Raw genomic sequence first — 56681 nt, forward strand, 5'->3', positions numbered from 1 at the left:
AGCACGGCGCCCCCGGCCAGCGCCCGCCCGTCCGGCCGGCCCGCCGACAGCGCCGTCCAGGCCGCGATCACCACGATCCCGGCCAGCACGAACGTCTGCCGGTACGGACTGCCGTTGGGCGTGGCGAAGACGTGCCAGGCCAGGTGCGTCGGCGTCCACTGGAAGGACACCGCGACGGCCACCACCAGCCCGGTCCACCACCAGCGGGTCCGCCGCGGCACCCCCCGGTGCAGCGGCAGCGCCGCCGCCAGCAGCAGGGTCCCGGTGCCGACGAACACGGCCGGCGAGGAGAAGCTGTACGTCGCCGGCAACGCCCGCGCGAAGACGTCCGCCCACGGCACCGGGGCGAACTGCCTGCTCCAGCCCGGATGGGCCTGTCGCGAGCTGAGGAAGAGCGGCACCAGCACCGGAGCGGCCAGCAGCAGCCCGAGCACCGTCGAGGCGGCCGCGCGCAGCCCGGTCGCGGCCCGCTCGCGCAAGGACCGCCGGGTCAGCACCACCCGCACCAGCAGCACCAGCGCCGCGCCGAGCGTGGCCATGTAGGCGGTGTAGAAGTTCGCCGTCCAGCACAGCGCGACCACCACCGGCGCGGCCACCGGCCGCCGCCCGCGCAGCGCCCATTCGCCGGTCAGGCACAGCAGCGGGAAGGCGATCAGCCCGTCCAGCCACATCGGGTTGTAGGCGGCCTCGACCACCGACCAGCCGCACAGCGCGTACGAGGCCGCCAGCAGCCCCGCCGCCCACCACGGCCCGCGCCGCAGGGTGCGCAGCAGCCAGGCCATGGCCGCGGCGGCGGCCGCCGTCTTCACCAGCGTGACGACGTACACCGCGAGGTCGATGTCGGCGCGCGGGAACAGGCCGACCAGCGGGGCGAACGGGCTGGCCAGGTACGTGCCGAAGTCCGGCAGGAAGCTGGTGCCGTAGCCGGAGCGCCAGTTGAGCAGCAGCCCGCCGGCCGCCCGGCCGTGGAGCAGGTCCCACAACTGGGCGTGGAAGGGGACGAACTGGTTGCCCAGGTCGTTGACGCTGCGGTGGCGGGGCCCGTACGGGTACACCCGCGCGACCGCGTCCCCGGCGGCCGCGGCCACGGTGGTGACGAGGGCGGCGAGGAGGGCCCCGCGCCGGCTGTCCCGGCGCGGCGCGCGGAGGTCGGTGTGCTCGCTCGACATGGTGCACGGACCTTCCCAGCACCGTACGACCGCCGGATGGCCACGCGGTGAACGCGTACCCCGACACCCCGGGAATCGTTGGTCGAATCGGTGGCCCGCACCCCTTCGACTGCATACCATCGATCACCGCAAGGCCCTTGTGCACCGATGCACAATCCCGCCCGTCGCCCGACCACCACCCCACATCGCGGCGCTCAGCGCCGCTGTGATCACCGGGAGGCTCCTTTGCACCGTCGCGCCGCGCTCTCCGTGTCCGCCGCCCTGCTCGCCGCGGCCCCGCTCCTGTCCGCCTGCGGGTCGTCGCCCGCGCGGCCCGGTACGGCGGCCGTGGTCGGGGGCGAGCGGATCACCACGTCGGCCGTGCAGGCCGAGGTCAAGGACGTCCGGGCCGCCCAGAACCGCTCGCCGCAGGGGCCGGCGCTGATCCAGGCCACCGCCGGTCTGGAGCGGCACAAGCTGGAGCGGATGATCCAGCTGGCGCTGCTGGAGCGGGCGGCCAAGGACGCCGGGGTGCGGGTGAGCACCGCCGAGGTGGAGGCCGAGCGGGAGCGGAAGCTGGAGCAGGCCGGCGGCCGCGCGCAGCTGGAGGCGGCAGCGCTGCAGCAGGCCTTCCTCGCGCCGGACCAGATCGACGTCGACACCCGCTTCAAGCTGCTGCGCGACAAGCTCTACGACCACTACGGCAGCCAGGACAAGGCGGTCGAGGAGCTGCGCCGGACCGCCGAGAAGCTGCGCGTGGAGCTGAACCCGCGGTTCGGCAGCTGGGACCCGCAGCAGATCGGGCTGGGCGACAAGGGCACTGCCTGGATCCTCCAGAAGAGCCGGCCCGAGCAGCCGGTCGCCGGGGCCTGACGCCCGGGGCCCGGGGAGCGCCGGGGCGGAGGTAGGTTCGAGGGGTGACCGACGAGAACACCCCCGAGCCGACCGCCGCCGAGACCGGCCGCATCGTCCTGCTGACCACCAGCCACCGGGTCGCCCCCGGCGTGCTGTCCTGGCCGGCCTGGCAGGCCCTGCGGACCGCCGACCGCGTCCTGTGCGCCGATCCGCAGCACCCGCAGCTGCCGTACCTGCGGGAGGCGGGCGTCGAGGTCACCCACGAGACGCCCGACGCCCACGCCCTGGTCGAGGCCTGCGCGGGCGGCCGTACGGTCGTGGTGCTGCCCGGCGGCGAGGGCGACCAGCGCCTGACCGACGGCCTGGCCCGGCTCGCCGGCTCCGGCCGCGTCGCCATGCCCGAGCTGGAACTGCTGCCCGGCTCCTACGACCTGCCCGGCGCCCGGCTGCTGGACCTGGTCCAGGTCATGGACCGGCTGCGCCGCGAATGCCCCTGGACCTCGCGCAAGACGCACCGGGGCCTGGCGAAGTACGCCATCGAGGAGGCGTACGAGCTGGTCGAGGCGATCGAGGACGGCAGCCGGGACGAGCTGCGCGAGGAGCTGGGCGACGTCCTGCTCCAGGTGGTCTTCCACGCCCGGATCGCGGAGGAGGGCGAGGGGGAGGACGGCGCCGAGCCCTTCTCCATCGACGACGTGGCCGGGACCCTGGTCGACAAGCTCGTCCACCGCCACCCGCACGTCTTCGGCGACGCCACCGCCGAGACCCCCGAGGACGTGCACGCGCACTGGCTGCGCACCAAGGCGGTGGAGAAGCGGCGCGCGTCGGTGACGGACGGCATCCCGCTGGGACAGCCGGGCCTCGCGCTCGCGGCCAAGCTCGCCGGCCGGGTCCGCGCGGACGGGCTGGACGTGGCGCTGCCGCGGGGCGAGGGCATCGGCTACGAGCTGCTGGCGCTGGCCGCGCGCGCCGAGGCCGAGGGCGTCGACCCGGAGACCGCGCTGCGCGCGGCCGCCCGCGCCTACCGGGACGCGATCCGGGCCGCCGAGGGCGTCACGGGGCAGGGGGACCGGTCCGACGGCGACGCCGCCCGGAGCTCCTCCTCGCCGACCGACCGGTAGTGACGACCGGTACCGACGACCAGTAATAAGGGGACAAGGCCCGCCGCGCCGCCCTAGCGGCGCGCCGCCGGGTCGTGCCAGTGCGGGTCCGGCGGGTCCAGGAACCATTCGGCGAAGCCGAGGGGCCGGGGCCGGCCCGCGCCCGCGCCGACCGGGGCCGCGTCGTGGAAGACGCGGGCCGGGTCGGCGCCCAGTTCCCGCACCAGGTGGGCTATCTCCTCCACGAACGGCGCCGGACCGCTGAGGTAGACGTCCTGGTCGGGCCACAGGCCCCGGTGGCTCAGGGCGGTGGCCAGCCGCTCGGTGGCCTGGTGGGGGTGGCCGCCCGGGGCGGGCGTGAGGTAGCTGACGCTCAGCCAGCCGAGCCGGTCGGCGAGGTCGTCGATGAGCGGGCGGTCGTAGAGGTAGGCGGCGTCCCGGGCGACCACGAAGAGCCGGACGGCCGTGTCGGGAGGGCGCTCGACCAGTTCCTCCAGCATCGCCCGCACCGGCGCCCAGCCGGTGCCGGCCGCGACGAGGCTGATCGGGCGGCCGTCGCGGCGCAGGACCGCGCGGCCGCCCGGCGCCCCGAGCCGCAGCCGCTCCCCGGGGGCGGTCTCGCGCACCAGCGCGGTGCTCAGGCGTCCCCCGTCGATCCGGCTGACGTGCAGGTCGACGGTGCGGTCGGGGCGGGGCGCGTTGCCCAGGGAGTACGGGCGCCACACCTGGGGGACGCGCTCGCTGCTGACGCTGACGTACTGGCCGGGCAGGTAGGGGAGCGGGGCGTGGGGGAGCAGGGTGAGGACCCCGATGTCGTCCCCGTACCTGAGGTGGCGGACCACCTCCGCGTCCCACCAGGGCGGGTCCTGGCTGGCGGCGGCGCCGGCCGTCATCGCGTCGGCGATCACCTGGAAGGCCTCGGCCCAGGCCTTGTCGGTGGCGGGGGTCCACGCGTCGCCGCAGGCGGCGGCGAGGGCGGCGCGCAGGCTGGTGCCGACGGCGGCGTAGTGCTCGGGGGCGACCAGGTACTTGCGGTGGTCGCGGCCGAGGTCGTGGAGGTAGGGCAGGAGGTGCTCGTCGTCCAGGCGGGCCACGATCCGGGTGAGGGCGGCGAAGAGCCGGTCCCGCTGGCGTTCCGCCTCCCCGGGGGAGGCGGGGAAGAGCTCCCGCAGGGCCGGGTGGTGCCAGAACAGGTGTGCGTAGAAGAACTTGACGGTGTGTTCGGCCCGTCGCTCCACCACCGCGAAACTGCTTTTCAAGATCTCCACGTCCACAGCAACGACAGTAGGAGCGGCGAAGAAGCCGAGGTCAAGCTCCGGAGGATCTACGGACAGCCGCGGCGAAGCGGCCATATGGGATGACCGGTGGCGGGCCGGGTTACGGTCGGGGGGTGCACGACGACCCCGCCGCCGAGACCGGCCCCGCCGACGAGACCGCCCCCGCCGCCGGGACCGCCCCCGCCACCCCGGCCGCTCCCACGCTCTTCGACTGGGAGTTCGCCACCGACCCGTACCCGGCCTACGCCTGGCTGCGCGAGCACTCCCCGGTGCACCGCACCCGGCTGCCCAGCGGGGTCGAGGCCTGGCTCGTGACGCGGTACGCCGACGCCAAGCAGGCGCTGGCGGACCAGCGGCTGAGCAAGAATCCCGTGCACCACGCGGAGCCGGCCCACGCCAAGGGCAAGACGGGCATTCCGGGCGAGCGCAAGGCCGAGCTGATGACCCACCTGCTCAACATCGACCCGCCGGACCACACCCGGCTGCGCCGGCTGGTGTCGAAGGCCTTCACCCCGGGCCGGGTCGCCGAGTTCACCCCGCGGGTGCAGGAGCTGACCGACCACCTGATCGACGGCTTCGCCGGGAAGGGCGAGGCGGACCTCATCCACGAGTTCGCCTTCCCGCTCCCCATCTACGCCATCTGCGAGATGCTCGGCGTACCGCGTGAGGACCAGGACGACTTCCGGGACTGGGCGGGCATGATGATCCGCCACGGCGGCGGGCCGCGCGGCGGGGTCGCCCGCTCCGTGAAGCAGATGCGGACCTACCTCGTCGAGCTCATCCACCGCAAGCGGGACGATCTGGGCGACGACCTGATCTCCGGGCTGATCCGGGCGAGCGACCACGGCGAGCACCTGACGGAGAACGAGGCCGCCGCCATGGCCTTCATCCTGCTCTTCGCCGGTTTCGAGACCACCGTCAACCTCATCGGCAACGGACTGCACTCGCTGTTCGCCCACCCCGGCCAGCGCCGCCGGCTCCAGGACTCCCTCGCCGCCGGCGAGAGCGACCTGCTGGCCACCGCCGTCGAGGAACTGCTGCGCTACGACGGCCCGGTGGAGCTGGCCACCTGGCGGTTCGCCACCCGCCCGCTGACCCTCGGCGGGCAGTCGATCGCGGCCGGCGACCCGGTGCTGGTCGTCCTCGCCGCCGCCGACCGCGACCCCGCGCGCTTCGCCGAGCCCGACACACTGGACCTCGCCCGGCGCGACAACCAGCACCTCGGCTACGGCCACGGCATCCACTACTGCCTCGGCGCGCCCCTGGCCCGGCTGGAGGGCCGGACGGCGCTCGCGACTTTGCTGACGCGTCTGCCCGACCTCGAACTGGCCGTGGACCCGGACGAGCTGCGCTGGCGCGGCGGACTGATCATGCGTGGCCTGCGCACCCTTCCGGTGCGCTTCACACCCCGCAATTAACTGACCTTCCGTCACCTCTGTGATCTTCACGTGATCCGCGCTGCATCGACTTGTGACATGCGTTCGAGGAGCGCTAGGTTCCACGTCACCTCCTCAGGGACGCTCCCGGCCTCGGGCCGGTTCCGTCCCGCCGTCACGCGAAAGGTCCACCCTCATGCGTTCCGGGAACGGCCGCCACAGACGCCCCCGTCAGGTCCCCGCCCTCGTCGTCACGGCCGGAGTCACCGGCTCCGCGCTCGCCCTGCCGCTGCTCGCCGCCACCAACGCGAGCGCCGCGGACACCGCGACGTGGGACAAGGTCGCCGAGTGCGAGAGCGGCGGGACCTGGAGCGCCAACTACGGCAGCGGCCTGTACGGCGGGCTCCAGCTCACCCAGGAGCAGTGGGACGCGGCGGGTGGCCGCTCCTACGCCGAGCGGCCCGACCTCGCCAGCCGCTCCCAGCAGATAGCCGTCGCCGAGCGGCTGCTGGCCAAGGAGGGCACCGAGGCGTGGGAGTTGTGCGCGCAGCCGGCGGGCCTGGCCCAGCACGGCCCGGCGCCCGAGGTGGACCCGGGCACGCCCGGGCACCAGCGCGCGGCCGAGCCGTCCCCGGTCCGCCCGTCGGAATCGCCCACCGGGCAGGGCGGGTCGGGCGACCAGGGCACCGTGATGATCCCGGCCACGCCCGGCGGCCCGAGCATCCCCGCCACCACCCCGCCCCTCATGGACCCCGTCGGCCCGCAGGCGCCGGCCCTGCCCGGACTGCCCGTCATGCCCGCGCCGGACGTGCCGACGACGCCGCCGGTCACCCCGGGCGGCTCCACGGCTCCGACCGCGCCGACGGCCCCCACGGTCCCCACGGCCCCGACGACCCCGACCGCCCCCACGGCGCCCGGCACGCCGGGCGCGACCCCCACCGCCCCGGGTGCGCCCTCGGCCGCCCCCGGCGCCACCGGTGCCCCCACCGCCCCCGGTGCGCCCTCCGCGGACACCGGCACCGCCACCGGGACCGGCGACTCGGCCGCGGGCACCGGGCGGCACCGCGGCGCCCCTGCCGCCGAGGCCCCGACCGGAACTGAAACCACCTCAGACCCGACGTACACGGTGAAACCGGGCGACAGCCTGACGGCCATCGCGGACGCCAAGGGGGTCGAGGGCGGCTGGAGTGCCCTGTACAAGGCCAATGAGCAGGTCATCGGCACCGACGCGGACCTGATCAAGCCGGGCCAGAATCTGGATGTAACCCCGAAATAGGGGCACTTCAGGCGCCCGGAAAGGGTTTGATGTCCGTTTCGTGCAAGTGAGACATGCATCTCTTCCGGTCAACTGGCGTGTCCCTCTTGCGGAATGTCCCAAACCCCCGTCTCACCTGCATAAACACCCTTTTCGGGAGTGCAAGTAGGGGTGGTTTCCGCCCGAAGTCGCTTGTTGAACATCGGGCGGAGACCTGTCTACCTTCTGGATCGCCCGCCACCGCGGGCCCCTTCGACCGCATCGCCGAATCCTGCCGGCGGTCGCACGGGAACAGTCGTCGCGCAAGCGCCGAAGGCAGGAGCGGGGGACCCAAGGTTCGTGCCGGGCCCGGCCATTGAGAGATGGTCACGGGAACGGCTTGGGGTTAAGCCACGCGCTAGGTCGCGAGGCCGGGCAACTCACGCCCGAACCCGACAGCTCACCTCGCAGGCGTCGGTGAGGAGAAGTTCCATGCTGCTTTCCGGCAAGGGCAAGCACCGTCGCGCCTCGAAGGCCACCCGTATCGTCACCCTGGCCGGCGTCACCGGCGCGGCCATCGCCGCCCCGCTGATGACCGCGACCTCCGCGAGCGCCGCCACGGCCGCGCAGTGGGACGCCGTCGCCCAGTGCGAGTCCGGCGGCAACTGGTCCATCAACACCGGTAACGGCTACTACGGCGGCCTGCAGTTCTCCCTCAGCACCTGGCGCGGCTACGGCGGCACCGGCATGCCGCACCAGGCCAGCAAGGCCCAGCAGATAGCCATCGCCGAGAAGGTCCTCAAGGGCCAGGGCAAGGGCGCCTGGCCGGTCTGCGGCAAGGGCCTGACCAGCGCCGCGTACAACGGTGGCGGCTCCGAGACCCCGGCCTCCAAGCCGAAGTCCGAGCCGAAGAAGCAGGAGAAGAAGGCGCAGACCCCGGCGCCGAAGCAGGAGACCAAGCGCACCGAGGCGCCGACCACCCGCTCCGAGCGCAACCAGACCCCGGTCACCAAGGCGGCCCCCGCGGCCCCGCAGACCGGCAACGGCTCCTACGAGGTCAAGTCCGGCGACACCCTCAGCACCATCGCCGACGCCCAGGGCGTCCAGGGCGGCTGGCAGAAGCTGCACGACCTGAACAAGGACATCGTGCAGGACGCCGACCTGATCTTCCCCGGCCAGAAGCTGAAGCTCGGCTGAACCTTCGGCGACCACGCGCGGTGACGCCCGCGCGCCGTCCGCGGCGCGCCCGCCCGCGCACCCGCACCTCCCCGCCGCCCGGCACGCCTTCCCGCGTGCCGGGCGGCGGTCCGCGTAGGGGGGTACGAGTGCCGCGGGTGAGTGGATCATGCGGCTCTATGTCCCGGAAGAGGGGTATTCGGACCCTTTTTCGTCCCAGGGGGCGGGCGGTCGGCCGGCCGAGTGCCCGGAGCCGGTTAGGCTCTAGGGCGGCAGGGCCATCCCACGGCCCGGACCGCCACCGCACACCCAGCGTCACATCCCAGAAGGAGATGCTCGTGCCGTCCATCGACGTCGTCGTAGCCCGGGAAATCCTGGACTCCCGAGGCAACCCCACGGTCGAGGTCGAGGTTGGCCTCGACGACGGCAGCACCGGCCGTGCTGCTGTTCCCTCCGGTGCCTCCACGGGCGCCTTCGAGGCCATTGAGCTCCGCGACGGGGACCCCGACCGCTACATGGGCAAGGGCGTCGAGAAGGCCGTCCTCGCCGTCATCGAGCAGATCGGCCCCGAGCTGGTCGGCTACGACGCCACCGAGCAGCGCCTGATCGACCAGGCCATGTTCGACCTGGACGCCACCGACAACAAGGGCTCCCTCGGCGCCAACGCCATCCTCGGCGTCTCCCTGGCCGTCGCCCACGCCGCGTCCGAGGCCTCGGACCTGCCGCTCTTCCGCTACCTCGGCGGCCCGAACGCGCACCTGCTGCCCGTTCCGATGATGAACATCCTCAACGGCGGCTCGCACGCCGACTCCAACGTGGACATCCAGGAGTTCATGATCGCGCCGATCGGCGCCGAGTCCTTCTCCGAGGCGCTGCGCTGGGGCACCGAGGTCTACCACACCCTCAAGAAGGTCCTGAAGGACAAGGGCCTGTCCACGGGCCTGGGCGACGAGGGCGGCTTCGCCCCGAACCTCGGCTCCAACCGCGAGGCCCTGGACCTGATCCTGGAGGCCGTCAAGCAGGCCGGCTACGCCCCGGGCAAGGACATCGCGCTGGCGCTCGACGTCGCCGCGTCGGAGTTCTTCAAGGACGGCAAGTACCTCTTCGAGGGCCAGGAGCGCTCCGCCGCCGAGATGACCGAGTACTACGAGGAGCTCGTCTCCGCGTACCCGCTCGTCTCCATCGAGGACCCGCTGTTCGAGGACGACTGGGCCGGCTGGAAGGTCATCACCGAGCGCCTCGGCGCGAAGGTGCAGCTCGTCGGTGACGACCTGTTCGTCACCAACCCCGAGCGTCTGGCCCGCGGTATCGAGGAGGGCACCGCCAACGCCCTGCTCGTGAAGGTGAACCAGATCGGTTCGCTGACCGAGACCCTCGACGCCGTCGAGCTCGCCCAGCGCAACGGCTTCAAGTGCATGATGTCGCACCGCTCCGGCGAGACCGAGGACGTCACCATCGCCGACCTGGCCGTCGCCACCAACTGCGGCCAGATCAAGACCGGTGCCCCGGCCCGCTCCGAGCGCGTCGCCAAGTACAACCAGCTGCTGCGCATCGAGGAGATCCTCGACGACGCCGCGGTGTACGCGGGCCGCTCGGCGTTCCCGCGTTTCAAGGGCTGAACCTCAGATCCCTCTAGAGCCTCCGTACGTCCCCGCACCCGGTCCCGTACCGTGTGCGGGGACGTACTGCGTGATACAGGGGAGGCGGGCACATGGCCGGGAACCGGGACCGGTTCTCCACCGCGACCAGGCTCAAGCAGCTCGGCGAGCGCACCGCGGCCCACGTCTACCGCTCGCAGACCCGCCGTCAGGTCCGCCGCAGCCGGCTCACCGGCCGCGCCGCCCTGCTGGTGCTCGTGCTCTGTACGCTGGTCGTCGCTCTCGCGTACCCCATGCGCCAGTACGTCTCCCAGCGCTCGGAGATCGCCGAGCAGCAGCGGGCCGCCGACGAGGCGCGTCAGCGCCTCGAAGAACTGCGCGACGAGAAGGCCCGCTGGCAGGACCCGGCCTACGTGGAGCAGCAGGCGCGCAAGCACCTGCACTACGTACGACCCGGGGAGATCGGCTACACGGTGATCGACCCCGACGCCGAGGCCGAGGAGCGGCGCCGCAGCGGCAAGGACGCGGCGGACCGCCCCTGGTACTCGAACGTCTGGGACGGCGTCGACAAGGCCGACCGACCCGACAACCGATGATCATCCGCGAACGAAGAGACTTCCTCCAGGCATGCAGACGCCCCCGCCCCAGACCGAACGGACCGAGCCGACCGAGGCCGACGTCGAGGCGTTCGAGCTTCAGCTCGGCCGCCCGCCGCGCGGGCTGCGCGCCATCGCGCACCGCTGCCCCTGCGGCCAGCCGGACGTGGTCGAGACGGCCCCCCGGCTCCCCGACGGCACCCCCTTCCCGACCCTCTACTACCTGACCTGCCCGCGCGCCGCCTCCGCGATCGGCACGCTGGAGGCCGAGGGCGTGATGAAGGAGATGCAGGCCCGGCTCGCCGAGGACCCGGAGCTGGCCGCGGCCTACCGGGCCGCCCACGAGGACTACATCCGCCGGCGCGACGCCGTCGAGGTGCTCCAGGGCTTCCCGAGCGCCGGTGGCATGCCCGACCGGGTCAAGTGCCTGCACGTGCTGGTCGGCCACTCGCTGGCGGCCGGCCCGGGCGTGAACCCGTTCGGCGACGAGGCGCTGGCGATGCTGCCGCAGTGGTGGGCCAAGGGCCCGTGCGTGACGCCGTGCGCGGCCGGCGGCGGCGAGCAGGAGGGGGAGGCGCGGTGACGCGGGTCGCGGCGATCGACTGCGGTACGAACTCCATCCGGCTGCTCGTGGCCGACTGCGACCCGGTCACCGGGGAGCAGACCGACCTGGACCGCCGGATGACCATCGTGCGGCTCGGCCAGGGCGTGGACCGCACCGGCCGGCTGGCGCCGGAGGCCCTGGAGCGCACCTTCGCGGCCTGCCGCGAGTACGCCGGGATCATCGAGGAACTGGGCGCCGAGAAGGTCCGCTTCGTGGCCACCTCCGCGTCCCGGGACGCCGAGAACCGCGACGACTTCGTCCGGGGCGTCGTGGAGATCCTGGGCGTCGAGCCCGAGGTGATCTCCGGCGACCAGGAGGCGGAGTTCTCCTTCACCGGCGCCACCAAGTCCCTCGCCCACCGCACCGACCTCGACAAGCCGTTCCTGGTGGTGGACATCGGCGGGGGCTCGACGGAGTTCGTCGTCGGTGAGGAGCACGTGCGCGCCGCCCGCTCGGTGGACATCGGCTGCGTCCGGATGACCGAGCGCCACCTGGCCGTGGACGGCGTCCTCACCGACCCGCCCACCGCCGCTCAGGTCGCCGCCGTACGGGCCGACGTCGAGGCCGCCCTCGACGTCGCCGCGGAGACCGTGCCGCTGGCCGAGGCCCGCACCCTGGTCGGCCTGGCCGGCTCGGTGACCACGGTGGCCGGGATCGCGCTGGGGCTGGCGGAGTACGACTCGGAGAAGATCCACCACGCGGTGGTCCCTTACGAGCAGGTCCGCGAGATCAGCGAGCGCATGCTGACCACCACCCACGCCGAGCGCGCGGCGCTGGGCGTGATGCACCCGGGCCGGGTCGACGTGATCGGCGCCGGGGCCCTGGTGCTGCGGGCGGTCATGGAGCGGATCGGCGCCTCGGAGGTCGTGGTGTCCGAACACGACATTTTGGATGGAATCGCCTGGTCCGTCGTGTGACGGCGGGACCAAAGTCCTAAGATCGAAAAGAACTTCGTGAAGTTCTTCACAAGGAAAATGAGCCTGGAGGGGCATTCGGAGGGCACTTTGTGACCTTCCTCGGCCCTCCAGGCTCGTTTTGCGAGGCCGTTCGTGCACATCGTGGACATCGCACAGGCCCGCTCGGAGGTACGTACCAACCCGGTGGTCCAGTCCGGTCGGCGGCCCGCAGGCCAGGTCGGAGCGGGTGAACAACGACTCCCGATACACCGTGGTTCCCGTCCGGCGCCATGACCTCGGTCACGTGGGCCGCGCAGTGTAGCAGAGGCCCCCCGTGTTCTTGTGAAGGCCCTCACGAGCACCGCCCCTTCGGGTGCTGGATACTCGTTCCATGAGCACCACGGAGCGTCCCAGGATCCTCGTAGTAGGCGGTGGGTACGTAGGCCTGTACGCAGCCAAGCGCATCCTCAAGAAGATGCGCTACGGCGAGGCGACCGTCACGGTCGTCGACCCGCGGTCGTACATGACCTACCAGCCCTTCCTCCCCGAAGTGGCCGCAGGCAGTATCTCGCCTCGGCACGTCGTCGTCCCGCTGCGACGCGTGCTGCCCAAGGCTGAGGTTCTCACCGGCCGGGTCACCAGCATCGACCAGGACCGCAAGGTCGCCGTCGTCACGCCGCTCGTCGGCGAGGCGTACGAGCTGCCCTTCGACTACCTGGTGATCGCGCTCGGCGCCATCTCCCGCACCTTCCCGATCCCCGGCCTCGCCGAGCAGGGCATCGGCATGAAGGGCGTCGAAGAGGGCATCGGCCTGCGCAACCACGTGCTTGAGCAGCTCGACAAGGCGGAGTCCACGACGGACGAGAACGTCCGCCGCAAGGCCCTCACCTTCGTCTTCGTGGGCGGCGGCTTCGCCGGCGCGGAGACCATCGGCGAGGTCGAGGACATGGCCCGCGACGCCGCGAAGTACTACTCCACGATCAAGCGCGAGGACATGCGCTTCATCCTGGTGGACGCGGCCGACAAGATCCTCCCCGAGGTCGGGCCCAAGCTCGGCGCCTGGGGCAAGGAGCACCTCGAGTCCCGCGGCATCGAGATCTACCTCAACACCTCCATGGACTCCTGCGTGGACGGCCACGTGGTGCTGAAGAACGGCCTCGAGGTCGACTCCAACACCATCGTGTGGACCGCCGGCGTCAAGCCGAACCCGGCCCTGGCCCGCTACGGCCTGCCGCTGGGTCCGCGCGGCCACGTGGACTGCGCCCCCACCCTCCAGGTCCAGGGCACGGACTACATCTGGGCCGCGGGCGACAACGCCCAGGTCCCGGACATGGCCCTGCGCAAGGCCGGCGTCGAGAACGCCTGGTGCCCGCCGAACGCCCAGCACGCCCTGCGGCAGGCCAAGGTCCTCGGCGACAACGTGATCTCCGGCATGCGGGGCTTCCCGCAGAAGGACTACGAGCACCACAACAAGGGCGCCGTGGCCGGTCTCGGCCTGCACAAGGGCGTCGCGATGCTCGTCTTCGGCAAGATGAAGATCAAGCTCAAGGGCCGGCTGGCCTGGTACATGCACCGTGGCTACCACGGCATGGCCATGCCGACCTGGAACCGCAAGATCCGCGTCTTCGCCGACTGGACCCTCGGCATGTTCCTCAAGCGCGAGGTGGTCTCCCTCGGCGCGCTGGAGACCCCGCGCGAGGAGTTCTACGAGGCCGCCAAGCCGGCGCCGGCTCCGGCCGCCGCCACGGCCCCGGCCGAGAAGGCCAAGGCTTCCTGACCGGAGCCGCTCCCGGAGCTGACGCTCCGGACCCGTAGTACCCCGAAGGGGCCGCCTGCCATCCGTGGTGCGGGCGGCCCTTCGGCGTGTCCGGGACCCGCCGCCCCGCGCCGCGGACCGTCGCACCGCCCCGTCGATTGCCCGTCGCGCGAGGTGGGTAGATCGATGCGTCGCAGTCCTTCAGGAGGGTGGTCCCATGACCGACGCCGCGCCGCGGCTGGCCGCGCTCACCGAGACGCTGCTGGGCGCCTCGCTGCCCGTACGCATCCGCGCCTGGGACGGCAGCGAGGCCGGCCCGCCCGGAACCCCGGTCCTCGTCGTCCGCCACCGCCGGGCCCTGCGCCGCATCCTGTGGAAGCCGGGCGAGCTGGGCCTGGCCCGGGCCTGGGTGGCGGGCGAGCTGGCCGTCGAGGGCGACCTCTACGACGCGCTCGACCGGCTGGCCGGGCTGATCTGGGAGCGGCAGCCGGCGACCGACGCCGACCACCGGGGCGGGCCGCTGGCCCTGCTGCGCGACGGGGACGCCCGGGCCGCCGTACGCGACCTGGTCACGCTCGCCCGGCCGCTGCCGGCGCCCCCGCCGCCCCCCGAGGAGGCCGTCCGGCGGGGCGGGGACCCGCACTCCCGGGGCCGCGACCGCGAGGCCGTCAGCCACCACTACGACGTCGGCAACGAGTTCTACGAGCTGCTCCTCGGCCCCTCCATGGTGTACTCCTGCGCCTACTGGGAGCCGGGCGGCACCCTGGAGGAGGCCCAGCACGCCAAACTCGACCTCGTCTGCCGCAAACTGGCCCTCGACAGCGGCCGGCGGCTGCTCGACGTCGGCTGCGGCTGGGGCTCCATGGCCCTGCACGCGGCCCGCGAGTACGGCGCCCGGGTCACCGGCATCACCCTTTCGCGGGAACAGGCCGTCCACGCCCGCAAGCGGGTCGCGCAGGAGGGTCTCGCCGACCGGGTCGAGATCCGCGTCCAGGACTACCGGGACGTCAAGGACGGGCCGTACGACGCGATTTCCTCGATCGGCATGGCCGAACACGTCGGCTCCGCGCGCTACCGCGAGTACGCCCGCGACCTGTTCGCGCTGCTGCGCCCGGGCGGCCGGCTGCTCAACCACCAGATCGCCCGCCGCCCCGAGCCGGACGAGAGCGCCTACCGCGTCGACGAGTTCATCGACTCCTACGTCTTCCCCGACGGCGAACTCTCCGCGCTCGGCACCACCGTCACCGAGCTGGAGCGGGCCGGGTTCGAGGTCCGTGACGTCGAGGCGCTGCGCGAGCACTACGCCCTGACCCTGCGCGCCTGGGTGGCCCGGCTGGAGGCCCGCTGGGAGGAGGCCGTCCGGCTCACCTCGCCCGGCCGGGCCCGGGTCTGGCAGCTGTACATGGCCGCCTCCGCCCTCGGCTTCGAGCGGGGCCGGCTGGGCGTCAACCAGGTGCTGGCGGTCAAGGCCACGTCCGCGGGAGCGGCGTACCTGCCGCTGCGCACCCGTACCTGGCCGGCGGTCTGACCCCGTGCGCGCCAAGGGCCCCGCGACCACGAGGTCGCGGGGCCCTTGTCCCGTCCGGTGTCCGCCGGCGGCTACTCGGTCTTGATGGCCGTCAGCATGTTCAGGCGGGCGGCGCTGCGGGCCGGCCACATGGCGGCCAGCACACCGACCACGGCGGCCAGCAGGACGAAGACGCCGATCCGGTCGAACGGCAGGACCAGCTCGTAGCCGGGGACGGACTTGCTGAACGTCTTCCCGCCGGCCCAGGCCAGGAAGCCGCCGACCGCGACGCCGAGCACCGCGCCGAAGAGCGAGATCACCACGGACTCCAGCCGGATCATGTTCTTGACCCGGCCCCGGTCCAGGCCCACCGCCCGCAGCATGCCGATCTCCTGGGTCCGCTCGAAGACGGACATCGCCAGGGTGTTGACCACGCCGAGCACCGAGATGATCAGCGCCATGCCGAGCAGGCCGTACATGATGTTCAGCGCGGTGTTGACCAGGCCGCCCATCTCGTTGCGCATGTCCTGCCGGGAGGCGACGGTGATCGCCGGGTTGTTGCCGAGCGCGTCGACGACGGCCTTCTCGCCGGCCTTGGACTCCCCGGCCGCGACCTTGACGTACACCTCGGGGATGTAGGGCTCCTCGCTGTGGGCGGAGAGGACCTTGTCGTCGAGGACGTACGGCGAGAGCAGCCCGTCGAGGTCCTTGTAGACCGCGCCGACCTTCAGCTTGGCCTTGGTGCCGTCCTCGTAGCCGACGTCGACGGTGGAGCCGGCCGACAGGCCCGCGCTCCTGGCGGTCTTCTCCGCGACCGCCACCTCGCCCCGGCCGAGGGCGGCGAGGTCGCCGCCGACGACCTCGACGTTGAGGAGCTGGCCGATGGTCGCCGGGTTGACGCCCGAGGCCGACTTGAAGGTGTCGTTGATCTTGAGGTAGCCGGCGGTCTGCGGGGAGACCGCCTTGATGCCGGGGGCCTTGGCCAGCGTCTCGGCGACGGACTTGTCCAGGCTGCCGATCCCGCCGGACATGGAGACCTTGTAGTCGGCCTTGAGCTTGTCGGTGCTCATCCGGTCCACCGCCTTGCCCATGCTGACGCCGATCACCGACATCGCGGTGACCAGGGTCAGGCCGATCGCCAGCGAGGCGGCCGTGACGGCGGTACGGCGCGGGTTGCGCACCGCGTTCTGCGCGGCCAGCTTGCCGGGCACCCCGAAGAGGCGGGACAGCAGCGGCCGGACGGCGGCGATGACCGGCTTCGACAGCAGCGGCAGCAGCACGATCAGGCCCAGCATCAGGAAGAACCCGCCGGCGGCGACCGTGTAGCGGCCGTCGCTGCCCTGGGAGACGCCGAGGAAGGTGACGCCCGCGCCCAGCAGGCCGAGCACGCCGCCAAAGACGTTGCGCAGCACCAGGGACTTCCCGGTGGCCGGCAGGTGGGCGCTGCCCATCGCGGCGACCGGGGGGATCCGGCCGGTGCGCCAGGCCGGCAGCAGCGCGGCGATCATGGTGACGACCACGCCGATGAGCACGGCGGCGACGACGGTGCCGGGGGCCACGACGAGGTCGCCGGCCGGCATCTTGGCGTCGAAGGCCGTCTCCATCAGCCCGCGCATGCCGATCGCCAGCCCGATGCCGCTGACCAGGCCGATGGTGGCGGAGACCACGCCCACCACGCCGGCCTCGGCGAGCACGGAGCGGATCACCTGGCCGCGGGCGGCGCCGACGGCGCGCAGCAGGGCCAGTTCCTTGGTGCGCTGGGCGACCAGCATGGTGAAGGTGTTGTAGATCAGGAAGATGCCGACGAAGAGCGAGATGCCCGCGAAGATCAGCAGACCGGTGCTCATGCCGCTCATCTGCTGCTCGATCGCCTTGGCCTGCTCGGCGGCGAGCTCCGCGCCCGTCTTGGCGGTGGCGTTCTTGCCGAGCAGGGGCTTGATGTCGGCGAGCAGCTGGTCGGCGGAGGCGCCGGGCTTCGCGCTGACCGACAGCTCACGGTAGAAGCCGGGCTGGAGGTAGAGCGCCTGCGCGGTGGGCGTGTCGAACAGCACCATGCTGCCGCCCGCGTTGACCTGGCCGTCGTCGGTGGTGAACACACCGGTGAGGGTGTACTCCTTCACCGGGCCGTTGGTGGCGACGCGGACCTTGTCGCCGACCTTGTACGCGCCCTTGCGGGCGGTCTCCCGGTCGAGGGCGATCTGGCCGGCGGAGGCGGGGCCGCCGCCCTCGGTGAAGGCGTAGCGGGGGTCCTTGCCGTCCTTGACCGGGGCGTAGTTGGTGCCCTGGTTGGCCCAGCCGGTGCCGATGAGCTTGCCGTTCTCGTCGCCGACGCCGGCGAAGCCGGAGACCCGGCCGGAGACGGTGTCCACGCCCTTGACGGCCTTGACCTTGTCGAGGACCTGCTGGCTGATGCCGGGGTCGCCCTCCTTGACCCCGTTCTCGTCGCGGGCGGTGCCGTAGGAGCTGACGGAGACGGCGACGCCCTCGTAGCTCTTGGCGGACTGGCCCGAGAGGGCCTTGCTGAGGGTGTCGGTGAAGACGAGGGTGCCGGAGACGAAGGCGACGCCGAGGGTGACGGCGAGCACCGTCATCAGCAGTCTCGCCTTGTGCGCGAGGACGTTGCGCAGGGCGGTACGGAACATGGAGGCGGTCCTGGGGCTGGAGGTCTGTCGGTGGCTTCGCGGGATCAGTGACTGATCAGCTCGTGCGGCCCTTGGCGTCGAAGGCCTTCATCCGGTCGAGCACGCCGTCGGCGGTGGGGCCGTGCATCTCGTCGACGATCCGGCCGTCGGCGAGGAAGACGACGCGGTCGGCGTAGGAGGCGGCCACGGGGTCGTGGGTGACCATGACGACGGTCTGGCCGAGCTCGCGCACGGAGTTGCGCAGGAACCCGAGGACCTCGGCGCCGGAGCGGGAGTCGAGGTTTCCGGTGGGCTCGTCACCGAAGATGATCTCCGGGCGGGAGGCCAGCGCGCGGGCCACGGCCACGCGCTGCTGCTGGCCGCCGGAGAGCTGGGTCGGCCGGTGGCCGAGCCGGCCGGACAGGCCGACCATCTCGATCACGGTGTCCAGCCACTGCTGGTCGGCCTTGCGCCCGGCGATGTCCATCGGGAGCGTGATGTTCTCCAGGGCGGTCAGCGTCGGCAGCAGGTTGAACGCCTGGAAGATGAAGCCGATCTTGTCCCGGCGCAGCCGCGTGAGCTGCTTGTCCTTGAGGGAACCGAGCTCGGTGTCGCCGATGCGGACCGAGCCGGAGGTGAAGGTGTCCAGGCCGGCGACGCAGTGCATGAGCGTGGACTTGCCGGATCCGGAGGGGCCCATGATCGCGGTGAAGCGGCCCCGGCCGAAGTCGACGGACACGTTGTCGAGCGCGACCACCTGGGTCTCGCCCTGGCCGTACACCTTCGACAGGCCGGTGGCGCGGGCGGCCACGGCCTGGGCGGTGTGCGGGGCGTAGTGGGTGGTGGTCACGGGGGACTCCTGTTCGGACGGAGGCGAACGCGTACTGCGGGACCGTTCCATCGTCACGCGACGCACCCCCGCCGCGGATCAGCCGCCGAGCTTGTTCACCGGCCCACTGGAGTCTGACCGGGCGGGGCCGCGGATCCTCCTCTGGTATGACGGGAGGGGGGTGGCCCGGGGTGGCGTGCACACGGAGGGGGCCATCGAAATCCCGTCAATCCGCGCGCGGGGAACTCCGGCCGCGACGGTGGGCCGACCGTGTGTTCTCGGGTCTGACGCCCGATCAATCGCCAATAAAATCAGACAACATCGGAAAGATGCCCGCTCTGCGGCGACAGTGTTCCCGTTACGCTCGCCATGGCGTTCACGGCCTTGTTCAACGGGGAGCCGCTCGTTTTGCCCGGGTGGTGGAATGGCAGACACTGCGAGCTTAAACCTCGCTGGCCCTCGGGCCGTGCCGGTTCAAGTCCGGCTCCGGGCACTCCCGGCTCCCTCCCTTTCCCAGCGATTCCCCCTGCTGCCCCCCTGGGCTTCGCCGCGCCTTCTCCTAAGATCCTCCTTCAGCAGTAGGGTGATTTTTTTGCGAGCGCATTACTCTTGATGCAAGGCCGCGCTCGGTGGCCATGGAGGAGTGAGATGAGGAGCAGCAACCCGGTCTTCTCGCGACGGGGGTTCAGCCGCGACAACGGCGGCTACGCGGGCTTTGACGCGCAGCAGCAGGCCGGGAACCCGTACGCGACGAACCCGTACGCCACCAACCCGTACGCGGTCGACCCGCAGACGGGCGCACCGGTCGCGGCGGTCCGCACCAACGCGATGACCATGGACGACGTCGTCAGCCGTACGGCCATGACGCTCGGCACGGTCGTCCTGACGGCGGTCCTCGCCTGGGTCGCCCTGCCGGTCGACCCCGCCAACATCGGCAAGTCCTACGGCATCGCGATCGGCTCCGCGCTGGTCGCCATGGTCCTGGCACTGATCCAGACCTTCAAGAGCAAGCCGGCCCCGGCCCTGATCATCGGCTACGCCGCGTTCGAGGGTGTCTTCCTCGGCGTGATCAGCGCGGCCACCAGCACGTACATCTCGCCCGGTGTGGTCGTTCAGGCCGTGCTCGGCACCATGTGCGTCTTCGCCGCGGTGCTCTTCGCGTACAAGATGCGCTGGATCCGCGTGACCCGCCGCTTCTACGGCTTCGTGATGGCCGCGGCGATGGGCTTCATGCTGCTGATGGTCGCCAACCTGCTCTTCTCCGTCTTCGGCGGCGGCGACGGCCTCGGCTTCCGCAGCGGCGGCCTCGGCATCCTGTTCGGCATCGTCGGCGTCATCCTCGGCGCGTGCTTCCTGGCCCTGGACTTCAAGCAGGTCGAGGACGGCGTGACCTACGGCGCCCCGCGCGAGGAGTCCTGGCTGGCGGCCTTCGGCCTCACCATGACCCTGGTGTGGATCTACCTGGAGCTGCTGCGCCTGTTCCAGATCCTCTCGGGCGACGACTGATCGGCGACCGCCGGTCCGGGCGCACACGCTCAAGCGCACAGGGGAAGGCCCCGCGAGCCCAGGCTCGCGGGGCCTTCCCGCGTTCGCGTGCGGTCTGCGGGGCCTTCCCGCGTGCGCGGCCGGTCAGCCGAGCCTTCTCGCGGCCCGCCGCAGGCCGTGCTCGTGGATGATGGCCTTGGCCTGGCCGTACGAGAGCTCGTACGCGCCGCGCAACCAGCTCAGCTTCTCCTCGAACCGGACGAGGGAGGGGCCCTCGTCGACGGTGCGGAGCCAGTCGGACAGATCACGACCGGTGGTCAGGGGGATGCGGTCGATCATGTTGCGGTGGGTCTGCTCGGAGAACTCTACGGACATGGGCGCCTCCGGGGGTATCGCCGTCGTGCTGTTCTCTTCACGCCACCGTGCCTGAGCGTTCGCCTGTTGGCAATGGTGCGTGGACGGCGCGTAAGGTCAGCCGGGTGCTGGACACTTCACCTCTTGTCGCCGTTGTGGAACGTTTCGCCGACCGCCTGAGGGCCGCGCCGCAGAGCCGTCTCCAGCGCGGGGCGGCCGCCGAGGGGCTGGCGCTGGCCCGGGAGCTGGCGGCCCGGGCGCAGGCCTGGGAGGGGCTCGGGGAGGGCGCGGGGGCGCGGGTGATGCCCGACGCCGGCGTCTTCGCCGTGGGGGACCAGCTGGCGGTGGCCGGGCTGGACCTCGCCGAGGCGCTGCGGGCGGCGGCCCCGGACGCGGCGACGGCCCCGTCCGAGGCGTTGGACGAGGCCGTGCGGCTGGTGGAGCAGGCGGAGGCCAGGGCGCTGCGGTGACCCGCGGCGCGGCGGCGGCTCAGAGCGAGGCGATGACCCGGTCCGCCAGGATGTAGACGTTGTCCTCCGGGTCGTCGGAGTCCCCGCAGGAGAACGTCAGCGCGTAGGCGCCCGAGATGCCCGAGCCGCCCAGCAGGACGGGCGCGGTGCCCGAGCGCAGGGCCTCGGCGAGCCGCTCGGCGGTCTCCCGGTGGCCCGGGGTCATGCAGAGCGTGGTGCCGTCGGTGAAGACGTACACGTCGAGGGTGCCCAGCGGGCCGGGCCGGACGTCGGCGAGCGCCGTACGGGCCTGGGCGAGCTCCTCCAGGCGGCTGACGGTGCGCTCGTGGTCCGCGCCGGGGTGGGGCTGGACCGGGACGAAGTCGGGGTGCGAGGGGTGGCGCCGGCGCGCCGCGGCGAGCTCGGCGGAGTCCTCCGGGTACTCACCCGCGGCCTCCGGCAGCGCGGTGCCGGCGGGCTCGTCGCCGAAGACGGGGTCCAGGCCCACCAGGTCCGCCTGCCGGGGCAGGAAGACCGGGCCGTCCTCGCCGAGCCCGGGCAGGCCGCCCAGGAGCGAGGGCGCGTCGGCGGCGTCGCGCGCCTCCTGCGCGGCCCAGAAGGCACGCGCCTCGGCCAGCTCCCGCTCGCGCTCCTCGGCGAGGGCCTCGGCCACGGCGGCTCGTATGTCCGCCGCGGGGGTGCCGACGGCGCTGCGGGCGTGCGGCACGGCCGCACCGCGGGGGAGGACCGACGCGGCGAGCTCCCCGCGCAGGGCCGTGACCTGCTTTCGCAGACCGTGGACGGCGTGCAGCGCAGCAGCGCCCACGGCCGTGGCAGCGGCCGTGGTCAGCAGCAGGGCAAGAGACATGGCGCTCACTGACTAACTCCTGATGTGTTTCGATCCCCCGACTTCCTACAACAGCTTGTCCTGACCTGGGAATGGCGTGCAGTGCATTACGTCACGAAATGGACAGGGCTTTTGTCCCAGCGGCCCCAGGGGCACCCCGTCTGACCTGCCTGAATGCCGATGCCCCAGGACGAAGGTCACATCCTGGGGGCGATTCGGTCACAAATCGGACGCGGGGGGATTGGAGCGGAGTCGAACCCTCCGCAAAGCCTCAGCTCAGAAGCGGTGCCGGGGCCCCGGGGGCCCCGGCACAGTGGTCCAGGCCTCTTGAGTGAGCGGATTTCCGCTCAGCTGAGCCGCTCGCGTCCCGGGCTCAGCTGAGCCGCTCGATGACCATGGCCATGCCCTGGCCGCCGCCGACGCACATCGTCTCCAGACCGAACTGCTTGTCGTGGAACTGCAGGCTGTTGATCAGCGTGGTGGTGATGCGCGCGCCGGTCATCCCGAACGGGTGACCGACGGCGATGGCGCCGCCGTTGACGTTCAGCTTGTCGATGTCGACGCCGAGGTCGCGGTACGAGGGGATCACCTGGGCGGCGAAGGCCTCGTTGATCTCGACCAGGTCGATGTCGCCGATGGTCAGTCCGGCCCGCTTGAGGGCCTGCTTCGACGCCTCGACCGGGCCCAGGCCCATGATCTCGGGGGACAGGCCCGAGACGCCGGTGGAGACGATCCGGGCCAGCGGGGTCAGGCCGAGCTCGCGGGCCTTGGTGTCGCTCATGATCACCAGGGCGGCGGCGCCGTCGTTGAGCGGGCAGCAGTTGCCGGCGGTGACCAGGCCGTCGGGGCGGAAGACGGGCTTGAGGCCGGACACGCCCTCCAGGGTGACGCCGGCGCGGGGGCCGTCGTCCTTGCTGACGACCGTGCCGTCCGGGGTGGTGACCGGGGTGATCTCCCGCTCCCAGAAGCCCTTCTTGATGGCTTCCTCGGCGAGGTTCTGCGAGCGCACGCCGAACTCGTCCATGTCCTGGCGGGTGACGCCCTTCAGGCGGGCCAGGTTCTCGGCGGTCTGCCCCATCGCGATGTACGCGTCCGGGACCAGGCCGTCCTCGCGCGGGTCGTGCCAGGAGGCGCCCTCGCTCTCGGCGACCGCGGCGGTACGGGCCTCGGCCTCGGCGAAGAACGGGTTGTGGGTGTCCGGCAGGCCGTCGCTGGTGCCCTTCACCGAGCGGGAGACCGTCTCGACGCCGGCGGAGATGAAGACGTCGCCCTCGCCGGCCTTGATGGCGTGCAGCGCCATCCGGGAGGTCTGCAGCGAGGAGGAGCAGTAGCGGGTGATCGTGCAGCCGGGCAGGTGGTCCATGCCCATCTGCACGGCGACGATCCGGCCGAGGTTGTGGCCCTGCTCGCCACCGGGCAGACCGCAGCCGAGCATCAGGTCGTCGATCTCGCGCGGGTCCAGCTCGGGGATCTTGGCGAGGGCGGCCTGGATGATCGTGGCCGTGAGGTCGTCCGGCCGGACGTCCTTGAGGGACCCCTTGAAGGCGCGCCCGATCGGGGAGCGGGCGGTGGAAACGATGACGGCTTCGGGCATCGGGACTCCAAGGGGGTTGCGGCAGTGCGGACCGGATGCGAAGTTACCGCCCCGTACGGTCGAGGTCACCGCCTGGGGCGTGTGATGCGGACCGCACCCGACCCCTTCCCCCACGCCGACGCGCCACCCCTACCCGAAATGCCCGCCTGACCGCCCGGGGGCGGGAACCGGTGCACGCGGTCGGGGACGCGGCGCGTTGCGGTCGGGGACGCGGTGCGGGCGGGGTCGGTTCCGGGGCCCGTCCTCGGGACGGGCGCGGCGCAGCGATTCCGCCGTGGGGACTCGCCCACGGGCGCGGGGGCCGGCGCGCTCAGCCGGTGGCGCGGTGTCCGTCGGCGTCCCGAGTCGGTCCTCCGGGCGCGGGCGGCGCACCAGGTTCCGCTGGGGAAGCGCCCCCGGGGCGAGTACGGGTCGTGCGTGGCACGGGCGCGCCGTTCCCCGCGCCCGCGAGGGCTTCGGTTCGCGGTGCGGTCATCGGGTGGTCGGCTCGTCCTGGTGGGTGGGGGTGTCGTCGGGCAGGGGTGGGGGCGGGGTGGGTTCGGGGTCCGACGCCGGGACGCGCTGGCGGCGGCGGTGTTTCAGCAGGGCCCACGGGGCGCGGGCCGCCGTGACCTCGGTGCCCGCCTGGGCGGCCGCCGCCGAGGCGGCCTGGGCCACCGGCAGCATGTCGTCGTGGCGGGTGACGTCGATCCGGTCGGAGTCGGGCCACAGGCCCAGCGCCGCGCACACGGTCGGCAGCACGGCCATCGCCGCGGTGGCGTACCCCTCGGCGGAGGGGTGGTAGGAGTCCGGGCCGAACATCTCGCGCGGGTTCGCGGCGAACTCCGGGCCCAGCAGGTCGCCCATCGAGATCGTGCGCCCGCCCTGGGCCACCACCCCGATGGTCTGCGCGGCGGCCAGCTGCCGGGACGCCCGCCGGGCCAGCCAGCGCAGCGGCTGGTAGACCGGCTCGATGGTGCCCAGGTCCGGGCAGGTGCCGACCACGACCTCGGCGCCGGCCGACCGCAGCCGGCGCACCGCGGCCGTCAGGAGCCGCACGGACTGGGTGGGCGGCATCCGGCGGGTGACGTCGTTCGCCCCGATCATGATCACGCAGACGTCGGGCGGCGGCACGTCGTGGTCCAGCAGCAGCGAGACCTGCCGGTCCAGGTCGTCGGACATCGCCCCGGACAGGGCCACGTTCCGCAGTTCCACCGGCCTCTCGGCCACCGCCGCGAGCCCCGACGCCAGCAGCGCGGCCGGGGTCTGCCTGGCTCTGCGCACGCCGAGGCCGGCCGCGGTGGAGTCGCCGAGCATGGCCATCCGCAGCGGCCCCGGGCTCTGCTCCGGGCCGCCGAACTCGCTGCCGTACAGCCCGTCCGCCCGGGGCGGCTCGCCCAGCACCGTGCCGACGGTCCGCTTGGCCAGCTGGGCCTCGGCCAGCAGCACCCCGACCGTCGCGACGCCGAGCAGGCCCAGCCCGCCTCCGCCGTACGCCGCGCCCGCCGCGATCCGGCGGGCCGTCCTCGCTCGCGACACCTTGCGGCACCTCCTCGTCTTCCGGTCCGCCTCTACGTTGCTACGTCCCGCGCCCGCTCGACCTACCTGCCCCGGAGTCCCGCCCGGGCCACCACTTTCGGCTTACCCTGGCGGTGCCTCCCGGAGAACCCGTGGAGTCCTGTCCTTGGAGAACATGGTGCAATTCCACGACTCGATGATCAGCCTCGTCGGCAACACCCCGCTGGTGAAGCTCAACCGTGTGACCGAAGGGATCCAGGCCACCGTCCTGGCGAAGGTCGAGTACTTCAATCCGGGCGGTTCCGTGAAGGACCGCATCGCACTGCGCATGATCGAGGCTGCCGAGGAGAGCGGCGCTCTCAAGCCCGGTGGCACCATCGTGGAGCCGACCAGTGGCAACACCGGTGTAGGACTCGCCATCGTGGCCCAGCAAAAGGGCTACAAGTGCATCTTCGTCTGCCCGGACAAGGTGTCCCTGGACAAGATCAACGTGCTGCGCGCGTACGGCGCCGAGGTCGTGGTCTGCCCCACCGCCGTCGACCCGGAGCACCCCGACTCGTACTACAACGTGTCCGACCGCCTGGTCCGCGAGACGCCGGGGGCCTGGAAGCCGGACCAGTACAGCAACCCGAACAACCCCCGTTCGCACTACGAGACCACCGGTCCGGAGCTGTGGGAGCAGACGGACGGGAAGATCACCCACTTCGTGGCGGGCGTCGGCACCGGCGGCACGATCTCGGGTACGGGCAACTACCTCAAGGAGGTGTCCGGCGGCAAGGTCAAGGTCATCGGCGCCGACCCGGAGGGTTCGGTCTACTCCGGCGGCTCCGGCCGCCCGTACCTCGTCGAGGGCGTCGGCGAGGACTTCTGGCCGACCGCCTACGACCAGAACGTCGCGGACGAGATCGTCGCGGTGTCCGACAAGGACTCCTTCCAGATGACCCGCCGCCTGGCCAAGGAGGAGGGCCTGCTGGTCGGCGGCTCCTGCGGCATGGCGGTCGTCGCCGCCCTGCGCGTCGCCGAGAACCTCGGTCCCGACGACGTCGTGGTCGTGCTGCTGCCCGACAGCGGCCGCGGCTACATGAGCAAGATCTTCAGCGACGAGTGGATGGCCGGGCACGGCTTCCTGGAGGAGCCGGGCGCCGCCGCCCGCATCGGCGACGTGCTGAACGACAAGCAGGGCACCCTGCCCTCGCTGGTCCACATGCACCCGGAGGAGACCGTCGGCCAGGCCATCGAGGTCCTGCGCGAGTACGGCGTCTCGCAGATGCCCATCGTCAAGCCGGGCGCCGGTCACCCGGACGTGATGGCCGCCGAGGTCATCGGCTCGGTGGTGGAGCGGGAGCTGCTGGACGCCCTGTTCACGCAGCGCGCGGCGCTGACCGACCCGCTGGAGAAGCACATGAGCGCGCCGCTGCCGCAGGTCGGCTCCGGCGAGCCCGTCGCCGACCTGATGGCCGTCCTGGGCAAGGCGCAGGCGGACGCGGCGATCGTGCTCGTCGAGGGCAAGCCGACCGGTGTGGTCAGCCGCCAGGACCTGCTGGCGTTCCTGGCGCGCACGGCCAAGTAGCGGCCGCCCGCCGTCCGGGCGACGGCCCCAGGCCCGTGGACGGAGGCCCGAGGTCCGAGGTGCGCGGACCTCGGACCGCCGGCCGCCGGGCGATCGGCACGAGCCCGACATGTGGCGGCAGCACCCGCTTAACACGGGTGCGCCACAGTGGTGTGCGTCGGCGGGAGCGACGGTTTCCGGCCGGCACACCCATGGCGTGGCGCACCCGGAGCGGCTCCCGGACCGCGCGTACGTCGCCACGGACGCGGAGCGCCGGCCCTGACCCGGCTCGCGTCCGGCACGGGGACCGCCGTCGTCCCGCCCCCCGGGCCCTCGCCCGGGGGTGCGGCGGTCCCCGTGCTCCTTTCCGGGGCCGCTGCCCCGGGTCAGTCCTGGTCGTGCTCCCCGGAGCGGCGCCAGGACCTGTGCGCGTGCACGAAGTTCACGCCGAGGATCCCGCCCCAGGACACCAGCAGTCCGCTCAGCCCGGCCTGGGCCGCGCCGATCGCGGACAGCGGGACGGCCAGGACGAGGGTGAGCACGGCGAAGCCGTAGCGCTCGCCGAAGCCGGCGACGGCGCCGCCCGGCGGCCGGGGGGCGCGGGCCGCGCGCACGGCGGTGAGCCGCTGCTCGGCGAGCCGGCGCCGGAGCTGGGTGTCGACCTTGTCCACGAAGGAGTCCACGAGCGCGGCCTCGTACTCCGGGCCCAGCTCGCGCCGGGCCTGGAGAGTGGCGTCGAGCTCCTTCTTCAGCTCCTGGCTGTGGGCGTCGCCGGCGGTGTCGGGGGCGGCGGGGGCGTGGGCACGGGCTTCCATGGGGCCACCGTAGGAACGGACCCGGCGGCCTGCACTGGGGCTAGCCCCCGTACCCCTTGCCTGCTCCGGCTGCGGGCCGGGCCGCTCCGCGCGGCGTCCCGGCGACCGGGCGCCGCTTGCCGTCCTGCATAACCGCATGCAGAGTGCTGGGTGACTGAATATGTACGCGGACGGAGGGTGGGACGGGATGAGCGAGAGCCCGGCCGCACGGCTGCAGAAGCTGTTCGAGGGGCACCGGCTGACACCGACCCAGCGGCGGATCGCGCACTGCATGGTGCGGGGGGCGGCCGAGGTGCCGTTCCTGTCCAGCGTGGAGCTGGCGGAACTGGCCGGGGTGAGCCAGCCGTCGGTGACCCGGTTCGCCGTGGCCCTCGGCTTCGACGGCTATCCGGCGCTGCGCCGGTACCTGCGCGAGGTGGCCCCCGCGGAGCGGGTCGGCGTACCGGAGCCGGACGCCGAGCAGAACGCCTATCAGCAGGCCGTCGAGGGGGAGATCGAGAACCTGCGCCGGCTGGTGGCGATGCTCGCCGACCCGGGCCCGGTGGAGGAGGCGGGCCGGCTCCTGGCCGGCTCCGTGCCGCTGCCGGTGCTGGGACTGCGGGCGGCGTCGTCGCAGGCCAGGGGGTTCGCGTACTTCGCCGGCAAGGTGCACCCGGACGTACGGCTGCTCGACGAGGGCGGGTCGATGCTGGCCGACCGCATCGACGCCGCGGTGGAGGCCGGGGCCTCGGCCCTGCTGTGCTTCGCGCTGCCGCGGCATCCGCGGGAGGTGGTCGAGGCGCTGGCGTACGCGCGGGAGGTCGCACTGACCGTGGTGACGGTGGCCGACTCGGCGTTCGCGCCGGTCGCCCGGCACTCCGACCTGCTGATCCCGGCGCCGGTCGGCACCGGCCTGGCCTTCGACACCGCGTGTGCGCCGATGCTGCTGGGGCGGGTGCTGCTGGAGGCCATGGCCGACGCGATTCCTGCGGCGCAGCAGAGGTTGGAGGCCTTCGACGCCAAGGCCGCTGCGCGGGGGCTGTTCGTGGAGTAGCCCGGGCGGACCCGGCCCCCTGCCCCGCCGTGCGCCGCGGCCGCCCTTCGCGCTGTTCCTCGCGCCCCTGTGGGGGACGGGGTCTTGCCTTGTTCGCTCGCCTGCGCGTCGGGGGCGGCTGGGCGCGCAGTTCCTCGCGCCCCTGGGGTGGGGGCCTCGGCCCGGGCGGGGTGTCAGCGGTAGTTCAGTTCTGCCAGTTCCGTCGCCAGGCGGGTGCGGAACCGGGGGAGGCGGCCCAGGAGGGGGAGGAAGGTGTTGCGGGTGGCGCGGAGGAGGGGGTGGCGGACGGTGGCCAGGGTGGTCATGCGGTCGGTGAAGGCCACCACCCGCTGGGCCACCGGGCGCCGCCGCGCCTCGTAGGCGTCCAGGTCCCGGCCGTCGGCGAGGACCCGGCCCAGGGCGTGGCCGTCCTGGATACCGGTGTTCATGCCTTGGCCCCCGGCCGGGCTGTGCACGTGCGCGGCGTCACCGGCGAGCAGCAGCCGGCCGGCCCGGTAGCGGTCGGCGACCCGGTGGTGGACGCGGAACCGCGAGGACCACACCAGCTCGCGCACCCGTGCCCGGCCGGGCATCCGCCGGTCGAGCAGGTCCTGGACCAGGGGCAGCCCCACCTCGGCCGGGGCGTCGGCCACGGTGGCGACGACCCGGTAGCGGTCGCCGGGCAGCGGGGCGACCACGGTCAGGCCCTCCGCGCCGAAGGTGAGCGAGACCTCGTCCCGGCCGGGAGCCCGGTCCATCACCACGTCGGCGAGGACGAAGGACTCGGGGTAGGAACCGCCCGTGAACCCGATCCCGGCGGCCTCGCGCACCACGCTGTGCATGCCGTCGGCGCCTACGGCGTAGGCCGCCCGGAGCGTCCGGCCGTCGGCCGTGGTGAGGGTGACGCCGTCGGGGTCCTGGACCACGCCGGTGACCTCGTAGGGCCGGTGGATCTCCCCGCCCAGGGCCCGCAGTCGGGCGCGCAGCACGTCCTCGGTCTCGTACTGAGGGGCCATCAGCGCGTACGGGTAGGCGGTGGGAAGGCCGCCGAAATCGGCGTGCAGGAGCGTCCGCCGCCCGTCGCGGACGGTGAACCGGCCGACGGGCAGGCCGCGCTCGACCAGCTCGGCCGCGCAGCCCAGCTCCTGGAGGACCTCCAGCGTCCGGGCGTGCACGACGCCGGCCCGGGAGGTGCGGGGGATGTCGGCCTGCCGGTCCAGGAGGACGAAGTCCACCCCGGCCTCGGCGAGCGTGACGGCGAGGGCCAGCCCGGTGGGTCCGGCGCCGACCACGGCGACCTCGGTGCGAGCCGGGAGAGCGGGGGTGGTGCGGGGGGCGGGGCTGGTCATGGCGGGCCTCCTGCGGGGGCTGCGGCTGATGCCAACGGCTGTTGGCATCAGAGTGCGCCGCCGCTCCCGCCATGTCAACACTTGTTGGCCTACAGGTGTTGGCCTAGATTGGCCGGCATGACCGACCCGAGTGAATCCGGCCCCGGCCGCCGATCGTCCGACCGGACCAAAGCGGCCATCCTGCGCGCGGCCCGCGAGCACTTCGCCGCGCGGGGGTACGAGCGCACGACCATCCGCGGCGTCGCGGCGGACGCCGGGATCGACCCGTCGATGGTGATGCGCTACTTCGGCACCAAGGAGCGCCTCTTCGACGCCGCCCTGGCGGTCGACCTGCGGCTGCCCGACCTCGCGGCGGTCCCGCCGCACGAGCTGCCCGCGGTCCTGGTGGGCCACTTCGTGGACCGGTGGGAGGGCGATCCGGCCGACGACGCCCTGCTGGTGCTGCTGCGCTCGGCGGTCACCAACGAGCAGGCCGCCGAGCGGATGCGGCGGACCTTCGCCGAGCAGGTCCTCCCGGCGCTGGCGGCCGCCCTGGGACCGGAGCGGGCCGCGCGCTGCGCGGGCCTGATCGCCTCCCAGGTCCTCGGCCTGGCCCTGACCCGCTACCTGCTGCGCCTGCCGCCGGTGGTCTCCTTGGACCGTGCCGCCCTGGTCGCCGCCTACGCCCCGGCGGTGGCCGCCGTCCTGGCCTGAGCCCGGGGAACAGCCCTTGCCCGGCGGCTGAGCCTCAGCGGGGCGCGTCCCCGGGCGGGCCCTGCGGCGCGTCCCCCAGCAGGCCCTGCGGCGCGGCCCCGAGTGCGTCCCGCAGCGCGTCCCTGCGGTCGCCACCGGCCTCGGCCACCAGCTCGGCCGTCGTCTGGGCCGGGCGGGCCAGCGCGAAGCGGGTCCGGCCGTCCGCGCTGACCGTGAAGCCGTGCACGGCCGGCCGGGGCAGGCTGTTGTAGCCGTAGTGGGCGGTGAAGAAGTACGCGCCCGTGTCCGGCACCACGACCAGGTCGCCGGGGTCCAGCGGCGGCAGCGCCCGGGCCTGCGCGATCAGGTCGCCGGAGAAGCAGGCCGGGCCCGCCACGTCCTGGCTGACCAGGTCCCCGCGCTTGGGTCCGCCCCGGGCGTCGTAGGCGAGGATCCGCACCGGCCACTGCTGGGGCGCGTACACGGTCCGGGTCGCCAGCTGCACCCCCGCGTGGGTGAGGGCGATCGGGCGGCCGCCGGTGGTCTTGGTGTACTCCACCCGGGCGATCACCAGCCCGTGCTTGGCCAGCAGGGCCCGCCCGAACTCCGTCACCAGCCCGTACGAGCCGTCGAACAACCCCGGCGCGGCCTCCCGCAGCGCCCGTACGTACTCCTCGTACGTCGGGGTCGCGGCGTCCGAGGCGAAGTTGACCGGCAGCCCGCCGCCGATGTCGATCGTGTCCACCTGCCGCCGCCCGGTCCGCCGCACGGCCGCCGCGTTGATCTCCTCGGCCAGCGCGTACACCTCCCGCACGCTCCGCGCGATGAGCGGCAGCGGTACGCCCTGGGAGCCGGAATGGGTGTGCAGCCGGGTCAGCCAGGGCCGTTCGGCGTAGGCCCGCAGCAGCCGCTCCCGGGCGCCGGGGTCGCGCAGCCCGATGCCGAACTTCGAGGTCGCGGTGGCGGTGGACGTCGCCCCGATGGTGCCCGCCCCGGTCTGCGGGTTGACCCGGACGCCGACCGGCGGCACGGCCCCGGCCGGGACCGCCGCGACCAGGGCGTCCAGGCGGCGCAGCTCCTGGTCGTTGTCGGCGTTGAGCGCGACGCCCGCGGCGAGGGCCTCGCGCAGCTCCGCCGTGGTCTTGGCGGGGGAGTCCAGCACGATCCGCTCCGGCGGTACGCCCGCCGCCCGGGCCAGCGCCAGCTCCCCGGGACTGGCCACCTCGCAGCCCAGCCCCGCGTCGGCCAGCAGCGCCAGCACCGGCACCAGCGGCGCGGCCTTGACGGCGAAGGCGTGCAGCACGGGCGTGCCGGGCGGCAGCGCGGCGGCGAAGGCCGCGGTGAGCGCGGCGGCGCAGGCGCGGATCCCGGCCAGGTCCAGCAGGCACACCAGCGGCGGCGCGCCGTCCGGGCCGCTGTCCGCGCCGCCGATCAGGCCCTGCTCCACCGCGGCCCGGACCGCCAGGTCGCGGCGGGCCGCGGCGGCTTCGGCGTCCGCCTGCGGCTGCGGGGCCCGCGAGGGGGGCGAGGCGTGCGCGGGGCTCGACGGGTCCGAGGGCTGCGCTCCGTACGTGTCCACGGCCATGCAAGCCAGCCAACCACCCGGCGGGTCCGCGCGCAGCTGTTGACTGAATCTATTCAGAGGGACAGGATGTGAATGGATTGCTCAACACTCCCCGTCCGGAACATCCCCAGGAGGCGCAGCCATGTCAGGACCCCGACCCGTACGTGCTCCGCGCGGCACCGAGCTGAGCACCCTGGGATGGCAGCAGGAGGCCGCCCTCCGGATGCTCCAGAACAACCTGGACCCCGAGGTCGCCGAGCACCCCGACAAGCTGGTCGTCTACGGCGGCACCGGCAAGGCCGCACGGGACTGGCGCTCGTTCGACGCCATGGTGCGCACCCTGAGGACCCTCAAGCAGGACGAGACCATGCTGGTCCAGTCCGGCCGCCCGGTCGGCGTGATGCAGACCCACGAGTGGGCCCCGCGCGTCCTGATCGCCAACTCCAACCTGGTCGGCGACTGGGCCAACTGGGAGGAGTTCCGCCGGCTGGAGGCCCTGGGCCTGACCATGTACGGCCAGATGACCGCCGGCTCCTGGATCTACATCGGCACCCAGGGCATCCTCCAGGGCACCTACGAGACCTTCGCCGCGGTCGCCGCCAAGAAGTTCGGCGGCACCCTGGCCGGCACGATCACGCTGACCGCCGGCCTCGGCGGCATGGGCGGCGCCCAGCCGCTGGCCGTCACCATGAACGACGGCGTCGCGATCTGCATCGACTGCGACCCGCGCGCCATCGAGCGCCGCATCGAGCACCGCTACCTCGACGTCAGGGCCGACAGCCTGGAGCACGCCCTCCAGCTCGCCACCGAGGCCCGCGACCAGCGCAAGCCGCTGTCCATCGGCGTGCTCGGCAACGCCGCCGAGCTGGTCCCGCAGCTGCTCGCCATGGGCGCGCCCATCGACATCGTCACCGACCAGACCTCCGCCCACGACCCGCTGTCGTACCTGCCGGTCGGCGTGGCCTTCGAGGACATGGCCGACGCCGCCGCCAAGGACCCGGCGGGCTTCACCACCCGCGCCCGCGAGTCCATGGCCCGGCACGTCGAGGCCATGGTCGGCTTCATGGACGCCGGCGCCGAGGTCTTCGACTACGGCAACTCCATCCGCGGCGAGGCCCAGCTGGCCGGCTACGACCGCGCGTTCGCCTTCCCCGGCTTCGTCCCGGCGTACATCCGCCCGCTGTTCTGCGAGGGCAAGGGCCCCTTCCGCTGGGCCGCCCTGTCGGGTGAGGCCTCCGACATCGCCAAGACCGACAAGGCGATCCTGGAGCTCTTCCCGGAGAACGAGTCCCTGCACCGCTGGATCAAGATGGCGGGCGAGCGCGTCCACTTCCAGGGCCTGCCGGCGCGCATCTGCTGGCTCGGCTACGGCGAGCGGGACAAGGCGGGCGAGCGCTTCAACGACATGGTCGCCTCGGGCGAGCTGGCGGCCCCGCTGGCGATCGGCCGCGACCACCTCGACTGCGGCTCGGTGGCCTCCCCGTACCGCGAGACCGAGGCCATGCTCGACGGCTCCGACGCGATCGCCGACTGGCCGCTGCTCAACGCCATGGTGAACGTGGCCTCCGGCGCGTCCTGGGTCTCCCTCCACCACGGCGGCGGCGTCGGCATGGGCCGCTCCCTGCACGCCGGCCAGGTGACGGTGGCCGACGGCACCAAGCTCGGCGGCGAGAAGATCCGCCGCGTGCTGACGAACGACCCGGGCATGGGCGTCATCCGCCACGTCGACGCTGGCTACGACATCGCCGAGTCGGTCGCCGACGCCAAGGGCGTCCGCGTCCCCATGCGCGAGGGTGACTCCGCGTGACCCGCGACGACGCCGTCCCGGCGCCCGGGGCCGCCGCCCCGGGCGCCGGGAGCTTCCACAGCATGTGGGCGGAGCTGCTGCCCGTCGGCCGCGACAGCGGCAGCGGCGGCTACCGGCGCTTCGCCTGGACCGGGGCCGACCAGGACTGCCGCGCGTGGTTCCGGGCGCAGGCCGAGGCGCGCGGGCTGGCGTACGAGGTGGACCGCAACGGCAACCAGTGGGCCTGGCTCGGGGACCCCGAGGCCGGCGACGCCGTCGTGACCGGCTCCCACCTCGACTCCGTCCCCGACGGCGGGGCCTTCGACGGCCCGCTGGGCGTGGTGTCCTCCTTCGCCGCCCTGGACGAACTCCGCCGCAGGGGCGCGGAGATCACCAGGCCGCTGGCGATCACCAACTTCGGTGACGAGGAAGGCGCCCGGTTCGGCCTGGCCTGCGTCGGCTCCCGCCTGACCGCCGGACTGCTCTCCAAGGAGCAGGCGTTCGCCCTGCGCGACGCGGACGGCGTCAGCCTGCCCCAGGCCATGGAGGCGGCCGGTCACGATCCCGGCGCCATCGGCGCCGACCCCGAGCGCCTCGCCCGGATCGGCGCGTTCGTCGAGCTCCACGTCGAACAGGGCCGGGCCCTGGACCTGTCCGGGGACCGGGTCGGCATCGCCTCCGCCATCTGGCCGCACGGCCGCTGGCGGTACGACTTCCACGGCGAGGCCAACCACGCCGGCACCACCCGCCTGGTGGACCGCCGCGACCCGATGCTCGCCTACGCCGAGACGGTCCTGGCCGCCCGGCGCGAGGCCGAGCTGGCGGGCGCCGTCGCCACCTTCGGCAAGATCTCCGTCGAGCCGAACGGCGTCAACGCCATCCCCTCCCTGGTGCGGGGCTGGCTGGACGCCCGGGCCGCCGACGAGGTCGCCCTCGACCAGGTGATCGACGGCGTCCGCAAGGCCGCCGGCGAGTACGCCGAGCGGCACGGCATCGACCTGGCCGTCACCCGGGAGTCGTACACGCCCGTGGTCGAGTTCGAGCACGCCCTGCGCGACGAGCTGGCCCGGATCCTCGGCCGTGCCACCCCCGTCCTCGGCACCGGCGCCGGACACGACGCCGGGATCCTCTCGGGCGCCGTCCCGACCGCCATGCTGTTCGTGCGCAACCCCACCGGTGTCTCGCACTCCCCGGCGGAGTCCGCCGAGGAGGACGACTGCGTCGCCGGTGTCCTCGCCCTCGCCGACGTACTGGAAGGTCTCGCGTGCCGCCGCTGACCGCGCAGCAGAAGACGTACTGGCTCGAACACGCCTGGCTCGGCACGCACGTCGAGCCGGGCGTCGCCCTGGACGTGGCCGACGGCCGCATCACCGCCGTCCGCACCGGGACGGAGGTGCCGCCCCCTGGCGTAGAGGTGCTGCGCGGGCTGACGATCCCCGGCCTGGCCAACAGCCACAGCCATGCCTTTCACCGGGCCCTGCGCGGCACCGTGCAGGTGGGCAGCGGCACGTTCTGGACCTGGCGCGAGACCATGTACCAGGTCGCCCAGAACCTCACGCCCGACACGTACTTCCAGCTGGCCCGGGCCGTGTACGCCGAGATGGCCCTGGCCGGGATCACCTCGGTGGGCGAGTTCCACTACGTGCACCACGCCCCCGGCGGTACCCCGTACGCCGACCCCAACGCCATGGGCGAGGCGCTGATCGCGGCCGCCGCCGAGGCCGGGATCCGGATCACGCTGCTGGACACGGCCTACCTGTCGTCCGGCTTCGGCGAGCCCCCCAACACCCACCAGCTCCGCTTCTGCGACGGCACCGCCGAGGCCTGGGCGGAGCGGGTGTCGGCCCTGAAGGAGCGCGAGCACGCCCGGATCGGCGCGGCCGTCCACTCCGTGCGGGCGGTGCCGGCCGGCCAGCTGCCGACGGTGGCCGGCTGGGCCGAGGCCCGGCACGCCCCCCTGCACGTGCACCTGTCCGAGCAGACCGCCGAGAACGAGGCCTGCGAGGCCGCGCACGGGGTGACCCCGACGCGGCTGCTCGCCGACCACGGCGTGCTCGGCCCGCGCACCACCGGGGTGCACAACACGCACCTGACGGACGCGGACATCGCGCTGCTGGGCGGTACGTCGACCGGCACGTGCATGTGCCCGACCACGGAACGGGACCTGGCCGACGGCATCGGCCCGGCGGTCCGCCTCCAGCGGGCGGGCAGCCCGCTGTCCCTCGGCAGCGACAGCCACGCCGTGATCGACCTGCTGGAGGAGGCGCGGGCGATGGAGCTGAACGAGCGCCTCGCCTCGCGCACGCGCGGCCACTGGACGGCGGCGGCCCTGCTGCGCGCCGCCACCGCCGACGGGCACGCGGCGCTCGGCTGGGCCGACGCGGGCACGCTGGAGGTGGGCTCGCTGGCGGACTTCACCACGGTCGCGCTGGACTCGGTCCGCACGGCCGGGCCGCTGCCGCGGCTCGGCGCCGAGACGGCCGTCTTCGCGGCGACCGCGGCCGACGTCCGCCACACGGTGGTGGCGGGCCGCCACGTCGTCCGCGACGGGCACCACACCCTCGTGGGTGACGTCCCGTCGGCCCTCGCCGCGTCCATCGCCGCCGTCCGCGGCTGACGCCCGGTTCTCGGCGGAGCCCTGAGAGGAACCCATGACCACCACCGCCATCACCCACATCAGCAGCCTCGTCACCAACGATCCGGCCCTGGGCGACGGCAGCCCCCTCGGGCTCGTCGAGAACGCGGCCGTCGTCATCGAGGACGACCGGGTCGCCTGGGTCGGGCCGACCGCGGCGGTCCCCGCGGCGGACACCGTCCACGACGCCGAGGGCCGCGCCCTGATCCCCGGCTTCGTCGACAGCCACAGCCACCTGGTGTTCGCCGGCGACCGCACCGCCGAGTTCAACGCCCGGATGTCCGGCCGCGGCTACACCGCCGGCGGCATCCGCACCACCGTCGCCGCCACCCGCTCCGCCTCCGACGCGGAGCTCGAGGCCAACCTCGTACGCCACCTGCGCGAGGCCCTGCGCCAGGGCACCACCACCTTCGAGACCAAGTCCGGCTACGGCCTGACCGTCGCCGACGAGGCCCGCGCCCTGCGCATCGCCGCCGCGCACACCGAGGAGGTCACCTACCTCGGCGCCCACATCGTCCCGCCCGACCACGCCGACGACCCGGCCGCGTACGTCGACCTCGTCACCGGTGAGATGCTGCGGGCCTGCGCCCCGTACGCCCGCTGGGTGGACGTCTTCTGCGAGAAGGGCGCCTTCGACGGCGACCAGGCCCGGGCCGTCCTCACCGCCGGCAAGGCGATGGGCCTGATCCCGCGCATCCACGCCAACCAGCTCAGCTTCGGCCCCGGCGTCCAGCTCGGCGTCGAGCTCGGCGCGGCCTCCGCGGACCACTGCACGCACCTCACCGACGCCGACGTCGACGCCTTGGCGAACTCCGAGACCGTCGCCACCCTGCTGCCCGGCGCCGAGTTCTCCACCCGCGCGCAGTGGCCCGACGCCCGCCGCCTGCTCGACGCGGGCGCGACCGTGGCCCTGTCCACGGACTGCAACCCCGGTTCGTCCTACACCAGCTCCATGCCGTTCTGCATCGCGCTGGCCGTCCGCGACATGCGGATGACGCCCGACGAGGCGCTGTGGTCCGCCACCGCCGGCGGGGCCCGCGCGCTGCGCCGTACCGACATCGGCACCGTCACGCCCGGCGCCCGTGCGGACCTGGCCCTGCTGGACGCGCCCAGCCATGTGCACCTGGCCTACCGGCCGGGCGTCCCGCTCGTGTCGGCCGTGTGGCACAAGGGGCGGCGGGTCGTCTGACGTCCGCGGCCGCGCGCCGCGCCGCCCGCCCGCCCCCGCCCCACCGCCCGGGAGCCGCCGCTACTGACGGATCGTCAATTCGGCGGCTCCCTTTGTCTTCCCTCCGCAAGACCCCCGGCGTACCTTGAGCCACCCATCTGATGTGCCGTCAGCGTCAGTGTCCGAGGGGAAGACGAAGTGTCCGACCGGGAACGCTCCACCGCGCTCGTCCGATCCGTACCGCTCCTCGCCGCGCCCGCCCTCGCGGCCGCGGTCCTGCTCGCCGCCGCGCCCGGCGCGCACGCCGAGGTGGTCGACGTCGCGTACGACTGCAAGACGCCGATCGGGGACAAGTCCGCGGTCTCGCCGATCGACATCAAGGCGGTCCAGGAGGGCGACGGCTACAGGCTGACCATGTCGTTCCAGAAGGGCGTCTCCTCCAGCCCCATCGAGCTCGGCAAGGGCGCCATGAACCCCGCCGGGGTGATCGTGGTGGACGGCGCCGAGAAGGCGAGCGTGCCGGTGACCGGGCCGCCGAACGCCGAGGCGGTGCCGGCCGACACCCCCATCAAGATCTCCGACCTCTCGGGCACCTACACGCCGAAGAAGAGCGGGAAGGTCACCTTCACGGCCGGGGTGCTCACCATCAAGGCGATGACGACCGAGACGGTCTGCACCCCCGGCAACCGCCCCGGCCCGTCCCTGGAGCTCGACGTGACGGCGGCCGGGGCCGCCGGGTCGGCCGGAACCGGCGGGTCGGCGGGGGCGGGTGGGAGCGCCGCCGGAACCCTGCCGCAGACCGGCCCCACCGACTCCGCCCTGGCGCTCGGCACCCTCGGCGGCACCGTCCTGCTCTCCGGCGCCGCCGGCGTGCTCTGGCTCACCCGGCGCGGCGGCCGGCGGGCCGGGGCCTGAGCGGATCCCGCCCGCCATGCGCCCGCCGCGCCGGCCCCGTCCGCTGCTGCTGCTCCCGCTCCTGCTCGTGCCGCTCCTCGGGTCCGCCGGCGCCGCCAGGGCCGACGGGCCCGGCTGGACGGCCGAGCCCGCCGCCGGCAGTGCCACCGGCGCGGGCGGGGCGCGCCCGTCCTTCTATCTCCAGGGCGCCCCCGGCTCCGTCCTGGAGGACCGGCTGGCCCTGGCCAACACCACCGACCAGGAGCGCACCCTCACCCTGCGGGGTGCCGACGCCCACCGCGCCGCCGACGGGGCCTTCGCCGTACGGCCGCCCGGTCGGTCCACCGGGGCCGGGGGCTGGATCAGCTTCGGCGCGGCGGGCACCGTCAAGGTGCCGCCGCGCACCCGCGCCGTGGTCCCGTTCACCGTCACCGTGCCGCCCGCGGCCGCGCCCGGGGACCACCCGGTGGCCGTCGTCGCGACCGAGGGCGGCCACGAGGCGGACGTGCGGGTGCATCTGCGGGTGAGCGGGCCGCAGGTGGCCGCGCTGACCGTCGAGGACGTCCGGGTCCGGGGCCGGGGCGCGGGCACCGTGGTGGCGTACGCGCTGGTCAACCGCGGGAACGTGGCGCTCGCCCCCGAGGTCGGGATCGACGCCCGCGGACTGTTCGGTGACGTGCCGGGGCGGCGGGCCCACCCGGTGGGCGCCGAACTGCTGCCGGGGCAGCGGGTCGAGCTCACCGAGCCCTGGCCCGGCGCGCCGGTGCTCGACCGGGTGGAGCTCACCGTCACGGCCGGGGCCGCCGGCGCCGGCCGGGCCGGTGCCCGGGCCAGCGCCTGGTTCCTGCCGTGGGGCATCGCCGGTACCGCCGGCGCCGGCCTGCTGGTCCTCGGCGGGCTGACCCTGCTCGCCCGCGTCCTCGTACGCCGTGCGCTCCCGGTGCCCCGCCCGCGCCCCGCCCGGGGGCGGATCCCGGCCGGGACCTCGCCGGCGGACCACCACGAACCGACGGGAGCCGCCCGGTGATCGGCAAGGTCGTCAGGGCGTACGCCGCCCTGTGCACGCTCGCGCTGGCCCTGCTCGCGCTCACGCCGGTGGCGTCCGCCGCGACCGCCGCCCCGACGGCGACGGCGACGGCGACGGCGACGGCGACCGCGACCCCGACCCCGACGGCGACCGCGACCCCGGCGGCGACCACGTCCGCTGCCGCCGGGCCGGCCGTGGCGCTGTCCGTCCAGGAGGCCGCCAAGGGGACCCGGACGACGGTCACCGGGACCGGCTGGCCCGCCGGGACCCTGGTGATGCTGCTGCTCTGCGGGCAGAACATGATCGGCGGGACCAACAGCTGCGCCAACGCCGACGGGGTGGCGGTCTCGGTCGACGGCGGCGGCCGGTTCACCGCCGAGCTGCCCGTCACCGCGCCGCCCAGGCCCTGCCCCTGCGTGGTGAACGTGACCTCGGTGGGCGGCGACCGGTCCACCGTCGCCGTGCCGCTGAAGATCACCGACCACGAGGTGGCCGAGCTGCCCGCCGAGTCCGGCACGGCCCGGCTCGCGCTGCTGACCTCCGTCGAGCTGAAGGGCGAGGACGGGGTGCTCACCTGGTTCGGGGCCCCGCCCGCGCGGACGTTCACGGTGACGGTCGGCAACCTCGGCTCGGCCCCCGTCAAGGACCCCGTCTTCCAGATCGGCACCGCCCACGGGGTGTTCGCGCCCGTGTGGGAGGAGGCGCAGTGGAAGGGCACCATCGCGCCCGGCGGGAAGGCACGGGTCGCGCTCGACGTCACGCTGGCCGCCGGGGCGTACGGCGACTACACGGTCTCGCTGAAGTACGGCGACAAGGTCCTGGCGACCCAGCCCTGGGGGGTCGACCGGCCGTACGGGGTGCTGCTGTTCTGGTGCCTGCTGTGCGTGGTGGTGCCCGCCGGCGTGTTCCGGATCGGGATGGCCGTCGTGGACCGGGTGCGGCCGCGCACCCCCGGCGCGGCCGCCGCCCCGACCCCCGGCCCGGCCCCCGCGTCCGGCCCCGTACCCGCCCCCGCCTCCGGACCCGCCCCCGCGGCCGGGGATCCCCAGACCACCACGGCGGTCCTGCCGTGGTTCACGTCCGCACCGTCAGAAGACCGTCCGACGACGAAGGGACATCCGTGAAGAACCGACGGAGGATGAGCGCGGCCGGGGTCGCGCTGATGCTCGGCGGGGCGGGAATCCTGCTGGCCGCCCCTCCCGCCCAGGCCGCCGAGGTCTCGTACAAGGTGGAGTGCATCCCGCCCCCCGGCGGGGGCGGCCCGGTGCAGGGGACCACGACCGTCTCGATCACGGCGCCGGCCGCGGCCAAGGTCGGCGACGAGGTCGAGGTGGTCTGGAAGACCGTCAAGCCCGCCTCGAACAACACCGACCTGATGGACCTGGGCAAGGACACCGTCAAGCCGACGGGGTACGTGAAGCTCGGCGGGGCCATGGACCAGGAGGTGAAGCTGGAGGGGGAGCGGAAGAACCCGCCCATCCCCAAGAAGGCACCCATGGTCATGTCCGACATGAAGGGCAGGATCAAGCTGACCAAGGCCGGCGACGTCACGATCACGCCGGGCAGGTACGACGTGGACTTCAGCGGCTTCGTCACCAAGTGCTCCCCGAAGGAGCAGGCCGGGGTGGGCGCGACCGTCAAGGTCTCCGCCGGCGGCGGTTCCACCGGCGGCGGGTCGACGTCCGGCGGTTCCACCGGCGGCTCGGCGTCCGGGGGCTCGGCGTCCGGCGGCTCGACGTCCGGCGGCTCCACCGGCGGGAGCGGCGGCCGGACCGACTTCCCCGGCAAGCCGGTCGAGGTCAGCTACGACTGCGGCGCGGTCGTCCCCGGCGGCATCAAGACCCCGGTGACGATCAACGCCAAGAAGAACGGCGGCGGCTACGACCTCACGGTCAAGACCGCCAAGGGCGCGATGAACAGCCCGATGGCCCTGCCGGCGGGCGCGCTGAAGCCGTCCATGAACGTCAAGCTCGGCGGCGCGGACAGCGGCACCGTCAAGGTCACCGGCCCCGCCAACGCCGAGGCCGTCCCGCAGGGCGCGCCGGTCAGCCTGAGCGACATGACCGGCACCTACACGCCCGGCAGGAGCGGCAAGGTCACGCTGAGCCCGGACCAGCTGACGATCGACGTCACGATGGCCCCGGGCAGCACACCGATCAACGTGCCCTGCAAGGCCAACAGCAGCGGCGTCTCGCTGGAGCTGGACACCACCGCCCAGCCGGGCGGCTCCGGCTCCCAGGCCGACGGCGGCGGCGCCGGCGGTCCGGGCGGCAGCGGTGGCCTGGCCGAGACCGGGGCCGAGGACGAGGGCGGGCTGAGGGCCCTCGGCCTGGTCGCCGGCACGGTGATCCTGCTCGGCGGCGCGGTCTTCGCCTTCACCCCCCGGCGTCGCGCAGGGGGGCGGGTGCGTCAGTGCACGTTGCCCATCAGCGCCTGGACCTTCTTGCGGTACATGTAGACCGCGAGACCGGCGACGACGGCCGCCGAGGCCTCCAGGGCGATGATCCCGGTGCCGTTGAGGTCCACGCCCGCCAGGGAGAGCAGACCGGTGGTGCAGTCACCCGCGGTCACCGCGAGGAACCAGACGCCCATCATCTGCGAGGCGTACTTCTGCGGCGCCATCTTGGTGGTCACCGAGAGGCCGACCGGGGACAGGCACAGCTCACCGATGGTCTGGATCATGTAGATGGAGACCAGCCACATCGGGGAGACCTTGGTGCCGTCGCCCGCCATGTTCATCGGGACGATGAAGACGAAGAACGAGGCACCGACCAGGACCAGGCCCATCGCGAACTTCACGATGGTGTTCGGCTCCTGGTTCTTACGGGCCAGCCACAGCCACAGCCAGGCGAAGACCGGGGCCAGCGCCATGACGAACAGCGGGTTCAGCGACTGGTACCAGGTGGCGGAGAAGCCGAGGCCGAAGACGGTGTCGGCGGTCTTGTCGTCCGCGAACAGCGACAGCGTGGAGCCACCCTGGTCGTAGATCATCCAGAAGACGGCGGCGGCGATGAAGAACCAGATGTACGCCGTCATCCGGGACTGCTCGGCGGTGTTCAGGTCCTTGTCGCGCTTGATGCGCACCAGCACGGCGATCGGGATGACCAGACCGGCCAGCGTCAGCGGGACCAGCGCCCAGTTCAGGGTGTACATGCCCAGGGCGACGACGGCGCCGTAGAAGACCGCGACGGCCAGCACGCCGAGGACGACCTTGGTGACGACGGCCTTGCGCTCGTCGGCGGAGAGCGGGTTCGGGACCTCGCTGCTCTTCGGGCTGAGGTGCTTGGTGCCGATCAGGAACTGGGTCAGACCCAGGCCCATGCCGACGGCGGCCAGGGCGAAGCCCAGGTGCCAGTTCATCTCCTTGCCGATCGTGCCGATCACGAACGGCGCGACGAAGGCACCCAGGTTGATGCCGATGTAGAAGAGGGTGAAGCCACCGTCGCGGCGCGGGTCCTCCGGGCCGTCGTAGAGGTGGCCGACCATGGTGGAGATGTTGGCCTTCAGCAGGCCGGAACCGGCGGCGACCAGGATCAGGCCGAGGAAGAACATCGCCTGGCCCGGAAGGGCGAGGGAGAAGTGACCGGCCATGATCACGAAGCCGGCGATGGCGACCGTCTTGCGGGCGCCCCAGACCCGGTCACCGAACCATCCGCCCGGCATGGCCATCAGGTAGACCATGGAGACGTAGACGGAGTAGATGGCCGTGGCCGTGGCCGCCGTCATGGCCAGGCCGCCGCCCTGGCTGCCCGTGGCGGCGTCGGCGCCGCCCGAGACCAGGTAGTACACGAGAAGAGCGCGCATGCCGTAGTAGGAGAAGCGCTCCCACATCTCGGTCATGAACAGCGTGGCCAGGCCGCGGGGGTGGCCGAAGAAGGTCTTCTCACCGCTCGCGGCGGAATCCTTCGTCAGGCTGGAAGCCATGGTCGATCCTTGCTTGCTCGGGACGCCGTCTGCTTCGTGAGCCGGTAGGGCGCCCGGTGAGGGGGACCGGTACCGGGTGACGGACAATCCGTCGTCCGGGATCCACGCCGCGACATGCCTCCTCGCACGTCGGGCCCGGCCCACAGGGTCATTCACGTCAAGCACAGAAAAGGGGAGATCTCGGCGTGATTCGCACAAGATCCCCCGGATACTGCATTAAACGTCTCGCCACCATACGACACGACAGTGCCTGACATGGAAGCCCTTGAGAGATGGATCACAGGCGTTCATGGAACCGTTTCCGCATATTCGAAGGTCGTAGGACTTCATAAGCCCAGATCGGAAGCGGTATGCCGGGGCAGCCCAGCCGGGAGGATCCTCGGACTACCATCACCCACATGACGCGTGTACTGCTCGCCGAGGACGACGCATCCATCTCGGAACCCCTGGCCCGCGCCCTGCGGCGGGAGGGGTACGAGGTCGAGGTCCGCGAGGACGGACCGACCGCACTCGACGCGGGACTGCAGGGCGGCGTCGATCTCGTCGTGCTCGACCTGGGCCTGCCGGGCATGGACGGCCTGGAGGTCGCCCGCCGGCTGCGGGCGGAGGGCCACGGCTTCCCCATCCTGGTGCTGACGGCCCGCGCCGACGAGGTGGACACGGTGGTGGGGCTGGACGCCGGCGCCGACGACTACGTCACCAAGCCCTTCCGGCTGGCCGAACTGCTGGCCCGGGTCCGGGCCCTGCTGCGGCGCGGCGCCGTCGAGCCGGCCCAGCCGCCCGCCACCCACGGCGTCCGCATCGACGTGGAGTCGCACCGCGCCTGGATGGGGGAGGAGGAGCTCCAGCTCACCGCGAAGGAGTTCGACCTGCTGCGCGTCCTGGTCCGCGACGCCGGCCGCGTCGTGACCCGCGACCAGCTGATGCGCGAGGTGTGGGACACCACCTGGTGGTCGTCCACCAAGACCCTCGACATGCACATCTCCTGGCTGCGCAAGAAGCTCGGCGACGACGCCGCGAACCCGCGCTACATCGCCACCGTCCGCGGCGTCGGCTTCCGCTTCGAGAAGAGCTGAGCCCGACCCGCCATGCGCCGCCGCCTGATCAATTCCACCCTCGCGGTGGTGCTCGTCGTGATCGCCGTCTTCGGCGTCTCCCTGGTGATCGTCGAGACCCGCACGATCACCAGCAGCGCGCACGACCGGATCGAGGCCGAGGCGGTCGGCCTGGTCGGCGCCGTCGAGTCCCGGCTGCTGGACAAGCAGCCGGTGGACGCCGGCGCCCTCGCCGAGCAGCTCGACCCCGGCCGGTACGCCCGGATCCAGATCCCCGGCCAGCCGCCCGTCGAGGTCGGCGACCCGGTCTCCGGCGGGGTCATCCGGGGCTCCGCCCGGGGCGAGCACGGCCTGAGCGTGGTGGTGGAGGAGTCCCGTTCCACGGTCACCCGCGAGGTCGGCCGGACCATGGCGGTGGTCGGGGCGGTCGCGCTGCTGGCCGTCGTCGCGGCCGTGCTGCTCGCCGTACGGCAGGCCAACCGGCTGGCGTCCCCGCTCACCGACCTCGCCGAGACCGCCGAGCGGCTCGGATCGGGCGACCCGCGGCCGCGGCACAAGCGGTACGGGGTCCCGGAGCTGGACCGGGTCGCGGACGTGCTGGACGCCAGCGCCGAGCGGATCGGGCGGATGCTCACCGCCGAGCGGCGGCTGGCGGCGGACGCCTCGCACCAGCTGCGGACCCCGCTGACGGCGCTGTCCATGCGGCTGGAGGAGATCACCGTCACCGAGGACCTGGCCACCGTCCGGGAGGAGGCGACGATCGCCCTCACCCAGGTGGAGCGGCTCACGGACGTGGTGGAGCGGCTGCTGACGAACTCCCGGGACCCGCGCACCGGCTCGGCGGTCTCCTTCGACCTCGACGAGGTCGTCAAGCAGCAGGTGGAGGAGTGGCGGCCCGCCTACCGCAGCGCCGGGCGGGCGATCGTCCGCTCCGGCAAGCACGGCCTGCGGGCCGTGGGCACGCCCGGCGCGGTCGCCCAGGTGCTGGCCACCCTCGTGGAGAACGCCCTGATGCACGGGGGCGGCACCGTCGCGCTGCGCACCCGGGTGACCGGCAACCAGGCGGTGATCGAGGTCACCGACGAGGGGCCGGGCGTCCCGGCGGACCTGGGCAACCGGATCTTCGAGCGGGCCATCAGCGGGCGCAACTCCACCGGCATCGGGCTGGCGGTCGCGCGGGACCTGGCGGAGGCCGACGGCGGACGGCTGGAGCTGCTGCAGGGCCAGCCGCCGGTGTTCGCGCTGTTCCTCAGCCGTACGGCGCCCGAGCCGCCGCAGCAGCACCCGGAGACGGTCCGCTAGGCGTCGGGCGTCAGGCGTCAGGCGTCGGGCGTCGGGCGTGGGCGAAGGGCGTCAGGCGGCGGGGACGCGGGGCGCCGGCTCCTCCGCGACGACCTCGGAGGTGCCGCCGGCCACGGTGACCCCGCCGCCGGAGGTCTCGGGCAGGGCCCGGAAGACCCAGGTGCGGTAGGACCAGAACCGGAACAGGGTGGCCACGCCGATGCCGAAGAGCTTGAAGACGTTGCTCTGCAGCGGGCTGTCCCAGCCGAATCCGTATGTGGCCGTGTAAAGGATTCCGGTCTCGATGACCATGCCGATCAGGCTGAACACCAGGAACAGGGTCATCTCACGCTTACGGCCGCTCTTGTCGCGGTCGCGGTAGGTGAAGTAGCGGAACCCTATGTAATTGCAGATGATCGCCACGGAAATGGCTATGACATTGGCCCGCCCGACCTGGAGATCGGTCGTGCTGCGGATCAGGTTGAAGACGCCGAGGTTGACCAGGACACCGAGTCCGCCCACCGCCCCGAACTTGGCGACTTCACGGATCATGCCGCGAAGGCGTTCGGGCAGCGTTACTGCTTCGGGGGTACTCATCTGACGTTTCAGTCCCTGTCATCGTCCGGCAGCGGCCTGACCATGTTAAGTGTCCGCCGATCGGACCGTCTGTGCCTTCTGACACTCGTGCGGCGCACGGCGCACCGGCCCCCGCCGCACCGTCCGGTCGCCGGGGTCCGGTCCGGATGGCCGAATACCGGCGGATACCCTGGTGGAGTGACGTTCCCGGTAGTCGGCATGGTCGGCGGCGGTCAGCTCGCCCGCATGACCCACGAGGCGGGCATCCCCCTCGGCATCAGATTCAAGATCCTCAGTGACACCCCGCAGGACTCGGCGGCCCAGGTCGTGAGCGACGTCGTCATCGGCGACTACCGCGACCTGGACACGCTGCGCGCCTTCGCGCGCGGCTGCGACGTGATCACCTTCGACCACGAACACGTACCCACCGAACACCTGCGGGCCCTGGAAGCGGACGGCATCCCCGTCCGCCCGGGGCCCGACGCGTTGGTGCACGCCCAGGACAAGGGGGTGATGCGCGCCCGGCTCGACGAGATCGGCGCGCCCAGCCCCCGCCACCGGATCGTCAGCGATCCGGCGGACGTGGCGGCGTTCGCGCAGGAGGTCGGCGGCTTCCCCGTGATCCTCAAGACCGTCCGCGGCGGCTACGACGGCAAGGGCGTGTGGTTCGTACGCTCCGCCGACGACGCGGAGGCCCCCTTCAAGGCGGGCGTCCCGGTGCTGGCCGAGGAGAAGGTGGACTACGTCCGCGAGCTCGCGGCCAACATCGTCCGCTCCCCGCACGGCCAGGCCGTGGCGTACCCGGTGGTGGAGTCCGTCCAGGTCGACGGCGTGTGCGACACGGTGATCGCGCCCGCCCCGGACCTGTCGGAGGAGCTCGCCGGCGAGGCCCAGGCCCTCGCGCTGCGCATCGCCAAGGAGCTGGGCGTGACCGGTCACCTGGCGGTCGAGCTGTTCGAGACGGCCGACGGCCGGATCCTGGTCAACGAGCTGGCCATGCGCCCGCACAACTCCGGGCACTGGACCCAGGACGGCGCGATGACCTCGCAGTTCGCCAACCACCTGCGGGCCGTGCTCGACCTGCCGCTCGGCGACCCGCGCCCGCGGGCCCGCTGGACGGTCATGGCGAACGTGCTGGGCGGGGACTACCCCGACATGTACGCCGGGTACCTGCACTGCATGGCGCACGACCCGCAGCTGAAGATCCACATGTACGGCAAGGACGTGAAACAGGGTCGCAAGGTCGGCCACGTCAACACCTACGGCGACGACCTGGACGATGTGCTGGAGCGCGCACGTCACGCAGCCGGCTACCTCAGAGGAACGATCACCGAATGAGCACCCCGAGCAACCCCGTCGTCGGCATCGTCATGGGCTCCGACTCGGACTGGCCGGTCATGGAGGCCGCGGCCCAGGCCCTGGACGAGTTCGAGATCCCCTACGAGGTCGACGTCGTCTCCGCCCACCGCATGCCCCGCGAGATGGTGGCGTACGGGGAGCGGGCGGCCGACCGCGGGCTGAAGGCGATCATCGCCGGGGCGGGCGGCGCCGCCCACCTGCCCGGCATGCTGGCCTCGGTCACCCCGCTGCCGGTCATCGGCGTTCCCGTGCCGCTGAAGTACCTGGACGGCATGGACTCGCTGCTGTCGATCGTGCAGATGCCCGCCGGGGTCCCCGTCGCCACCGTCTCCATCGGCGGCGCCCGCAACGCCGGGCTGCTCGCCGCGCGGATCCTGGCCACCCAGGACGCGGACCTGATGGCCCGGATGCTGGAGTTCCAGCAGGAGCTGAACGACCAGGCCACCGAGAAGGGCAAGCGGCTGCGGACCAAGGTGGCCGCCGGATGACGGACCGCCCCGACCGTCCGGCCGACGGCCGGGTGGAGCGCCTGGCGCAGGCCCGGCGGCTGCTGGCCGAGCACCCGGTCGTCGACGGCCACAACGACCTGCCGTGGGCGCTGCGCAAGCAGGTGCGCTACGACCTGGACCGGCTGGACATCGGCGCCGACCAGAGCGCCGCGCTGCACACCGACATCCCGCGGCTGCGGGCCGGTGGTGTCGGGGCGCAGTTCTGGTCCGTCTACGTCAGCGCGGACCTCGCCGGCGACCACGCGGTCAGCGCCACCCTGGAGCAGGTCGACGCGGTCGGCCAGCTGATCGACCGTTACCCGGGCGACCTGGTGCGGGCGCTGACGGCCGACGACATGGAGGCCGCCCGGGCATCGGGGCGGATCGCCTCCCTGATGGGCGCCGAGGGCGGGCACTCGATCGACAACTCGCTGGCCACCCTGCGCGCCCTGTACCGGCTCGGCGTGCGGTACCTGACGCTCACCCACAACGACAACGTGGACTGGGCGGACTCGGCGACCGACGAGCCGCGGCACGGCGGGCTGACGGACTTCGGCCGTGAGGTCGTCCGCGAGATGAACCGCATCGGCATGCTGGTGGACCTCTCGCACGTGGCCGCGACGACCATGCGGGACGCGCTGGCCACCAGCGCCGCCCCGGTGATCTTCAGCCACTCCTCGGCCCGCGCGATCTGCGACCACCCGCGCAACGTCCCCGACGACGTACTGGCGGCGCTGCCCGCCAACGGCGGGATCGCGATGGCCACGTTCGTGCCGAAGTTCATCCTGCCGGCGGCCGTGGAGTGGACCGCGGCGGCCGACGCGAACCTGCGGGCGCACGGCTTCCACCCGCTGGACACCACCCCGGAGGCGATGGCCCTGCACCGCGCCTTCGAGGCGGAACGGCCGCGGCCGGTGGCCACGGCGGCGACGGTGGCCGACCACCTGGACCACATGCGCGAGGTCGCGGGGGTGGACCACATCGGCATCGGCGGTGACTTCGACGGGACGGCCTTCACCCCGGCCGGGCTCGACGACGTGTCCGGCTACCCGAACCTCCTCGCCGAGCTGCTGGAACGCGGCTGGTCGCGGGCGGACCTGGCCAAGCTGACGTGGTCCAACGCGGTACGGGTGCTGCGCGACGCCGAGGCGGTGGCGCGCGAGCTGTCGGCCACGCGCGGGCCGTCGAACGCGGTGCTGACGGCCTCCTGACGCCCTCCGGCGGACGTGGCGTTCGGGGGTCACCACCCGAACGCCACATCCGCCGCGAAGTGGCCCGCCCGGCGTGTCACGGTGGCAGCAGCGTTCCCTGCTTGCTGCCGAGACCCGGAGCGAATCCATGGCCGACCTGCAGGATGAATCCGAGGCGGGCCCCTGCGTGGGAGCCCCCGAGTCCCCCGCCCCCGTGGTGGCCGACGCCCTGGAGCGGGCGGCCGCCCTGCTGGCGGAGCATCCCGTCGCGGACGGGTGCAACACCTTGGTCTGGACCCTGCGTCAGACCCCGTACCACGACACCGACACCGACATCCCACGGCTGCGGTCGGGTGCGGTCGGCGCCCAGTTCTGGTCGCTGCTGACCCCGACGACCGGGGACCGGGTGGTCGCCGACACCCTGGAACTGATCGACATCGCGCACGACCTGGTCCACGCGTATCCCGACGAGCTGCTGCTCGCGCTGACCGCGGGCGACCTGGCGGACGCGCGCAACCGCGGGCGCATCGCCTCGTTCCTCGGCCCGGTCTCGGGCAGCACCCTGACCGATTCCCTGGGCACCCTGCACGCCTTCCACAAGCTGGGCGTGCGCAGCCTGGCGCCGGCCGGTGCCACCTGGGCGCAGGACGATCTGACGCCCTTCGGGCACGAGGTGGTCCGCGAGGCGAACCGGCTGGCGATGGGGCTCGACCTGACGGGCTGTCCGCCCGAGGCGGCCGTCCAGATCGCCGGGGCGTCCCGGGCGCCGGTGCTGATCTCCCACACCGGGGCGGCCGCGCTGACCCGTCATCCGCTCAACGTGCCGGACGAGGTCCTGCTCGCCGTACGGGCGACGGGCGGGGTCTGCATGGTCAGCTTCTCCGCCGAGCAGACCGGCGACTCCCTGCACGCGGTGGCCGACCACCTGGACCACATCCGTGGGGTGGCCGGACCGCAGAGCGTGGGTCTGGGCGCCTGCTTCGGCTCCGACCCGCCGCACGGCCACCCCACGGGCCTGACGGACCCCTCAGGTTATCCGCGGCTGTTCGCCGAACTGCTCGACCGCGGCTGGCCCGAGCCCGATCTCGCCCTGCTGGCCTGGGACAACGTGGCGCGGGTGCTGCGGGACGTGGAGTTCACCTCCCGCGCCGCCCACCACCGCAAGCCCTGAGGGCGGGGCACCCGTTCAGCCGGCGCACAGGCAGAACGGGTGCCCGGCCGGGTCGGCGTAGACCCGCCAGCTGCGGGAGCGGTCCTCGGTGTCCAGGGGCTTGGCGCCCAGCGCGAGGACCTGCTCCTCGGCCGCGTCCAGGTCCGGTACCGCCAGGTCGAGGTGGAACTGCTGCGCGCCCGTGGCCGACGGCCAGGGCGGCGGGACGTGGCCCGGGGCCTCCTGGAAGGCGAGCCGGGTGCCCGGGTGGCCGGTGAGGTCGACCCAGTCCGGCTCGTCCGGGCTGGAGCTGGGCTCGCCGCCGAGCAGGGCGGCGTAGAACGAGGCGAGGGCGTGGGGGTCGGGGCAGTCGAGGACGACGGCGCCGAGCGTGGCGATGGCCATGACGGATCTCCTGAGCCTGGGGCCTGGGGCCCGGGACGGGAAAGGGACCGCGGTTGCGTTACCGGTAAGCGCTGCTTGCCGGTAACGCCGACCCTACGCGTTACCGCATGATGACGCCAAGAGGTAACGTCGCATGTATGAGTGAACGCGCTCCGGCGCCCGGTGGGCTCGCGCTGGTGGAGGACCTCGTCAACACGCTGAGCGTGGAGACCGGCGAGGACCGCCTGGCCGCGCGCTTCGGTCTGTCCGGCCCCGCGCTCGCCGAGGCGGCCGAGCTGCGCGAGGCGCTGCGCGGCGCGCTGCAGGCCCATGCCGGCCACCCCATGCCGGCCGAGGCCCGGGAGACCCTGAACCGGCTGCTGGCCGGCGCCCCGCTCACCCTCGCGGTGGCCGCCGACGGCAGCGCCGCCCTCGCCCCGCCGCCCGGCGACGCGCTGCTGCCGCGCATCGCCGTGGCCGTGGCGGACGCCGTCGCCGCGGGCACCTGGTCCCGGCTCAAGGCCTGCGCGGACGCCGACTGCCGCTGGGCGTACTACGACCGCAGCCCGGGCGGGCGCGGCCGCTGGTGCACGATGGCGGTCTGCGGCAGCCGGGCCAAGATGCGCACCTACCGCCGCTCCCGGGCGTAACCGCGCTCCGGACCGACCCCTTTGACCCTTCAAGATCATCACTGTGCAGAATGAGCCGTATGCCGATTCCGCACACCTTGAAGACGGCGACGGTCGACGACGCGGCTGCGATCAGCCGCGTCCTGGCCCGCGCCTTCGACGACGACCCGATGATGCGCTGGTTCTTCCCCGACGCGGCCACCCGCGAGACCGGCCTGCGGCGCTACTTCGCCACGATCTTCACGCGGCAGTACGCCCGCATCGGCGTCTGCGAGTACACCGAGGCGGCCGGCGCCTTCTGGGTGCCGCCGACCGCACTGGACAAGGCCGCGCCCGACGCCGACACCGTGCGGGAGCTCGCCGGGATCCTGGGCGAGACCGCCGACCTGTTCCGGCAGGCCGCCGAGGCGGCCGCCGAGGCCGGGACCCCGGAGCCCGCCTGGTACCTGGCGGTCGTCGGCGCCGACCCGGCCGCCCAGGGCCAGGGCCACGGCGCGGCCCTGCTGCGCTCGGGCCTGGCCAAGGCGGACGCGGCGGGGCTGCCGGTCCTGCTGGAGTCCTCCAAGCCCGAGAACCTGCCGTTCTACGAGCACTTCGGCTTCCGCGTCCTCGGCGAGTCCGCCCTGCCGGGCGGCGGCCCCACGCTGTGGGCCATGCGGCGGGAGCCCGCGGCGGCCTGACCGGCGTCCGATCGACAGCCCGGGCCCGCCGGGTGACCATGGAAGGGGCGGAGGTCCGCTCCGCTCCTTCCCCGGGGTACCGCACTTCGACTCCCGCCCGGGAGGAAGCATGACGAACCGACGACGCCTGCGTGCGCTGATCCTCGGACCCGCGCTGGCCGGCGCGCTGCTCGCGGCTCCGGCCGCCCTCGGCGCGTCCGCCCACGCCGCCGCTCCGGCGGCCACCTGTTCCATCTCGGGTGTCCTTCCCAACGGAAGGGTGCACCTCTCCGGCGGCGGCTTCCAGCCGGGCACCGCCTACTTCTCCTCGCCGCAGGGCTGGGGCGGCACGGTCACCATCGAGGCGAACGGCGGCTTCAACGCCCCGAACGTCCACAAGGCCGACTACACCGTCTCCCAGGGCAGCGAACAGACCCACTGCTACGGCTACTAGCCGAGGGCGGGCGCCGCGGCCCCGCCCGCGCCCGCCGCCCAGGCCTTCGACCCGCCTACGCCTTCGACCCGCCCCTACGCCTTCGGCCGGCCCATGGCCCGGTAGGTCCAGCCCGCCGCGCGCCACAGCTCCGCGTCGAGGGCGTTGCGGCCGTCCAGGATCAGGCGGTCCGTCACGGCCTTGCCCAGGGCCGCCGGGTCCAGGTCGCGGAACTCCCGCCACTCGGTCAGGTGCAGGACGACGTCCGCGCCCTCGACCGCGGCCATGGCGGAGTCGGCGTAGGCCAGGGTCGGGAAGACCTGGCGGGCGTTGGCCATGCCCTTGGGGTCGTACACCGTGACCTGGCCGCCCTGGAGGTGGATCTGCCCGGCGACGTTCAGCGCGGGGGAGTCCCGTACGTCGTCCGAGTCGGGCTTGAAGGTGGCACCGAGCACCGCGACCCGCTTGCCGAGGAAGGACCCGCCGACCGCCTCGCGCGCCAGCTCCACCATGTGGCCGCGGCGGCGCATGTTGATCGAGTCGACCTCGCGCAGGAAGGTCAGCGCCTGGTCGGCGCCGAGTTCGCCGGCCCGGGCCATGAAGGCCCGGATGTCCTTGGGCAGGCAGCCGCCGCCGAAGCCGATGCCCGCGCGCAGGAACTTCGCGCCGATCCGCTCGTCGTGGCCGATGGCCTCCGCCAGCTTCACCACGTCACCGCCGGCGGCCTCGCAGACCTCCGCCATGGCGTTGATGAAGGAGATCTTGGTGGCGAGGAAGGAGTTCGCCGCCGTCTTGACCAGCTCCGCGGTCGGGAAGTCGGTCACGACGAAGGGGCTGCCCTCCGCGAGCGGCGTCGCGTACACCTCGCGCAGCGTCTTCTCGGCCTGCTCGCTGCGCACGCCCACGACGATCCGGTCGGGGTGCAGGGTGTCCTGGACGGCGAAGCCCTCGCGCAGGAACTCGGGGTTCCAGGCGAGCTCCACCGCGGTCCCGGCCGGGGCCAGCTCCGCCAGCCGCGCGGCGAGCCGGTCCGCCGAGCCGACCGGCACGGTCGACTTGCCCACCACCAGCGCCGGTCGCGTCAGGTGCGGGGCCAGGGACTCCACCGCCGCGTCGACGTAGCTCATGTCGCACGCGTACTCGCCGTGCTTCTGCGGGGTGTTCACGCAGACGAAGTGCACGTCGCCGAAGGCGCCGACCTCCTCCCAGGAGGTGGTGAAGCGCAGCCGGCCCGTCGAGCCGGGCAGTCCGGCCACATGCGCCGCCAGCAGCTCCTCCAGCCCCGGCTCGTACATCGGGACCCGGCCGCCGGCCAGCATCTCGATCTTCTCCGGGACGATGTCCAGCCCGAGCACCTCGAAGCCCAGTTCCGCCATGGCCGCGGCGTGGGTCGCGCCGAGATAACCAGTGCCGATCACAGTGATCTTGAGGGCCATGGGTACTCCGTAAAGGTGGCGGTGCGGTGTGCGGCCCCCGAGCATAGTCGGGCGTGTTGTCACCAAGCTCACGCGCGCGGTCCGTATCCCTACTGGGGAGTCGGCCCTAGGCTTGGGTTACTTAACGGTAGTTAGCATGGGGAGTGAGCACTTTGGCCGGTTCCGACTTCGACCTCTACCGCCCCGCGGAGGAGCACGACATGCTCCGCGAATCGGTCCGCGCGCTGTGCGAGGCGAAGATCGCCCCGTTCGCCGCCGCGGTGGACGAGGAGGCCCGCTTCCCGCGGGAGGCCCTGGACGCGCTGGTCGCCAACGACCTGCACGCCGTCCACGTGCCCGAGACCTACGGCGGCGCCGGCGCCGACGCCCTCGCCACCGTGATCGTCATCGAGGAGGTCGCCCGCGTCTGCGCCTCGTCCTCCCTGATCCCGGCCGTCAACAAGCTCGGCTCGCTCCCGGTGATCCTCTCCGGCTCCGAGGACCTGAAGAAGAAGTACCTGGGCCCGCTCGCCAAGGGCGACGCGATGTTCTCGTACTGCCTCTCCGAGCCCGACGCGGGCTCCGACGCGGCCGGCATGAAGACCCGCGCGGTCCGCGACGGCGACTTCTACGTCCTCAACGGCGTCAAGCGCTGGATCACCAACGCCGGTGAGTCCGAGTACTACACGGTCATGGCCGTCACCGACCCGGAGAAGCGCTCCAAGGGCATCTCCGCCTTCGTCGTGGAGAAGTCCGACGAGGGCGTCTCCTTCGGCGCGCCGGAGAAGAAGCTCGGCATCAAGGGCTCCCCGACCCGCGAGGTCTACCTCGACAACGTACGCATCCCCGCCGACCGCATGATCGGCGCGGAGGGCACCGGCTTCGCCACCGCCATGAAGACCCTGGACCACACCCGCATCACCATCGCGGCCCAGGCGCTCGGCATCGCCCAGGGCGCCCTGGACTACGCCAAGGGCTACGTCCAGGAGCGCAAGCAGTTCGGCAAGCCGATCGCCGACTTCCAGGGCATCCAGTTCATGCTCGCGGACATGGCCATGAAGATCGAGGCCGCCCGCCAGCTGACGTACGCCGCCGCCGCCAAGTCCGAACGCGTCGACGCGGACCTGACGTTCTTCGGCGCCGCCGCCAAGTGCTTCGCCTCCGACGTGGCCATGGAGGTCACCACGGACGCCGTCCAGCTCCTCGGCGGCTACGGCTACACCCGCGACTACCCGGTCGAGCGCATGATGCGCGACGCCAAGATCACCCAGATCTACGAGGGGACCAACCAGGTCCAGCGGATCGTCATGTCCCGCAACCTGCCGTAACGCTCGGTAGCCAACACTTCTGCAACGCCCTGGCCGGAGGCGGCCGCGAGCAGCCGCCTCCGGCCTTCGCACGTCTGCGGGTGGGCTAAATTTGTGTCTTCGTACGCCCGGATCTGATGGGGAGAAAAAATGACGGAAGCGATCCTGCTGGTCGGTGGGCAGGGGACGCGACTGCGCCCCGTCACGGTGAACACCCCCAAGCCGATGGTCCCGGCGGCCGGTGTTCCCTTCCTCGCCCACCAGATAGCCAGGGCCGCTGCCGCCGGTGTCACGCACATCGTCATGGCCACCTGCTACCTCGCCGAGGTCTTCGAGCCGTACTTCGGTGACGGCTCCGCGTTCGGAGTCCACCTGGAGTACGTCGTCGAGGACGAGCCCCTCGGCACCGGCGGCGCCATCCGCAACGCCGCCCAGCGCCTGACCGGCGGCCCCGACGAGCCGGTGCTCGTCTTCAACGGCGACATCCTCACCGGCCTGGACATCGCCGGCCTGGTCGCCTCCCACCAGGAGGCCGACGCCGACGTCTCCCTGCACCTGGTCCGCGTCGAGGACCCGCGCGCCTTCGGCCTGGTCCCCACCGACTCCGAGGGCCGCGTCCTGGCCTTCACCGAGAAGCCGCAGACGCCCGAGGAGATCGTCACCGACCAGATCAACGCCGGCTGCTACGTCTTCCGCCGCTCGGTCATCGACTCCATCCCGGCCGGCCGCCCGGTCTCCGTCGAGCGCGAGACCTTCCCCGGCCTGCTCGCCTCCGGGGCCAAGCTGCACGGCAAGACCGAGGACACCTACTGGCTGGACCTCGGCAAGCCCGAGTCCTTCGTCCAGGCCTCCGCCGACCTGGTCCGCGGCGTCGTCGCCTCCCCGGCCGTCCCCGGCCCGCGCGGCGAGGCGCTGGTGCTGCCGGGCGCCGAGGTGGCGGAGGGCGCCAAGCTGTCGGGCGGTACCGTGGTGGGCGCCGGGGCCCGGATCGAGGCGGGGGCCGTGGTCCGGGGATCCATCGTGCTCGACGGCGCGACCCTGGGCGCGGACACCGACGTCAGCGCCAGCCTCATCGGTGCACGTGCCGTGGTCGGCGCCCGTACGGTGCTGGACGGGGCGGTCGTCGGTGACGGCGCACAGGTCGGGGCCGACAACGAACTGCGCACCGGCGTACGGGTGTGGTGCGAGGCCGAACTGCCTCCCGCCTCCCTGCGCTTCTCCTCGGACCGCTGACCCCGGGTCGGGGGACCGGCCGCAACGACCGACTTCAGTGAGGCATAACCCTGTGATAGGCGAGCACAACTCCCCTCGCGCGACGGACGTCGCGTCCACCACCCTCCCCGAGGCGTGGGCCGCCACCCCGCTGACCGTGGTCATGCCCACGTACAACGAGGCGGGCAACGTGCCGGTCATGGCCGAGCTCCTCATGGGCCTCGACCTGCCCGGGCTGCACCTGCTCATCGTCGACGACTCCTCCCCGGACGGCACCGGCCGGATCGCCGAGGAGCTCGCGGAGAAGTTCACGGCCGAGGACGGCAGCCCGCGGATGTCGGTCCTGCAC

Annotated in this window: 51 protein-coding genes, 1 tRNA gene and 1 riboswitch (1 of these 53 running past the window's edge); of the genes, 37 read left to right on the forward strand and 15 right to left on the reverse strand. The window is 73.0% G+C overall.

What is annotated here, in order from left to right; genetic code table 11:
- Positions 1-1169 (reverse strand): YfhO family protein (locus tag LG632_RS06590; protein WP_226725875.1); only part of this gene is annotated, 1169 nt, incomplete at its 3' end.
- Positions 1170-1394: 225 nt separating this feature from the next.
- Here LG632_RS06590 and LG632_RS06595 point away from each other — a divergent pair.
- Both LG632_RS06595 and LG632_RS06600 read left to right on the forward strand, forming a co-directional pair.
- Entirely contained in the window at positions 1395-2021 is a 627-nt protein-coding gene (locus LG632_RS06595) for a SurA N-terminal domain-containing protein (protein WP_226725876.1), read from the forward strand.
- A 44-nt stretch (positions 2022-2065) separates the two neighbouring features.
- The gene (locus LG632_RS06600; protein ID WP_226725877.1) at positions 2066-3124 is read left to right on the forward strand and encodes a nucleoside triphosphate pyrophosphohydrolase; all 1059 of its coding nucleotides are present in this window, start codon (positions 2066-2068) and stop codon (positions 3122-3124) included.
- A 53-nt stretch (positions 3125-3177) separates the two neighbouring features.
- Here LG632_RS06600 and LG632_RS06605 read toward each other — a convergent pair whose 3' ends face one another.
- On the reverse strand, positions 3178-4377 hold the full coding sequence (locus LG632_RS06605; RefSeq protein WP_226725878.1) for a globin domain-containing protein: 1200 nt from the start codon (positions 4375-4377) through the stop codon (positions 3178-3180).
- Between the two features lie 116 nt (positions 4378-4493).
- On the opposite strand from LG632_RS06605, the gene LG632_RS06610 reads away from it, so the two are divergent.
- The 9 genes from LG632_RS06610 (at position 4494) to LG632_RS06650 (ending at position 15144) form a co-directional block, all read left to right on the forward strand.
- Positions 4494-5798 carry a cytochrome P450 family protein gene (locus LG632_RS06610; protein WP_226725879.1) on the forward strand — a complete coding sequence of 435 codons (1305 nt, stop codon included), beginning with the start codon at positions 4494-4496 and terminating at the stop codon, positions 5796-5798.
- Positions 5799-5952: 154 nt separating this feature from the next.
- A complete protein-coding gene (locus LG632_RS06615) occupies positions 5953-7032 on the forward strand; it encodes a LysM peptidoglycan-binding domain-containing protein (protein WP_226725880.1) in 1080 nt (359 codons plus the stop codon).
- A gap of 276 nt (positions 7033-7308) precedes the next feature.
- A riboswitch (cyclic di-AMP (ydaO/yuaA leader) is annotated at positions 7309-7479 on the forward strand.
- A 3-nt stretch (positions 7480-7482) separates the two neighbouring features.
- Complete coding sequence (locus LG632_RS06620) at positions 7483-8187, forward strand: LysM peptidoglycan-binding domain-containing protein (RefSeq protein WP_226725881.1); 705 nt, start codon at positions 7483-7485, stop codon at positions 8185-8187.
- 317 nt (positions 8188-8504) lie between these two features.
- Complete coding sequence (gene eno, locus LG632_RS06625) at positions 8505-9785, forward strand: phosphopyruvate hydratase (RefSeq protein WP_445271383.1); 1281 nt, start codon at positions 8505-8507, stop codon at positions 9783-9785.
- A 92-nt stretch (positions 9786-9877) separates the two neighbouring features.
- The gene (locus LG632_RS06630) at positions 9878-10360 is read left to right on the forward strand and encodes an FtsB family cell division protein (protein WP_226725883.1); all 483 of its coding nucleotides are present in this window, start codon (positions 9878-9880) and stop codon (positions 10358-10360) included.
- Between the two features lie 31 nt (positions 10361-10391).
- Complete coding sequence (locus LG632_RS06635) at positions 10392-10943, forward strand: DUF501 domain-containing protein (RefSeq protein ID WP_226725884.1); 552 nt, start codon at positions 10392-10394, stop codon at positions 10941-10943.
- Entirely contained in the window at positions 10940-11881 is a 942-nt protein-coding gene (locus LG632_RS06640; protein WP_226725885.1) for a Ppx/GppA phosphatase family protein, read from the forward strand. Before LG632_RS06635 ends, LG632_RS06640 begins: the two co-directional genes overlap by 4 nt.
- Positions 11882-12251: 370 nt before the next feature.
- Positions 12252-13637 carry an NAD(P)/FAD-dependent oxidoreductase gene (locus LG632_RS06645; RefSeq protein WP_226725886.1) on the forward strand — a complete coding sequence of 462 codons (1386 nt, stop codon included), beginning with the start codon at positions 12252-12254 and terminating at the stop codon, positions 13635-13637.
- Positions 13638-13833: 196 nt separating this feature from the next.
- Positions 13834-15144, forward strand: coding sequence for a class I SAM-dependent methyltransferase (locus LG632_RS06650; RefSeq protein ID WP_226725887.1), 1311 nt, complete (start codon positions 13834-13836; stop codon positions 15142-15144).
- 71 nt (positions 15145-15215) lie between these two features.
- Here LG632_RS06650 and LG632_RS06655 read toward each other — a convergent pair whose 3' ends face one another.
- Together LG632_RS06655 and LG632_RS06660 are read right to left on the reverse strand one after the other, a co-directional pair.
- Positions 15216-17765, reverse strand: a complete 2550-nt coding sequence (locus tag LG632_RS06655) for an ABC transporter permease (protein ID WP_226725888.1) — start codon at positions 17763-17765, stop codon at positions 15216-15218.
- A 55-nt stretch (positions 17766-17820) separates the two neighbouring features.
- The gene (locus LG632_RS06660; protein ID WP_226725889.1) at positions 17821-18594 is read right to left on the reverse strand and encodes an ABC transporter ATP-binding protein; all 774 of its coding nucleotides are present in this window, start codon (positions 18592-18594) and stop codon (positions 17821-17823) included.
- Between the two features lie 389 nt (positions 18595-18983).
- Between LG632_RS06660 and LG632_RS06665 the strand changes: the two genes are divergently transcribed.
- Positions 18984-19066, forward strand: a tRNA-Leu gene (locus tag LG632_RS06665).
- A gap of 155 nt (positions 19067-19221) precedes the next feature.
- Complete coding sequence (locus tag LG632_RS06670) at positions 19222-20079, forward strand: Bax inhibitor-1/YccA family protein (protein ID WP_226725890.1); 858 nt, start codon at positions 19222-19224, stop codon at positions 20077-20079.
- A gap of 123 nt (positions 20080-20202) precedes the next feature.
- On the opposite strand, the gene LG632_RS06675 is transcribed toward LG632_RS06670, so the two are convergent.
- Positions 20203-20433: a DUF4287 domain-containing protein gene (locus tag LG632_RS06675; RefSeq protein WP_226725891.1), complete on the reverse strand. Its 231-nt coding sequence runs from the start codon at positions 20431-20433 to the stop codon at positions 20203-20205.
- Positions 20434-20537: 104 nt separating this feature from the next.
- Between LG632_RS06675 and LG632_RS06680 the strand changes: the two genes are divergently transcribed.
- Positions 20538-20882, forward strand: coding sequence for a hypothetical protein (locus LG632_RS06680; RefSeq protein ID WP_226725892.1), 345 nt, complete (start codon positions 20538-20540; stop codon positions 20880-20882).
- Between the two features lie 19 nt (positions 20883-20901).
- Here LG632_RS06680 and LG632_RS06685 read toward each other — a convergent pair whose 3' ends face one another.
- The 3 genes from LG632_RS06685 to LG632_RS06695 form a co-directional block, all read right to left on the reverse strand.
- Positions 20902-21729 (reverse strand): hypothetical protein, encoded by an 828-nt coding sequence (locus LG632_RS06685; RefSeq protein ID WP_226725932.1) that lies wholly within the window; start codon positions 21727-21729, stop codon positions 20902-20904.
- Positions 21730-22081: 352 nt separating this feature from the next.
- On the reverse strand, positions 22082-23302 hold the full coding sequence (locus LG632_RS06690) for an acetyl-CoA C-acetyltransferase (protein WP_226725893.1): 1221 nt from the start codon (positions 23300-23302) through the stop codon (positions 22082-22084).
- Between the two features lie 471 nt (positions 23303-23773).
- Positions 23774-24820 (reverse strand): SGNH/GDSL hydrolase family protein, encoded by a 1047-nt coding sequence (locus tag LG632_RS06695; RefSeq protein ID WP_226725894.1) that lies wholly within the window; start codon positions 24818-24820, stop codon positions 23774-23776.
- 157 nt (positions 24821-24977) lie between these two features.
- Between LG632_RS06695 and LG632_RS06700 the strand changes: the two genes are divergently transcribed.
- A complete protein-coding gene (locus LG632_RS06700; protein WP_226725933.1) occupies positions 24978-26369 on the forward strand; it encodes a cystathionine beta-synthase in 1392 nt (463 codons plus the stop codon).
- Positions 26370-26734: 365 nt separating this feature from the next.
- Here the strand turns inward: LG632_RS06700 and LG632_RS06705 are convergent, their stop codons facing one another.
- Complete coding sequence (locus LG632_RS06705; RefSeq protein WP_226725895.1) at positions 26735-27163, reverse strand: hypothetical protein; 429 nt, start codon at positions 27161-27163, stop codon at positions 26735-26737.
- A 187-nt stretch (positions 27164-27350) separates the two neighbouring features.
- Between LG632_RS06705 and LG632_RS06710 the strand changes: the two genes are divergently transcribed.
- Entirely contained in the window at positions 27351-28196 is an 846-nt protein-coding gene (locus LG632_RS06710; RefSeq protein ID WP_226725896.1) for a MurR/RpiR family transcriptional regulator, read from the forward strand.
- Between the two features lie 173 nt (positions 28197-28369).
- On the opposite strand, the gene LG632_RS06715 is transcribed toward LG632_RS06710, so the two are convergent.
- Positions 28370-29524 carry an FAD-dependent oxidoreductase gene (locus tag LG632_RS06715; protein ID WP_226725897.1) on the reverse strand — a complete coding sequence of 385 codons (1155 nt, stop codon included), beginning with the start codon at positions 29522-29524 and terminating at the stop codon, positions 28370-28372.
- Between the two features lie 117 nt (positions 29525-29641).
- On the opposite strand from LG632_RS06715, the gene LG632_RS06720 reads away from it, so the two are divergent.
- Entirely contained in the window at positions 29642-30217 is a 576-nt protein-coding gene (locus tag LG632_RS06720; protein WP_226725898.1) for a TetR/AcrR family transcriptional regulator, read from the forward strand.
- A gap of 34 nt (positions 30218-30251) precedes the next feature.
- Here LG632_RS06720 and LG632_RS06725 read toward each other — a convergent pair whose 3' ends face one another.
- Positions 30252-31781, reverse strand: coding sequence for a type III PLP-dependent enzyme domain-containing protein (locus tag LG632_RS06725; RefSeq protein WP_226725899.1), 1530 nt, complete (start codon positions 31779-31781; stop codon positions 30252-30254).
- 121 nt (positions 31782-31902) lie between these two features.
- Between LG632_RS06725 and hutU the strand changes: the two genes are divergently transcribed.
- The 8 genes from hutU to LG632_RS06765 all read left to right on the forward strand — a co-directional run bounded on the left by hutU (position 31903) and on the right by LG632_RS06765 (position 41728).
- Entirely contained in the window at positions 31903-33567 is a 1665-nt protein-coding gene (gene hutU / locus LG632_RS06730; protein ID WP_226725900.1) for a urocanate hydratase, read from the forward strand.
- A 62-nt stretch (positions 33568-33629) separates the two neighbouring features.
- Entirely contained in the window at positions 33630-34823 is a 1194-nt protein-coding gene (locus tag LG632_RS06735) for an allantoate amidohydrolase (protein WP_226725934.1), read from the forward strand.
- Entirely contained in the window at positions 34820-36163 is a 1344-nt protein-coding gene (locus tag LG632_RS06740; RefSeq protein ID WP_226725935.1) for a formimidoylglutamate deiminase, read from the forward strand. Before LG632_RS06735 ends, LG632_RS06740 begins: the two co-directional genes overlap by 4 nt.
- Positions 36164-36197: 34 nt before the next feature.
- Positions 36198-37370 carry an imidazolonepropionase gene (hutI, locus tag LG632_RS06745; protein WP_226725901.1) on the forward strand — a complete coding sequence of 391 codons (1173 nt, stop codon included), beginning with the start codon at positions 36198-36200 and terminating at the stop codon, positions 37368-37370.
- Positions 37371-37547: 177 nt separating this feature from the next.
- The gene (locus LG632_RS06750) at positions 37548-38264 is read left to right on the forward strand and encodes an LPXTG cell wall anchor domain-containing protein (protein WP_226725902.1); all 717 of its coding nucleotides are present in this window, start codon (positions 37548-37550) and stop codon (positions 38262-38264) included.
- A 16-nt stretch (positions 38265-38280) separates the two neighbouring features.
- On the forward strand, positions 38281-39270 hold the full coding sequence (locus LG632_RS06755; protein ID WP_226725903.1) for a COG1470 family protein: 990 nt from the start codon (positions 38281-38283) through the stop codon (positions 39268-39270).
- Positions 39270-40394, forward strand: coding sequence for a hypothetical protein (locus tag LG632_RS06760; RefSeq protein ID WP_374203415.1), 1125 nt, complete (start codon positions 39270-39272; stop codon positions 40392-40394). Before LG632_RS06755 ends, LG632_RS06760 begins: the two co-directional genes overlap by 1 nt.
- 14 nt (positions 40395-40408) lie before the next feature.
- On the forward strand, positions 40409-41728 hold the full coding sequence (locus LG632_RS06765; protein WP_226725905.1) for a hypothetical protein: 1320 nt from the start codon (positions 40409-40411) through the stop codon (positions 41726-41728).
- Here LG632_RS06765 and LG632_RS06770 read toward each other — a convergent pair.
- Positions 41680-43194: a peptide MFS transporter gene (locus LG632_RS06770; RefSeq protein ID WP_226725906.1), complete on the reverse strand. Its 1515-nt coding sequence runs from the start codon at positions 43192-43194 to the stop codon at positions 41680-41682. The two genes, LG632_RS06765 and LG632_RS06770, sit on opposite strands and share 49 nt — an antisense overlap.
- A gap of 398 nt (positions 43195-43592) precedes the next feature.
- Between LG632_RS06770 and LG632_RS06775 the strand changes: the two genes are divergently transcribed.
- Together LG632_RS06775 and LG632_RS06780 are read left to right on the forward strand one after the other, a co-directional pair.
- The gene (locus LG632_RS06775) at positions 43593-44270 is read left to right on the forward strand and encodes a response regulator transcription factor (RefSeq protein ID WP_226725907.1); all 678 of its coding nucleotides are present in this window, start codon (positions 43593-43595) and stop codon (positions 44268-44270) included.
- A 12-nt stretch (positions 44271-44282) separates the two neighbouring features.
- The gene (locus LG632_RS06780; protein WP_226725908.1) at positions 44283-45551 is read left to right on the forward strand and encodes a sensor histidine kinase; all 1269 of its coding nucleotides are present in this window, start codon (positions 44283-44285) and stop codon (positions 45549-45551) included.
- A 51-nt stretch (positions 45552-45602) separates the two neighbouring features.
- On the opposite strand, the gene LG632_RS06785 is transcribed toward LG632_RS06780, so the two are convergent.
- The gene (locus tag LG632_RS06785) at positions 45603-46127 is read right to left on the reverse strand and encodes a GtrA family protein (protein WP_226725909.1); all 525 of its coding nucleotides are present in this window, start codon (positions 46125-46127) and stop codon (positions 45603-45605) included.
- Positions 46128-46214: 87 nt separating this feature from the next.
- Between LG632_RS06785 and LG632_RS06790 the strand changes: the two genes are divergently transcribed.
- The 4 genes from LG632_RS06790 to LG632_RS06805 all read left to right on the forward strand — a co-directional run bounded on the left by LG632_RS06790 (position 46215) and on the right by LG632_RS06805 (position 50314).
- The gene (locus LG632_RS06790) at positions 46215-47444 is read left to right on the forward strand and encodes a 5-(carboxyamino)imidazole ribonucleotide synthase (RefSeq protein ID WP_308108049.1); all 1230 of its coding nucleotides are present in this window, start codon (positions 46215-46217) and stop codon (positions 47442-47444) included.
- A complete protein-coding gene (gene purE, locus LG632_RS06795) occupies positions 47441-47953 on the forward strand; it encodes a 5-(carboxyamino)imidazole ribonucleotide mutase (protein ID WP_226725910.1) in 513 nt (170 codons plus the stop codon). Before LG632_RS06790 ends, purE begins: the two co-directional genes overlap by 4 nt.
- Positions 47950-49164, forward strand: coding sequence for a dipeptidase (locus LG632_RS06800; protein ID WP_226725911.1), 1215 nt, complete (start codon positions 47950-47952; stop codon positions 49162-49164). Before purE ends, LG632_RS06800 begins: the two co-directional genes overlap by 4 nt.
- Positions 49165-49291: 127 nt before the next feature.
- Positions 49292-50314, forward strand: coding sequence for a membrane dipeptidase (locus LG632_RS06805; protein ID WP_226725912.1), 1023 nt, complete (start codon positions 49292-49294; stop codon positions 50312-50314).
- A 15-nt stretch (positions 50315-50329) separates the two neighbouring features.
- Here the strand turns inward: LG632_RS06805 and LG632_RS06810 are convergent, their stop codons facing one another.
- A complete protein-coding gene (locus LG632_RS06810) occupies positions 50330-50698 on the reverse strand; it encodes a VOC family protein (RefSeq protein ID WP_226725913.1) in 369 nt (122 codons plus the stop codon).
- Positions 50699-50835: 137 nt separating this feature from the next.
- Here LG632_RS06810 and LG632_RS06815 point away from each other — a divergent pair, with 137 nt between their 5' ends.
- From LG632_RS06815 to LG632_RS06825, 3 genes are all read left to right on the forward strand, one after another.
- Entirely contained in the window at positions 50836-51327 is a 492-nt protein-coding gene (locus LG632_RS06815; RefSeq protein WP_226725914.1) for a CGNR zinc finger domain-containing protein, read from the forward strand.
- 50 nt (positions 51328-51377) lie between these two features.
- Complete coding sequence (locus tag LG632_RS06820; RefSeq protein ID WP_226725915.1) at positions 51378-51986, forward strand: GNAT family N-acetyltransferase; 609 nt, start codon at positions 51378-51380, stop codon at positions 51984-51986.
- Between the two features lie 109 nt (positions 51987-52095).
- Positions 52096-52419, forward strand: a complete 324-nt coding sequence (locus LG632_RS06825) for a hypothetical protein (protein ID WP_226725916.1) — start codon at positions 52096-52098, stop codon at positions 52417-52419.
- A 74-nt stretch (positions 52420-52493) separates the two neighbouring features.
- On the opposite strand, the gene LG632_RS06830 is transcribed toward LG632_RS06825, so the two are convergent.
- A complete protein-coding gene (locus LG632_RS06830; RefSeq protein ID WP_226725917.1) occupies positions 52494-53834 on the reverse strand; it encodes a UDP-glucose dehydrogenase family protein in 1341 nt (446 codons plus the stop codon).
- Positions 53835-53986: 152 nt separating this feature from the next.
- On the opposite strand from LG632_RS06830, the gene LG632_RS06835 reads away from it, so the two are divergent.
- The 3 genes from LG632_RS06835 to LG632_RS06845 all read left to right on the forward strand — a co-directional run.
- Positions 53987-55141, forward strand: coding sequence for an acyl-CoA dehydrogenase family protein (locus LG632_RS06835; protein WP_226725937.1), 1155 nt, complete (start codon positions 53987-53989; stop codon positions 55139-55141).
- A gap of 129 nt (positions 55142-55270) precedes the next feature.
- The gene (manB, locus tag LG632_RS06840; RefSeq protein WP_226725918.1) at positions 55271-56353 is read left to right on the forward strand and encodes a mannose-1-phosphate guanylyltransferase; all 1083 of its coding nucleotides are present in this window, start codon (positions 55271-55273) and stop codon (positions 56351-56353) included.
- A 52-nt stretch (positions 56354-56405) separates the two neighbouring features.
- A protein-coding gene (locus LG632_RS06845) for a polyprenol monophosphomannose synthase (protein WP_226725919.1) crosses the window boundary here: on the forward strand, positions 56406-56681 show its 5' portion. It continues 537 nt past the right edge of the window; 276 of the gene's 813 nt are visible here — the first part of the coding sequence; the start codon lies at positions 56406-56408; the stop codon falls past the right edge of the window.

The sequence above is a fragment of the Streptomyces antimicrobicus genome (genome assembly GCF_020532625.1).
Taxonomy (GTDB): Bacteria; Actinomycetota; Actinomycetes; order Streptomycetales; family Streptomycetaceae; genus Streptomyces; species Streptomyces antimicrobicus.

What these genes read in the sequence shown, in the direction of transcription:
- LG632_RS06655 (WP_226725888.1), bottom strand. Translation starts at nt 17,765, where the DNA reads ATGTTCCGTACCGCCCTGCGCAACGTCCTCGCGCACAAGGCGAGACTG.
- LG632_RS06620 (WP_226725881.1), top strand. Translation starts at nt 7,483, where the DNA reads ATGCTGCTTTCCGGCAAGGGCAAGCACCGTCGCGCCTCGAAGGCCACC.
- LG632_RS06780 (WP_226725908.1), top strand. Translation starts at nt 44,283, where the DNA reads ATGCGCCGCCGCCTGATCAATTCCACCCTCGCGGTGGTGCTCGTCGTG.
- LG632_RS06770 (WP_226725906.1), bottom strand. Translation starts at nt 43,194, where the DNA reads ATGGCTTCCAGCCTGACGAAGGATTCCGCCGCGAGCGGTGAGAAGACC.
- LG632_RS06710 (WP_226725896.1), top strand. Translation starts at nt 27,351, where the DNA reads ATGAGCGAGAGCCCGGCCGCACGGCTGCAGAAGCTGTTCGAGGGGCAC.
- LG632_RS06635 (WP_226725884.1), top strand. Translation starts at nt 10,392, where the DNA reads ATGCAGACGCCCCCGCCCCAGACCGAACGGACCGAGCCGACCGAGGCC.
- LG632_RS06825 (WP_226725916.1), top strand. Translation starts at nt 52,096, where the DNA reads ATGACGAACCGACGACGCCTGCGTGCGCTGATCCTCGGACCCGCGCTG.
- LG632_RS06820 (WP_226725915.1), top strand. Translation starts at nt 51,378, where the DNA reads ATGAGCCGTATGCCGATTCCGCACACCTTGAAGACGGCGACGGTCGAC.
- LG632_RS06805 (WP_226725912.1), top strand. Translation starts at nt 49,292, where the DNA reads ATGGCCGACCTGCAGGATGAATCCGAGGCGGGCCCCTGCGTGGGAGCC.
- LG632_RS06685 (WP_226725932.1), bottom strand. Translation starts at nt 21,729, where the DNA reads ATGTCTCTTGCCCTGCTGCTGACCACGGCCGCTGCCACGGCCGTGGGC.
- LG632_RS06675 (WP_226725891.1), bottom strand. Translation starts at nt 20,433, where the DNA reads ATGTCCGTAGAGTTCTCCGAGCAGACCCACCGCAACATGATCGACCGC.
- hutI (WP_226725901.1), top strand. Translation starts at nt 36,198, where the DNA reads ATGACCACCACCGCCATCACCCACATCAGCAGCCTCGTCACCAACGAT.
- LG632_RS06705 (WP_226725895.1), bottom strand. Translation starts at nt 27,163, where the DNA reads ATGGAAGCCCGTGCCCACGCCCCCGCCGCCCCCGACACCGCCGGCGAC.
- LG632_RS06800 (WP_226725911.1), top strand. Translation starts at nt 47,950, where the DNA reads ATGACGGACCGCCCCGACCGTCCGGCCGACGGCCGGGTGGAGCGCCTG.
- LG632_RS06755 (WP_226725903.1), top strand. Translation starts at nt 38,281, where the DNA reads ATGCGCCCGCCGCGCCGGCCCCGTCCGCTGCTGCTGCTCCCGCTCCTG.
- LG632_RS06815 (WP_226725914.1), top strand. Translation starts at nt 50,836, where the DNA reads ATGAGTGAACGCGCTCCGGCGCCCGGTGGGCTCGCGCTGGTGGAGGAC.
- LG632_RS06830 (WP_226725917.1), bottom strand. Translation starts at nt 53,834, where the DNA reads ATGGCCCTCAAGATCACTGTGATCGGCACTGGTTATCTCGGCGCGACC.
- hutU (WP_226725900.1), top strand. Translation starts at nt 31,903, where the DNA reads ATGTCAGGACCCCGACCCGTACGTGCTCCGCGCGGCACCGAGCTGAGC.
- LG632_RS06645 (WP_226725886.1), top strand. Translation starts at nt 12,252, where the DNA reads ATGAGCACCACGGAGCGTCCCAGGATCCTCGTAGTAGGCGGTGGGTAC.
- LG632_RS06650 (WP_226725887.1), top strand. Translation starts at nt 13,834, where the DNA reads ATGACCGACGCCGCGCCGCGGCTGGCCGCGCTCACCGAGACGCTGCTG.
- LG632_RS06785 (WP_226725909.1), bottom strand. Translation starts at nt 46,127, where the DNA reads ATGAGTACCCCCGAAGCAGTAACGCTGCCCGAACGCCTTCGCGGCATG.
- LG632_RS06735 (WP_226725934.1), top strand. Translation starts at nt 33,630, where the DNA reads ATGTGGGCGGAGCTGCTGCCCGTCGGCCGCGACAGCGGCAGCGGCGGC.
- manB (WP_226725918.1), top strand. Translation starts at nt 55,271, where the DNA reads ATGACGGAAGCGATCCTGCTGGTCGGTGGGCAGGGGACGCGACTGCGC.
- LG632_RS06810 (WP_226725913.1), bottom strand. Translation starts at nt 50,698, where the DNA reads ATGGCCATCGCCACGCTCGGCGCCGTCGTCCTCGACTGCCCCGACCCC.
- LG632_RS06630 (WP_226725883.1), top strand. Translation starts at nt 9,878, where the DNA reads ATGGCCGGGAACCGGGACCGGTTCTCCACCGCGACCAGGCTCAAGCAG.
- LG632_RS06725 (WP_226725899.1), bottom strand. Translation starts at nt 31,781, where the DNA reads ATGGCCGTGGACACGTACGGAGCGCAGCCCTCGGACCCGTCGAGCCCC.
- LG632_RS06765 (WP_226725905.1), top strand. Translation starts at nt 40,409, where the DNA reads ATGAGCGCGGCCGGGGTCGCGCTGATGCTCGGCGGGGCGGGAATCCTG.
- LG632_RS06720 (WP_226725898.1), top strand. Translation starts at nt 29,642, where the DNA reads ATGACCGACCCGAGTGAATCCGGCCCCGGCCGCCGATCGTCCGACCGG.
- purE (WP_226725910.1), top strand. Translation starts at nt 47,441, where the DNA reads ATGAGCACCCCGAGCAACCCCGTCGTCGGCATCGTCATGGGCTCCGAC.
- LG632_RS06690 (WP_226725893.1), bottom strand. Translation starts at nt 23,302, where the DNA reads ATGCCCGAAGCCGTCATCGTTTCCACCGCCCGCTCCCCGATCGGGCGC.
- LG632_RS06715 (WP_226725897.1), bottom strand. Translation starts at nt 29,524, where the DNA reads ATGACCAGCCCCGCCCCCCGCACCACCCCCGCTCTCCCGGCTCGCACC.
- LG632_RS06615 (WP_226725880.1), top strand. Translation starts at nt 5,953, where the DNA reads ATGCGTTCCGGGAACGGCCGCCACAGACGCCCCCGTCAGGTCCCCGCC.
- LG632_RS06670 (WP_226725890.1), top strand. Translation starts at nt 19,222, where the DNA reads ATGAGGAGCAGCAACCCGGTCTTCTCGCGACGGGGGTTCAGCCGCGAC.
- LG632_RS06775 (WP_226725907.1), top strand. Translation starts at nt 43,593, where the DNA reads ATGACGCGTGTACTGCTCGCCGAGGACGACGCATCCATCTCGGAACCC.